Origin of the sequence: Cellulomonas triticagri (assembly GCF_003696205.1) — a bacterium.
Taxonomy (GTDB): Bacteria; Actinomycetota; Actinomycetes; order Actinomycetales; family Cellulomonadaceae; genus Cellulomonas; species Cellulomonas triticagri.
This window is the reverse complement of the sequence record NZ_RFFI01000016.1, coordinates 1-47,367: the sequence shown is the minus strand read 5'-3', so window position 1 is coordinate 47,367 and position 47,367 is coordinate 1. Positions and strand designations below refer to the sequence as shown.

Here is a 47,367-nt window from a genome sequence, read left to right as displayed (position 1 = left end):
CGCGGCGGCTGCGGCCCCCGCGGCGCCGGGCCGCGGCCTGGGTGCTCGGCGCGGTCGGCCTGCTCGTGGTCGCGGTGGCGCTGTCGGTGCTGGTCGGGGCCAACCCGGTCCCGCCCGGTGACGTGCTGGCCGCGCTGCGCGGCGGCGGCTCCGACACCGCCCGGTTCGTCGTGGGGGAGCAGCGCGTCCCGCGGACGGTCGCCGGGCTCGTCGTCGGCGCCGCGCTCGGCGTCGCCGGGGCGCTCATGCAGGCGTTCACCCGCAACGCGCTGGCCGACCCCGGGCTGCTCGGCGTCAACGCCGGGGCGGCGGTCGCCGTCGCCGTGGGGATCGCGTTCGCCGGGGTGACCGCGCCCGCCGGGTACATGGTGCTCGCGTGCCTCGGGGCCTTCGTCGCCGCCGCGGCCGTGCACGTGCTCGGCGGCGCGGGGGACGCCCGGACACCGCCCGGCCGGCTGGTCGTGACGGGGGTCGCTGTCGGTGCCGTGCTCGCCGGGATCACCACCGGGATCACCCTGACCCACCCGGACGCGTTCGACCGGATGCGCGGGTGGAACGCGGGCAGCCTGCTGGAGCGCGGGCCGCAGGTCGTGCTGCCGGTGCTGCCGCTGGTCGTGGTCGGCCTGCTGCTGGCCGGGTGGTCGGCACGCGGGCTGAACGCGGTCGCGCTCGGGCCCGAGGTCGCCCGGGCCCAGGGGGTCGACGTCCCCCGTACGCGGGTGCTCGTGCTGGTGGCGGTGACGCTGCTCGCGGGTGGGGCCACCGCCGTGGCCGGGCCGATCACGTTCGTCGGGCTGATGGTGCCCCACGCCGTGCGCTGGGTGGTCGGCAGCGACCAGCGCCGGGTGCTCGCGGGCTCCCTCGTCGCCGGGAGCGTGCTCGTGCTGGCCTCCGACGTGGTCGGCCGGGTCGCGGTGCCGCCCGGGGAGATGCCGGTCGGCGTGGTCACCGCCTTCGTCGGTGCGCCGGTGCTGGTCGCGCTCGCCCGGCGCCGGCGGGCGGCGGCGCTGTGAGCCGCACCGGGACGACGCCGGTCGTCCGCGTCACCGGGACCGCCCGCCGCCGGCTGCTCGTCGGCTCCGACCGGTGGCACGCGGGGATCGGCGTCCGGGAGGCCGTGGTCTGCGCGGTCGCCGTGGGCGCGGTGCTCGCCCTGGCCGTCGTCGGGCTCGCCATCGGCGACTTCCCGGTCCCGGTGCGTGACGTCCTCGGGGCGTTCACCGGGCGCACCGAGGGGCTGGCGCGCACGGTGGTCCTGGAGTGGCGGCTGCCGCGGGTCGCCGCCGCCGTCCTGTTCGGCGCCGCGCTGGCCGTCGCGGGCGGCGTGTTCCAGGCGGTCACCCGCAACCCGCTGGCCAGCCCGGACGTGGTGGGCCTGTCCAACGGCGCGTTCACCGGGATGCTCGTCGCCCTGGTGGGCTTCGGCGGGTCGTGGACGGCCCGCACCGGCGGGGCGCTGGTCGGCGGGCTGCTGACCGCGCTGGTCGTCGCGCTGCTGGCCCGCCGGGACGGGTCGCAGGGGTTCCGGCTCATCGTGGTGGGCATCGGGGTGTCGGCCACCCTCGCGGCGTTCAACACCTGGGTGCTGCTGCGGGCGGACCTCGAGACCGCGCTGCTCGCCTCGGCCTGGGGCGCCGGCACCCTGACCACGGCGACCGCGGAGCTGGTGACCCCGGTCGCGTGCTGCGTCGCCGTGCTGCTCGTGCTGGTGGGCGGCCGGTCGGCCGCGCTCGCCCAGCTCGAGCTCGGCGACGACGTCGCGGGCACCACGGGCGTCGACCCGCGCCGGGACCGGGCGGTGCTGCTCCTCGGGGCCGTCGCCCTGGTCAGCGCCGTGACCGCGGTCGCCGGGCCGGTCGCCTTCGTCGCGCTCGCCGCGCCGCAGATCGCCCGGCGGCTGGTCCGCAGCGCCGGGATCCCGCTCGCGGCGAGCGCCGCGACCGGTGCGCTGGTGCTGCTCGGCTCGGACCTGGTCGCCCAGCACGTCGTCCCCCTGGCCGTGCCCGTCGGCGTCGTGACCGTCGTCGTCGGCGGCGCCTACCTGCTCTGGCTGCTGCTCCGCGAGACGAGGACCCCCCGATGACCACGACCGGCCCGGCACCCGCCCTCCCGACCGGCCCGGCGCCCGCCGGCCCGTCGCGCCTGGGGGTCGAGGGCGTCACGCTGCGGTACGACAGCCGCACCGTCAGCACCGACCTGTCCTTCGCGGTCCCCGACGGGTCGTTCACCGTCATCATCGGCCCGAACGCCTGCGGCAAGTCGACGCTGCTGCGCGCGCTGTCCGGGCTGCTGGTGCCGGCGGCGGGGCGGGTCCTGCTGGACGGTGCGCCGCTGCTGTCCTACCCCGCCCGGGAGCGGGCCCGCCGGCTGGCCTTCCTGCCGCAGAGCATGGGGGCACCCGAGGGGATCACCGTCGCGGAGCTCGCCGCGCGCGGGCGGTTCGCGCACCAGCGGGTCCTGCGGCGGTCGTCGCTGGCGGACGCGGAGGCCGTCGACCGGGCGCTGGCCGACACGGGCACCGCCGACCTCGCCGACCGCCGGCTGGACGAGCTGTCCGGCGGGCAGCGCCAGCGGGCGTGGATCGCCATGGTGCTGGCGCAGGAGACCCCGATCGTGCTGCTCGACGAGCCCACGACGTACCTCGACCTCACGCACCAGCTCGAGGTGCTGTCGCTGCTGCACCGCCTCCGGCTCGCCGGCCGCACCGTGGTGGCCGTGCTCCACGACCTGAACCACGCCGCGCGGTACGCCTCGCACCTGGTCGCCATGGCGGACGGCCGCGTGGTCGCGCAGGGCGAACCCGACCAGGTCGTCACGCCCGCACTGGTCCGGGACGTGTTCGGCCTCGAGTCGACGGTCGTGCCGGACCCGGTGACCGGCGGCCCGCTGGTGGTGCCGGCGGACACGCGCTGACCGGTGCGCCCGGTCCGCAGCAGCGCCCACACGTTCTGCGCCGCGACGTCGCTCGCGGTCCTCGGGCGTCGTCACAGGTCGGTCGTCCCCTCCGGGGCGGTCGGGCGGGGTGGCACCTGCGCGGTCGGGCCCACCACCGGGTGCCAGCACACACCCCGCACGACCGGTCCGGCGGTCAGCCCCGTCGCGGTCGCGCCGGGACCAGGCCGTCGGCCTCGTAGCGGTCGAAGAGGTCCAGGAACGCCTGCTCGGTGCTGACGTACGCGCGGAACCCGGCGAGGCGGCTCTTCGTCATGTCGGCGAGCACCTCGACCTCGACGCCGAGGTCGCTGTCGGTGTGCCAGAACGAGGCGGCGCGGTCCAGGCGCGGCTCGCGCAGGCCGTGCGTGGCGGCCATCCGCGCCCAGAGCGCCTCCTTGTCCGCCATCTGCTCGACCAGCGGCCGCGGGGTGGCGGTGGGGCCCTCCCAGGTGACGCCGAGCGCGTCGGCGAGGCGGGGCCAGAGCCACCGCCACCGGAACACCTCGCCGTTCGTGACGTTCCACGCCTCGTTCCCGACACCGGGGGTGGTCGAGGCCCAGATCATCTGGTCGGCGACGACGCTCGAGTCCGACATGTCCGTCAGGCAGTTCCAGACGGTCTCCGTGCCGGGGAACACCAGCGGGGTGGACGTCTCCCGGGCGATCGCGGCCTGCACGGCGAGGGTGAGCGCGAAGTTCATCGCGTTCCCTACGGCGTGCCCGGTGACGGTGTGCGCCCGGTGGACGCTCCAGGTGAAGCCGTCACGGGCGGCCGCGGCGAACAGCTCGTCCTCCTGCGCGTAGTAGAAGTTCGGCACGTCGAGCCGCTCGGACTCCTCCCGGAACGGCGTCTCCCGCATCTCGCCGGTGCCGAACGCCTCGAACGGCCCCATGTAGTGCTTGAGCCCGGTCATCAGCGCGACGTGCCGCACGGAGCGGGCCGGCGCGAGCGCGTCGAGCAGGTGGCGGACCATCTGCCCGTTGACGCGGATGTTCTCCGCCTCGGTGTCCTGCCGCGACCACGCGGTGACGTACACGTGGGTGGGCCGCAGGTCGGCCAGGGCCCGCACGGTCGCGGCGGCGTCCTGCAGGTCGGCGAGCACGGGTCGCACCCCGTCCGGCAGGTCGTGGGCCGAGCGCGACAGCCCGAGCACCTCCCAGTCGTCGCGCGCCGCGAGCCGGCTCGCGATCTCCGCGCCGATGATGCCGTTCACCCCGACGACGAGCGCCCGGTAGTCGGCCATGTGTCCTCCTCAGCAGATCGTGCGCCCGCACGGTGGTGCGGGCGGCGACGCCAGTCTCGGGAGCCCGCCGCCGGTGCAGCCAGACCCCCGTGCAGCGGGGGACCGCGGTGCGTACCACTGCGGGGGACAGGCTCCCCGCGGGGCTGGTGCGTAGCCTGGATGGCATGAGCAGCCCGGCCCGTGCGCGCAGCCTCGGCGAGTTCCTCGCGTCGCGGCGCGCGGCGCTGTCCCCGGACGACGCGGGGGTCGAGAGCTGGGGGCGGCGTCGCCGGGTGCCCGGCCTGCGGCGCGAGGAGGTGGCCCACCTCGCGGGGGTGTCGGTCGCGTACTACACCCGCCTCGAGCAGGGCCACGCGCGGAACGCCTCGGACGAGGTGCTGCTCGCCGTCGCCCGGGCGCTGCGCCTGTCGCGGACGGAGACCGAGCACCTGCTCGACCTGGCCAGGCCGGCGCTCGTGCGGGCGGCGCCCCGGGTCCGCCCCGAGCGCCCGCACCCGCTGTCGCTGGCGATGCTGGAGGCGCTCGGGGACCGGCCGGCGGTGCTGCTGGGTCGGCGCAACGACGCGCTCGGCTGGACCCGCACGGGCCACGCCCTGCTCGCCCCGCACCTCCCCTTCGACACGACCGACCCGCGGACCAGGCCCTCGCTGCCCCGGCTGCTGTTTCTCGACCCGCACACCCGGGCGGCCCACCTCGACTGGGAGGAGGAGGCGCGCCGGTACGTCGCGTACCTCCGCCTGATCAGCGGGAAGTACCCGGACGACACGCGGCTGGCGGAGCTCGTCGGGGAGCTCTGCATGAAGGACGACGACTTCGCGGAGTTCTGGGCGTCCGGCCAGGTCCGCGCCTGCACCGGTGGCACGAAGCGCTTCCGGCACCCCCTGGTCGGCGCCCTGACGCTGGACTTCCAGGTGTGGTTGCAGGCCGACGCACCCGACCACCGGCTCGAGGTCTACAGCCCGGCCGACGAGCCGTCCGCCGACGCGCTGGCCCTTCTCGGGACGCTCGTCCACGGGTCGGACGAGCCCGCTCGCGGCGACGCGCCCAGCCGGGCAGGGGCCGCGCGCTGACCTCGTTCGCGGCCCGTTGGTCCTGAGGTGGTCGCGGCGGAGCGGACGTCCGCGTCGCGGCTGCCGGAGGGGCGCTCCGCCGAGGTGGACGACGCGCAGGCGGTGCTCACGGCTCTCGGCGGCTGACCAGGTGACCCGCGCCTACCCTCCCAGCCGGACCGGGTCCGGCAGCCCGCCGTACAGGACCCCGTCCCGCACGGTCACGTACCCGCCGGCCTCGGGCGGCAGCGTGGTGCTCCACTGCGCGTCGCCGGACGTCAGCGACCACGCCCGCAGCACGCCCTCCGTGCCGTCGCTGCCGGTGGGCTCCGCGAGCAGGAGCGCGCGCCCGTCGGTGAGCGGTTGCAGCCACGTGCCGAGCTGCGTCGGCCCGGGTTCCCCGCCCGGGTGGCGCGGGCTGCGCCACACCTCCCGGCCGTCGCGGGCGTCGACGGCCCAGACGTCCTCGGCGTCGGCGCCGTAGAGGACGTCGTGCAGCAGCAGCACCGACCCGTAGGCCGCACCCCGCACGGGGTACTCCCAGGCGGTCTCGCCAGTGGCGGCGTCGACGGCTCGGACCCGCCGGCCTTCCTCCGACGTGTCCACCAGCAGGTCCAGCGCGGGGACGCTGCCGTCGTCCAGGCCGAACGTGACCGGCTCCCCGGCGGTCGCGACGTCGAACCGCCCGTCCGCGCCGTGCAGGTGGCTGGTGCGGCCCCGGTCCGACGACGAGACCAGGCGCTCGCCCCGTCCCACCCAGACCTGTCCCGAGGTGACCTCGACGCTGCCGTCCGACCGGCGCAGCGACCACGCGTGGCCACCGAGACCTGCGACGACGTGCCGCTCCGTCACCTGCAGACTCGGCGACGGCGACCCGCCGATCTCCAGCGCGCCGGTCACCACCGGCAGGTCCACCGACCACCGCTCGTCGCCCGTCGCGGGGTCCTCCGCCGCCACCCGCACGACGTCCTCGACGAGCTCCGCCCGCACCAGGACGTCCTCGACCACGAACGCCGTGGCGACCGGTGCGAGCTCGCGCTCCGCTGTGACCTCCCCGGTCCTGGCGTCCACGGTGAGCAGCCGGGACCGCACCGGCGCGCCCAGCTGCCAGGAGTCGTCGCCGACCTCCTGCGTCGGGGCGTCCTGGACGAAACAGGTCACCGCGTCACCCGCCGGGTCCCCGACCGTGCACCAGGGCGGCTGCACCGACCGCAGCGCGGCGGCCTCCTCGGGCGACTCCACCGGGCTGCGCCACACGACCGCGCCCGAGGAGACGTCGACGCCCTCGACCGCGCGCGGCTGCCCCGAGTCCGTCGAGGCGCTCCCCACGCGGACACCCTCCACGACGGCACCCGGCTCGTTCCACACGAGGTCCGGGTCCGCCGCGGAGACCGGCAACGCGGGGCCGACGTCGTACCCGACCACCTCGGGGTGTCCCCGCGCGGCCGCGACCCGAGCACGGGCCCGGGCGTCGTGCAGCACCTGGCTGCCCACCACGACCGCGACCAGCACCAGGGCGACGGGCCACCAGCGCAGCAGCCTCCGGCGCCGCCGGGCCACGTCCGGGCCGGGCTCCGGCGCGCCGGGCGGGACGTCGGCCGGGGCGTCGACCTCGACGTCCCGCATCCCCTCGGCGCGGCCCATGTCCGCACCGTAGTGCGGGGGAGACCGCCGGCGGGCGGGTTCCGGCACGCGGGTGGTGTGGCACCCTGATCCGCGCCGACCGATCCCGCCGCGCCAGCCCCGAGGAGTCCCCGTGACCGACGTCCTGCTGCGGGTCGTGCTGCCGGTCGTCGGCGGCCTGCTGCTCGTGTGGCTGGTCCTGGTGGTGGCCCTGTGGGTCGCGCGCCCGGGGACGACGACGCTGCGCGACGCGCTGCGGCTGCTGCCGGACGTGGCCCGCATGGTGCGGGGCGTCGCCACCGACCGGGCGGTGCCGCGTGGGTGCCGGGTCGCGCTGTGGCTGCTGCTCGCGTACCTCGCGTCCCCGGTGGACCTGGTCCCCGACGTGGTGCCGGTGCTCGGCTGGGCGGACGACGCGGTGGTGGTCGTGCTCGTCCTGCGCGCGGTCGCCCGCCGCGCGGGCGCGGACACCCTGACCCGCCACTGGCCGGGCTCCGCGGAGGGCCTGGCGGTGGTCCTGCGCCTCGCGGGCGTCGCCGCCCGGCCGACGCCGTCCGCCCCCACCACCCTCGATCACGGGGAGCCGGTGCGGGAGCCGTAGGCGTCGCCCCGCGGTCCCCGTGCCGCCACCCGTGCACGTGGGGCGGCACGAGGACGGTGGGGACTCGCGCGTCGCGTCAGGGGATGATCGCGAACGCGTCGATCTCGACCAGCATCTCCTCGCGCGGGAGCTCGACCATGACCGTGGTGCGGGCGGGCAGGACGCCGCCGGGGGAGTGCGCCTCGACGAAGGCGCCGTAGGCCTCGTTCATGGCCGCGAAGTCCTCGCGGGTGGTCAGGTAGACGCGCAGCATGACGACGTCGTCGAACGTCGCCCCGGACGCCTCCACGATCGCGCGCACGTTCTCCAGCGTGCGGGTGGTCTGCGCCGCGACGTCGCCCGGGTGGAGGTACTCGCCGGTGGCGGGGTCGACGGGGCCCTGCCCGGAGACCTGCACGAACGGCCCGGTGCGGACCCCCTGGTGGAAGGTGTGCGCGGGCGCCGGGGCGTCGGGGGTGGACACGGGGGTCTTGGCGGTGGTCATGCCTGCTCCTGAGAGGGTCGGGGCTGTGCGGCGTCGTCCGCCACGGCGAGCGCGAGCTCGCAGAACATCGAGTCCGCCCACGAGAACCACGGGCGGGAGAACTGGGTCGGGTCGGACGGGTCGAAGGACTCGTGCACCTGCCCGGTGCCGCCGTCGGTGTCGGCGATGAGGTGCAGCAGCCGCACCCGGTCGGCCGGCGTCCCGACCAGCCCCTCGACGGCGAGCGCGATGGGCCACACCCGCCCGGGCTTCGTGTGCGGGCTGCCGACCCCGGCGGCCACGGTCCCGGAGTAGTAGTACGGGTTGTCCGGGCTGAGCACGAACCGCCGGGTGGCCTCCCACACGCCCCGGTCGAGGACGTCGGGCGCGATCAGCGGCAGCGACAACAGGGACGGGGTGTTGGCGTCGTCCATCAGCAGCACACCGCCGAGCCCGTCGACCTCGTACGCGTAGACGTCCTCGCCGCCCGGCCCGGGCACGACCCCGTGCTTGGCGACCCCGGCGGTGAGCTCGCGCGACAGCGTCCGGGCGTCCTCGACCAGGGCGGTGTCCCGGTAGACCTCGGCGGCGATGTCGGCGACGGCGAGCAGCGCCTGCGCGGCGAACAGGTTCGCGGGCACGTTGTACCCGTAGGTGCAGGCGTCGTCGGACGGCCGGAACCCGCTCCACGTCATCCCGGTGACGGCGACCGGGGTGCCCCGGCCGTCGCGGGCGAGCGTCTCGGTGGGGATGGTCGTCGCCCGGGAGAACCGGTAGGGCGACTCGTCGTGCCGCTGCTCGGCGCGCAGCTGCCGGACCACGGTCCGCAGCACGTCGTGCGCGCGGGCGTCGAACACGTCCGTGCGGCCGGTGGAGCGCCACAGCCGGTGCGCGAGCGTCACGGGGTAGGCGAGGGAGTCGACCTCGTACTTCTGCTCCCACACGTGCGGGTCGTCGCAGACGTCCTCGGGGTCGTAGTGCGCGCCGGTGGGCCCGTCGTTGAACGCGTTGGCGTACGGGTCGTGGGCGAGCTGCGCGAGCTGGCGCCGCACGACGGCCGCGACGAGGTCGGCCAGCGGCGGGCAGTCCGCGAGGAACCGCAGGTACGGGGTGAGCTGCGTGGTGGAGTCCCGCAGCCACATCGCGGGGATGTCCCCGGTGATGACGAACGCGGTGCCGTCCTCGCCGAGGGTCACGGTGTCGGTCAGGGTGCGGCGCAGGGCCGCGCCCACCATGTCGCCGATGCGGTCCCCGGCGGCGGCGCGGACCCGGGCGGCGGCCGCGTCGACCACCTCCGAGACGGCCGGGTCGAGCGTGGTCGTCAGCGTTCCCACGGGGTGGTGCCTTCCTGGTCGGTGACCCGCACGGCGGCGGTGCCGGCGGGGGCGTCGGGGTCGGGCGTGCACCACGCCGCCACGGTGACGGGCACCGCGACCGGCGACCCGTCGGCCCACGAGCCGAGCGCGTCCAGGCCCAGCGGGTACGTGAGCGCGACCGACCCGCCGGGTGCGACGGTGGCGTGCTGCACCCCCAGGAGACCACGGCGGCGGGGTCGGATGCCGCGCTCGCGGCGCTGACCCCACAGCGGGACGGGCAGCGTGACGGTCCGTGGGCCGTCGTTGCGGACGTCCACGGTGAGGGTCGCGGTCGCCCCGTCGGCGAGCGCGGCGGCCGTGACCGACACCGTGTCCTCACGCAGCGTCGCGGTCACGCCGGGCGCGTGGGCGGTGCCGAGCACCCACCCGCGCACCTCCTTGGCGTCCACGTAGCCGCGCGCCGTCTCCCGGCGCTCGTCGTGCGCGACCGGCATGACGCCGTCGGCGCTCGGGAACGTCGCGGGCAGCCGCCCCGGCGCGGTCCCGGTGAGCAGCGCCTCCGCGACGGCCTCGCCGCCGCGCGGTCCGGGGAACGGCACCACGAGCAGCGCGTCGACCAGGGGGGTGAGCGCGGTCAGCACCCGGGGTCGCCCGTCGAGCACGACGCCCACCACGGGTCGTCCGGCGGCCCGGGCGGCGCGCGCCACGGCGATCTGCGCCTCGGGCAGCGCGACCGACGCCAGGTCGACGCCCTCGCCGTTCGTGGTGTCGGGGGCGGGGCCCTCGACGGCGCCGTTGTCGGCGAACTCGTCGTCGTAGCCGCGCCGGCTGGTGCCGCCGAGCACGACCACGGTGACGTCCGCCGCCGCGCACGCGTCGCGCACGGCGTCCAGCGCGGCCGGGTCGTCGAGCGGGCCGCGCAGCCGGCTGCCGGGGGCGTGCCGCACGCGGTCCGCCCCGAGCCGGTCGCGCAGCGCGGACAGCACGGTCGACGCCTCCGAGTCGGGGTCGGGGCGCGGCGGCGTGTAGTCGCCGAGCTGCGCGTCGAGGTCGTCGGCGTTCGGGCCGACCACGGCGACGGTCGCGTCCGCGCGCAGGGGCAGCACGCCCTCGTCGTGCAGCAGCACGACGGACTGCCGGGCGGCCCGGGCGAGCAGGGCGATCCGCTCGCGTCCGGCCTCGCTCGTCGGGGACGTCGCGGGCGCCTGCGGCCGCACGTCGAGGCCACCCGGCAGCCCGGCCGACCCGGTGGCCGGTGCGGCAGGGGAGTCCGGGCCGAGCAGCCCGATGCGGCGCTTCAGCGCGAGCACCCGGTCCACGGCCCGGTCCAGCACGGCCTCCGCGACCAGCCCGCGGTCCAGCGCCTCCTCGACGTGCGTGTACGCCTCGTCCCACAGGCTGAGGTCCACCCCGGCCTCCAGCGCCAGCGCCGCGGCCGACGCCGGGTCGGGCGCGCTGTCCCGCAGCCGGTCGATCGCGGTGCCGTCGGCCATCACCAGGCCGTCCCAGCCCCACCGCTCGCGGATCGTCCCGGTGAGCAGGTCGCGGTTCGCGCTGCACGGCACGCCGTCGACGTCGTTGTACGCGGCCATGTACCCGGCGACCCCGACGCGGGCGGCGGCGTGCGCGGGCCGCAGGTGGATCTCGCCGAGCTCCCGCCGCCCGATGGGCGCGCCGGAGCCGTTGCGCCCGCCGACGCCCGCACCCTGCCCGGCGAGGTGCTTCGCGACGACGGCCACGTGCGCGGCGTCGATGGCGTCCGCGCCGGAGGTCGTGCCCTGCATCCCGCGGACGGTGGCCTCGACCAGCAGCGCGGCGAGCGCCGGGTCCTCGGAGAAGCACTCCTCGGCCCGCCCCCAGCGGGGGTCGCGGAGCACGTCGAGGCCGGACACCAGCGCGACGTGCGTGCCCCGGGCGCGCACCTCGGCGGCGACCAGCGCGGCGAGGTCGTGCGCGAGGTCGACGTCCATGCCCGCGCCGAGCGCGAGGTTGACCGGCAGCGTCGTCCCGCCGAGGGCCTGGAGCCCGTGCGGGACCTCCTCGACGAACAGCACCGGCAGCCCGTCCCCGTACCGGGTGACGTGCTCCTGCACCGCGGCGTACGCCTCGGCGCTGCGCTCCGGCGGGATGCCGTCCGCCCAGCGCACCGCCGACCACGGGTCCGCGCGCAGCACGCCGTACAGCGCGCCGAGCCCGCCCCAGCGGTCCACCTCGCGCCGCAGCACGTCGGTGACCCGCGGCGCGCCGTCGACCCAGCGCACCGCCTCCCAGCCCTTGAGCCGCTGGTTGACCTGCCCGATCCGCGTCCGCAGCGGCAGCGCCGCTGCGTCGACCGTGGTGGTGCCCGTCGTCATCCCTTGACCGCTCCCGACAGCAGCGCGCGCTGCATCTGCTTCTGCAGCACCGAGTACACCAGGTACACCGGCAGCAGCGTGACCAGCGTGCCCGCCATCAGCACGCCGTAGTCGGTGCCCGCATCGACCTTCAGCGTCGGCAGGGCGACCTGGATGGTGCGCTGCGCGGTGTCCGGGCCGATGAGGATGAGCGGGTACAGGTACGCGTTCCAGAACGACAGGAAGTTCAGCAGCAGCACGGTCGCGATGCCGGGCACGCAGATCGGCAGGTACACCTGCCGCAGCACCTGCAACGACGTCGCGCCGTCCATCGACGCGGCCTCCTCCAGCTCGCGCGGGATGGTCCGCATGAACGACGTGAGGATCACGACCGACAGCGGCAGGGCCGTCGCGGGCAGCAGGAACACCACGAACGTCCGGGTGTGGAACAGCCCCAGCGCGGCGGCGAGCAGGAACGTCGGGAACAGCGCCGCGAACGACGGGATGAGGAACCCGAGCGCGAACACCCCCTCGACGACCTTGCCCGCGCGCCCCGTGGACCGGGCGAGCGCGAAGGACGCGGGCAGCGCGAGCAGCAGCGTCAGCGCCAGGGCGGCGACGGTGGTGATGGCGGAGTTCGCGACCGCGAGGCCGAGGTCGGCCTGCCGGATCGCGGTGGTGACGTTCGACAGGTCCCAGTCGGTCGGCAGCGTCAGCGGGGACTCGAAGATCTGCTCGTTCGACTTGAACGCCGAGACGACGAAGAAGTACAGCGGGACCAGCAGCAGCGCGGCGTACAGCCACGCGAGCGTGCCGCTGGTGAGCGAGCCGATGCGGTCCCGCAGGGGGAGGGCGGTGGTGCGCCGGGCCATGGCGGTCTCCTCGGGGGTCAGTGGGTGGCGCGCAGGACGCGGCGGATGGTGCCCATGCCGATCAGGCCGATCACGAAGAGGATCACGCCGACCGCCTGGCTGTAGCCGAGGTCCGCCTCCACGAAGGCCTTCTGGTAGATCAGGTACGCGAGCGTCGTCGTCTCGGTGCCCGGTCCGCCCTGGGTCAGCAGCAGCACGTTCTGCGCGGAGTTGAACAGCAGCGACAGGAACTGCAGCATCGTCACGACGCCGATGAACTCCCGCGCGATCGGCCAGTACATCCGCCACGCGATGCGCCAGTCGCCCGCGCCGTCGATCCGGGCGGCCTGCACGATCTCCCCGTCCACGCCGTCCAGGCGGGCGGCGATCAGCACCGCCGAGTAGCCGATGCCGCTCCACAGCTCGACCGCGATGATCGCGCCCAGCGCCGTCGACGGGTCCGCGAGCCAGGCGGTGCCCTCGACGCCGAGCGGCCGCAGCACGCCGTTCACCAGGCCGTCCGGGTTGAGCATCGTGTAGAAGAGCATCGCCGTCGCGGGCGCCGAGATCAGCGCGGGGATGAACAGCAGGTACCGCAGCACCCCGTGCCCGCGCGGCTTCTGCACGACGTAGAACGCCAGCAGGAACGCCAGCACGATCATGACCGGCAGCCCGACCACGATCTGCACCGCGGAGTTCCGCACCGCCGCCCAGAACGTCTCGTCCGCGAACACGGTCTGGAAGTTCGCCAGCCCCGCCCAGGACGGCGTGACCAGCATGCCCGGCCAGGACAGGAAGGCGATGACCAGCATCGCCACCACCGGGCCGATCATGAACACCGCGTACCAGACCAGCGCGGGCAGGGCGAGGCCGGGGAAGCGCTCGCGGACGGTGCCGCGACGCCGGCGCGCGGGCGGGTCGGTGGGGAAGTGGGGGGAGGTGCGGACGGCGGCGTCGGCGACGGCGGTCATGGGGGATCCCTTCGGCGGCGGGGGCCGGTCAGGCCGAGGCGTAGGACTTCTCGAACGTGTCGACGATCCGCTCGGCGGACGCGGAGCCGTAGGCCATCGCGGTCGCGCGGATCATCGGCTCGAACACGGAGTCGGGGATGAGCAGGTCGGGCAGCATCACGTGGCTGACGTCGGCGTCGGTGAGCCGGGACGCCTGCGCGACCAGCGGGAAGTCCTGGGACACGGTGTCGGTGACCCGGTTCATGTCGCGCCCGGAGCCGAGGATGAACGCGTCGGTGACGGACTCGGAGTACAGCTCCTGCACGAACGGCTTGATCAGGTCGAGCCGGGAGCGCCCGTTCTCGCTGATCCAGATGCCGTGCCCGTTGTACGACGTGATGACGCTCGGCCGCTCGATGACGCCGCCCGAGGACGGCACGGGCCAGCCGCCCACGGTGACCTCGGCCGCGCGCTCGGCGGGGACCAGGGCCAGCGCGGAGGACATCGCCGGGACGACGGCGGCCTTGCGGGTGTTGAACTGCGTGAGCTCGGAGTCCGAGGTGTAGCCCTGGACGTCGTCCACGAACACCCCGGCGTCGCGCAGGTCCACGAAGTGCTGCACCCCGGCGAGCGCCCCGGGCGACTCGGAGATCTTCCCGGTCGAGAACACCGTGCGGGCCTCGTCCTGCGTGACGAAGCCCTGGAGGATCTGCAGGAAGAGCTTCTGGCCGCTCCAGTCGGACCCGCCGACCGTGACCGGGCCGGTGCCCGCGCTGCGCAGGGCGTCGGCCGCCGCGATGAGCTCGTCCGACGTCGTCGGGATGCTGCCGACGCCCGCCTCCTCGAGCAGGGCGGTGTTGAAGGAGACCGGCCAGTTGGTCCGGGTGAACGGGAACGCCCGCAGCCGGCCCTGCTCGTCGGTCCACTCGGCCACGGCCTCGGGGAGGATCTTGTCCCGCAGGTCCCACTCGTCGAGCAGGTCCATCACGTCGATGGTGGCGCCCGCTCCGGTCCAGCCGAGGGTGCGGCCCATCATGTTGACCACCGCGACGTCGGCCTCCTTGCCGGCGAGCGAGGACGTCTCGAAGACGATGGGCAGGTCGGAGCCGTTCTTGAGCTGGGCGACGGTGCGCCCGGTGCGCCGCTGGTAGGCGGCGACCACGTCCGCGAACACCTGCGCGCCGGAGACGGCGCCGCTGAGCTGGGTGTGCACGGAGATCGAGCGCGGCCCGCTGGAGGCGGGGGTCAGGGCCCCGCAGCTCGCGAGCAGCGGCGTGAGGACCGCCCCGCCGAACGCGGCCTTGAGCACGGTGCGCCTGCTGACGCCGTTGGTCACTGGTCCTCCCTGGAAGCTGCGGTGCGTCGTTCGGGGGAGGCGGGAGAGCCCCGCCGCCGCGGTCGTGTAAAGCGGTACACATTCGCGATTGCCGAGGAACGTATACCGCTTTACAGACGGTGGTCAACCCTCGTAACCTCGGACGCACCATGACTGCAACACGACCGAAACGCGTGACGATCGCGGACGTCGCCCGCCGGGCCGGCGTCTCGCCGTCGGCGGTGTCCCACGCCTTCAACGGACGCCCCAACGTCTCCGAGGCGACCGCAGCGCGCATCCGGGCGGCCGCCGACGAGCTGTCCTGGCGCCCCAACTACGCCAGCCGCAAGGTCTCCGGCCAGGGCGGGCGCAGCCTCGGGCTGGTCATCGCCCGGGCGAGCGACACCTTCGGCCGCGACCCGTTCTTCATGCGGCTGCTGGCGGGCCTCACCGAGCCGCTGTCCGACCTCGGCTGGTCGCTGTCGCTGACCCTCGTGCGGGCCGACGAGGAGGAGGACGTCTACCGGCAGTGGTGGAGCGAGCAGCGGGTCGACGCGTTCCTGCTGGTCGACGTCCGCGAGGACGACCCCCGCCTCGCCCTGGTCGCCGGGCTCGGCGCCCCGGCCGTGCTCCTGGGTGCCCCGGTGTCCGACGCGGTCCCGGCCGTGACCGTCGGCGACGAGAGCGCGTTCGCCATCGTCGTCGGGCACCTCGCCGACCTCGGGCACCGCGCGGTCGCCCGTGTCACCGACGCTCCCGGCCTCGCGCACACCCGTGCCCGGGACACCCGGTTCGCCGAGGCCGCCGCCGAGCGCGGGCTCGGCGCCGCCTCGCTGGCCTGGCACCCGGACGTCGCCGACCCCGTCGCGGACCTGCTCGCGCGCCTGGACGGCGCCACCGCCCTCGTCGTGGACTCCGAGTCCATCGCGGCCGAGATCGTCGCGCACGCCCCCGAGGTCGGCGTCGCCGTGCCCGCGCAGCTGTCCGTCGTCGCCTGGGAGGACTCCTGGGTGTCGACCCTGGTCCGCCCCCGGCTCACCGCGTTCGACGCGCCCGTGGAGGAGAGCGCCCGCACCGCCGTCGCCCTGCTCGAGCGCCTGGTGCGCGGCGAGCCCGCCACCTCCCAGACCGTCAGCGGTCGCCGCCTGGTGGTGCGCGACTCCACGGCCCCCGCACCCCGGTAACCCCGAGAGGACCCCACCGTGACCCCTGCTCCCGCCCGCACGCCCCGCTTCGGCGTCAACTACACCCCGTCGCAGGACTGGATGTTCCAGTGGACGGCCGTCGACCCCGACGTGGTCCGCCGGGACTTCGCGGCCATCGCCGCGCTCGGCGTCGACCACGTCCGGGTGTTCCCGCTGTGGCCGGTGCTCCAGCCCAACCGCACGCTGATCCGCCGCCGGGCGCTGGACGACATCGCGCTCGTCGTGGACCTCGCGGCCGAGGTCGGGCTGGACGTCGCCGTGGACGTGATCCAGGGGCACATGTCCGGCTTCGACTTCGTGCCCGCGTGGCTGGTCAACTGGCACGACGGCAACATGTTCACCGACCAGCCCGCCGTCGAGGCGCAGGCCGCCCTCGTCGCCGCCGTGTACGACGCGGTGCGCGACCGGCCGAACTTCCTCGGGCTGACCCTCGGCAACGAGGTCAACCAGTTCCAGCCGCCGAACCCCGCCGCGATGCCCGCGACCTCGCCGCAGGTGACGCACTGGCTGACGTCCCTGCTGGACGGTCCGGTGGACCGCGACCCCCGGCACGTCGTCACCCACTCCGAGAACGACCACCTCTGGTACCGCGACGAGCACCCGTTCCTGCCCGTGCACGCCTCCCGCCTCGGGGACATGACCACCGTGCACTCGTGGATCTTCAACGGAACCGCCGCCCGGTACGGCGCGCTGTCCCCGCAGTCGGTGCGGCACGCCGAGTGGATGGTCGAGCTCTCCAAGGCGTTCGCCACCGACCCGGGACGCCAGGTCTGGCTGCAGGAGGTCGGGGCGCCGTCCATGAACCTCGCCGAGGCCGAGATGCCGGAGTTCTGCACCCGCACCATCGAGGCGGCGCTCACCGCCCCCGACCTGTACGCCGTCACCTGGTGGTGCTCGCACGACGTGTCCCGCGACCTCGCGGACTACAAGGACCTCGAGTACTCGCTCGGGCTGCTCGACACCGGGAACCGGGTCAAGCCGCTCGGTCGCCGGTTCGCGGAGGTCGTCGCCGAGGCGAGGCGCGGCGCGCTGCCGCTCGCCCAGCCGCGGACCGTGGGCGTCGTCGTCGAGGTCGACGCGGACGACAAGCCGCTGTCCCGGCCGTCGCTGGCGCCCGGCGGTGCCGTGTTCGAGCTCTGGCACGACCTGCGCGAGCGCGGGGCCGCCGTCACCGTGGTCACCTCGACGACCGCCGCGGACGCGACCGCCCTCGCAGCACGGGGGGTGGACGAGCTCGTCCGGGCGGAGGTGCACTGACGGCATGGAGACGTACAAGGGAGTACCGCTCGGGGCGACGCCGGCCGACGTGGCCGCGTGGCCGCTCGACCGCCCCGCGCTCGCCGGGATGCCCACCCCGCTGGTGACGCTCAGCGAGGCCGCCGTGGCGCACAACGTCGCGACGATGGCCGCGTGGTGCGCGGCCGCCGGGGTGGACCTCGCCCCGCACGGCAAGACCACCATGAGCCGGGTGCTGTGGGAGCAGCAGCTCGCCGCCGGGGCGTGGGGCATCACCGTCGCGACGCCGTGGCAGGCGTCCGTCGCGCTCGGCTGGGGAGTGCCGCGGGTGCAGCTCGCGAACGCGCTGGTCCAGCCCGCGGCGCTGCGGGCGCTCGCCCCCGACGTCGGGCGGCTGCTCGTGTGGTCCGACTCCGTGCGCGGGGTGCGGATCATGCACGACGCGCTCACCGCCGCCGGGGCGACCGAGCCGCTGGGGGTGCTGGTCGAGCTCGGCGCCCCCGGGGGTCGCACCGGGGCCCGCACCCGGTCCGCGGCGCTGGACGTCGCCCGGGCCGTGGCGGACTCGCCGGTGCTGCGGCTCGCCGGGGTCGCCGGGTACGAGGGGGCGCTCGCGCACGACGCGGGTCCGGCCTCGCTCGAGACGGTCCGCGGGTACCTGGCGGACCTCGGCGCGCTGCACGACGCCCTCGGCGACCTGTATCCCGACGACGGCGAGGTGGTCGTCACCGCCGGGGGCAGCGCCTACTTCGACGCCGTCGCCGACGTGCTCGCCACCCGGCACGACCCCGCGGGCGAGCGCGGGCGCCCCACCCGGGTGCTGCTGCGCTCCGGGGCGTACGTCGTGCACGACGACGGGTTCTACCGGGGCATCAGCCCGCTGTCCCGCGGCGCCGGGACGCCCCTGCGCGCCGCGCTGCACGGCTGGGCGACCGTGGTGTCCCGGCCCGAGCCGGACCTCGTGCTCCTCGACGCGGGCAAGCGCGACCTCGCGTACGACGAGGGGCTGCCCGAAGCGCAGGGCGTGCGCCGGTTCGGGGAGTCGGCGCTGGAGCCGCTGCCCGGGGCGCGGGTCACGGCGATGAACGACCAGCACACCTTCCTGTCCGTCCCCGCCGACGCGGCCGTGGACGTGGGCGACGTGGTCCGGCTCGGGCTGTCGCACCCCTGCACGACCTTCGACAAGTGGCGCGGGATCGTCACCGTCGACGACGACCGGTCGCCCGACCCGCGCGTCACCGGCCTGGTCGAGACGGCGTTCGGGTGACCGACCTGCTGCTGCGCGGCGGGCTCGTCGTGGACGGCACCGGGGCCGAGCCGGTCACCGGGGACGTGCTGGTGCGCGACGGGCGGATCGCCGCCGTCGGGGGACGGCTCGATCCGCGGGGTGCGCGGGTCGTGGACGCCGACGGGCTCGCGGTCGCGCCCGGGTTCGTCGACATGCACGCGCACTCCGACCTCGCCGTCCTCGCCGACGGCGACCACCTCGCCAAGACCGCGCAGGGCGTCACCACCGAGGTGCTCGGCCAGGACGGCCTGTCGTACGCGCCCGTCACCGACACCACCATGGCGCTGGTCCGCGAGCAGATCGCGGGCTGGAACGGAACCCCCGACGTCGGCTACGGCTGGCGGACCGTCGCGGAGTACCTGGCCGAGGTGGACCGGCGGGGGAGCGCCACCAACGTCGCCTACCTGCTGCCCCAGGGCACCATCCGGATGTCCGTCGTCGGCACCGACGACCGGCGCGCCACGTCCACCGAGATCGACGCCATGCGCGCCGAGGTCGACCGGGGGATGCGCGAGGGCGCGTTCGGGATGTCGTCCGGGCTCACCTACGTGCCCGGGATGTTCGCCGACACCGCCGAGCTCGTCGCGCTGTGCGAGGTCGTCGCCCGGCACGGCGGGTTCTACGCCCCGCACCAGCGGTCCTACGGCGCCGGGGCGCTCGCGGCCTACGCCGAGGTCGTCGACGTCGCCCGCCGCGCCGGGTGCGCCCTGCATCTCACGCACGCGACGATGAACTTCCCGGAGAACCGCGGCCGCGCGAGCGACCTGCTCGCGCTGGTCGACGCCGCGCTCGACGACGGCCTCGACGTCACCCTCGACACCTACCCCTACCTGCCCGGCGCCACCACGCTGTCCGCGCTGCTGCCCAGCGCCGCCGCGACCGGCGGACCCGCCGCCACCGTCGAGCGCCTGCGCGACCCCGAGGTGCGGGCGCGGGTGCTGCACGAGGTCGAGGTCGTCGGCAGCGACGGGTGCCACGGCGTCCCCGTCGACTGGACCACCATCGAGATCGCCGGCGTCCGCGACCCCGCGCTCGGCGACCGTGTCGGCCGCACCGTCGCCGCGCTCGCCACCGCCGGGGGGCGCCCGCCCGGCGAGGTGTTCCTCGACCTGCTCGTCGCCGACCGGCTCGGCACCAGCATCCTGCAGCACGTCGGCGACGAGGCCAACGTCCGCACCGTCATGCGCCACCCCCGGCACACCGGCGGCAGCGACGGCATCCTCGTCGGCGCCAAGCCGCACCCCCGCGGCGCCGGGACGTTCGCGCGGTACCTCGGGCACTACGTGCGCGAGGAGGGCGTGCTCACGCTCGCGGAGGCCGTGCGGCACCTGTCGGGGACGCCCGCCCGGCGGCTCGGGCTGCACGACCGCGGGCGGGTCGCGCCGGGGTACGTCGCGGACCTCGTCGCGTTCGACCCGGCGACCGTCGCCGACCGGGCGACGTTCGCGGAGCCCCGGCTCACGGCCGCGGGGGTGCCGTGGGTGCTGCTGGGGGGCGTGCCGGTGATCGAGGACGGTGCCCGGACCGAAGCGAGGCCCGGGCGGGCGCTGCGGCACGGGGCGGTCTGACCTCGGCGTCGTGTGTGGGTGTCGCGGAGGCATGGCGCGCCCGGTGAGATCACCCGGCGTACTTACCTACGGCACCGTAGGGTGGAAGCATCCGCACGACGAGCACCTGCTCATCTCCACGGCTGGGAAGTCGACCCGGCCCCGGAGCGCGCCCGTGACCAGTGCTACCCCGACCACCGTCGTCGAGCGGCCCCGCCGCCCCCGCCAGGAGGCCGCCACCGGCTCGTACCAGGCGCTGTCCGCCCGGGTCCGGGACGCCGGTCTGCTGGACCGCACCCCCGGGTTCTACGTCGGGCTGCTGGTCGCGCTCGGTGTCGCGCTCGCCGGGCTCGTCGCCGGGTTCGTGCTGCTGGGTGACTCGTGGTTCCAGCTGCTGATCGCGGGCGGGCTCGGCCTGGTGCTGACCCAGTTCGCGTTCGTCGCGCACGAGGCGTCCCACCGCCAGGTGCTGCGCTCGGGTCCGGCGAACGACCGCCTCGGCCGGGTGCTCGCGAACGGCGTCGTGGGGATCAGCCACTCGTGGTGGATGACGAAGCACAGCCGGCACCACGCCAACCCGAACAAGGTCGGCAAGGACCCGGACATCGACATGGACACCCTGTCGTTCCTGCCGGACCAGGCGACCACTCGGCGCGGGTTCCTCGCGGCGCTGACGCGCGTGCAGGGGTGGGCGTTCTTCCCGCTGCTCACGCTGGAGGGCCTGAACCTGCACGTCACGTCCGTGCGGTCGCTGCTGACCCCGGAGCCGGGCAAGCCGCGCTGGACGCGGACCGTCGCGCTGGAGCTCACCACGCTGGTGCTGCGCGTGGGGCTGTACGTCGCGGCGGTGCTGTGGTTCCTGCCGCTGGGCCTCGGGTTCGCGTTCCTCGGGGTGCAGCTCGCGGTGTTCGGCGTGTACATGGGCGCGTCGTTCGCGCCGAACCACAAGGGCATGGCGATCGTCCCCGCGGAGAGCCGCCTCGACTTCCTGTCCAAGCAGGTCCTCACGTCCCGGAACATCACCGGCGGCACGTGGATGAGCACGCTCATGGGCGGGCTGAACTACCAGGTCGAGCACCACCTGTTCCCGAGCATGCCGCGCCCGCACCTGCGCCGCGCCGCGCAGATCGTCCGCGAGCACTGCGCGACGCACGGCGTGCCGTACACGGAGACCAGCCTCGTGCGGTCGTACGCGATCGTCGTGCGGTACCTCAACGAGGTCGGGCTGTCCGCCCGCGACCCGTTCGACTGCCCGATGGTCCGCCGGTTCCGCAACGTCTGACCGTCCCGCCGGGCGGCGCGCGCCCGGCGGGACCCCGGCACGACGAAGCCCCCGTCACCTCGCGGTGACGGGGGCTTCGTGCGAGTACGGCGCTCAGATCAGAGCGGCGTGATCTCCGAGGCCTGCGGGCCCTTGGGGCCCTGGGTGACCTCGAACTGGACCTTCTGGCCCTCCTCGAGCGAGCGGTAGCCGCTGGACTGGATCGCGGAGTAGTGCGCGAACACGTCCGGGCCGCCGTCGTCGGGCGCGACGAAGCCGAAGCCCTTCTCGGCGTTGAACCACTTCACGGTGCCGGTGGCCATGTGAACTCCTTCAGGTTGGTGCGACCCCAGACGACCCAGGACCGGTATTCACGGTGGGTCGTGGTCCGCACCCCCGAGAGGGTGTGCACCGGGGGACCGGTGCGGTCAGACCACTGCTGAACACTGCGACTACGCGAGGAAGCCTAGCAACCCTGCGCCCCGCGGTCACTGCCTGGGGACCGGCGCGTCCCACGGGGCCCGGTGCGGCCGTGGGTGGTCGGCCCGTTCCGCTCCGCCCGGGTGCCTGCTACCGTCGCGCGGTCAGGTAAGCCTCACCTCACCCCGGAGGACCCGTGGCTCGTCAGAACGTCAACGCCGCCCGCCGCAAGCCGGAGGTCTCCGAGCTGCTCACGCTGCACGTGCTGCGCACCGAGCGGATCTCCACCGGCTTCGTGCGCGTCACGCTCGGCGGCGGCGACGTCGAGCGGTTCCGGCCGATGGGCTACGACCAGTGGTTCCGGCTGTTCATCCCGGTCGCGGACGCCGCGTCGCTGTCCCGCCTGCCGAACAAGCTCGACACGCTGGCCTACCTGCGCTACCTCGCCATCGCGAAGACGCAGCGCCCGGTGCTGCGGAACTACACGGTCCGGGCGTACCGCCCCGAGGGCCCGCAGGGCCCCGAGGTGGACGTCGACTTCGTCGTGCACGGGTCCGTCGCGGACGGGACGTCCGGCCCTGCCGCGTCCTGGGCGCAGACCTGCGCGCCCGGCGACGCCGTCGCGATCCTGGACGAGGGCATCACGTTCCCCGCCGGGGCCACCCACGAGGACGTGCTGCTCGTCGCCGACGAGACCGGGCTGCCCGCCGTCGCCGGGATCCTCGCCTCCCTCGACCCGGGAACCCGCGGGCTCGCCGTGGTCGAGATCGCGCACGACGACGACCGGCAGGACCTCACGGGCCCCGCCGGCGTCGAGGTGCGCTGGGTGGTGCGCGAGGACCCGCACGCCGTCGCCGGACCGCTCGCGCTCGCCGCCGTGGAGGCCGCCCCGGTGCCCGCCGGGCCGGTCACCGCGTGGGTGGTGGGGGAGCAGGCCCTGGTCGCCGCCACCCGGCGGCACTGGGTGGGTGCGGGGGTGCCCAAGGGCGATGTCGTGTTCTGCGGCTACTGGAAGGCCGCGAAGGTGCACGCCGCGGCGTGAGCCGACCGCCCGTCGCCCACCCGGTGCGGCGACGGGGCGCCGGGGCTCAGCCCTCGCGGGGGCCCGCCACGCGGACGGCGCGCAGCACGACGTCCGCGACGTGGTGGGTGCTGGCGGCCCCGGCAGGGCGCGGCCGGGTCTCGTGCGCCTCGACCCGCCACTCGTCCGACGCGGCCAGCGCCGTGGCGATCTCCTCGATGCCGACGTACGCCTCCGGGTCGTACATCCGCGTCTGCTCGGCGGGGTCCGGCGCCGTGTCGAGCCAGGACAGGTCGTGGCTGACCACCAGCAGGGTGCCGCCAACCGCGACGGCGCCGAGCAGGTTGCGCAGCCCGCGCTGCTCGGGGGTGCGCTGGAACGAGCCGTACTGCAGCGAGACCAGGTCGTACCGGTCGTCGCCGTACGCGGCCACCGCGTTGGCGTCCCGGTGCAGCGTGCGCACCTCCACGCCGCGCTGCGCGGCCGCGGCGCTGATCCGGGCGAGGGCGTTGCCGGACACGTCGGTGGCGGTGACCCGCCAGCCCTGCTCGGCCAGCCAGATCGCGTCGCCGCCCTCGCCCGCACCGACGTCGAGGGCGCGACCGGGGGCGAGACCCGCCACCTCGGCGACCAGCGTGCCGTTGGGGTTGCCGCTCCACACGTGCTGCTCGCCGTCGTACCGGCCGTCCCACTCCGCCTGTGTGCCCGACGCTCGCCCAGCGGCGAGGTCTTCCGCCGCGAGGTCGAAGGCGATCTGCGCGCCGACCAGGCTGCCCGCCGCCGCAGACGGCAGGACCTGCGCCATCGGGTCGGTGACGTTGCCCGCCGCGAAGACACCCGTGACGTCGGTGCGTCCGGTGGCGTCGACCGCGAGCACCTCGCCGAGGCCGCTGGGGTGCGGCACCGCCGCGAGGCCGAGGTCGGCCAGCATCCCGACCCGGGCGTGGAACCGGCTGCCGGTGAGGACCGCGTCCGCGGGCAGCGCGCTGCCGTCAGCGAGCACGACGCGCAGCGCGCCGTCTGCGACCTCGTCACCGGTGGCGTCCGTGACACGCTGCACGGCGCCGGTCAGGACGGGGATGCCGGCGCCGGTCAGCGCCTCGACGGCGGCGGGGTCGATGCCGGTCGGGTCGTGCAGCACGACGGTGAGCCGGTCGGTCAGGTGCCGCATCAGCGAGGTCGGGTGCAGGCCCATCGGGCTCGTGACGACCTGGACGACCCGCTGGTCGCGGATCTCCCAGCCGTGGCAGAACGGGCAGTGCAGCACCTGGCGGCCCCAGCGCTCGGCGAGTCCGTCGATCGCGGGGAGCTCGTCGGTGATGCCGGTCGCGACGAGCACGCGGCGGGCGACGAGGCCGTTCCCGCCCGACAGGGCGAGGTGGAACCCGTCGTCCTCGCGGTGCACGGACAGCACCCGCCCGGTGAGCACGTCGCCGCCGTAGCTCCGCACCTCGGCGCGGCCGATCTCCCGCATCCGGTCCGGCGGCGTGCCCTCCCGGCCCAGGTAGCCGTGCATGTGCTCGGCGGGCGCGTTGCGCGGCGTGCCGTCGTCGACCACGACGACGGACCGCCGCTGCCGGGCGAGCTGCAGGGCGCCCGCCAGCCCGGCGGCCGAGCCGCCGATCACGGCGACGTCGCAGCGCCGGACCACCGGGGGCGGGGCGCCGTGGTCGTGCTGACCGTGCTCGTGGTGGCCGTGCTGGTCGTGCTGGCCCTGGTCTGCGTGGTCCGAGGCGGGGGTCGTCGTCATGCTCCGACCCTAGGCACCGGCTCGCCGAAACCGGGAACGCTGTTGCCGTTCCGGCAAACCCTGCCCGGTGCGGCTCAGTCGACGGGCGCGACGAGGGACGCGTCGTCGTTCGCGACGTTGCCGACCGCGCGCCCGACCTCGCGGGGCACCAGGTGCGGCTCCGGGACGTGCACGAGCATCGCGCCGACCTCGTCCGCGGCCGTGAGCGTCGGGTCGAGCCACGGCCCCCACAGGTCGGGCGGGAGCAGCACGGGGCACCGGTCGTGGATGTGCCCGAGGGAGTCCGTCGCCGGGCGCGTGATGATCGTGACCGACCACAGCCACCGGGTCGGGTCGTCGTCGGCCTTGCTGTGGTCGCGCCACAGCTCGTACAGCCCCGCCGCGGTCAGGGGCTCCTCGGCGTGCAGGTAGTACGGGGTCTTCGGGCCGTGCTCGTTCGGCTGCCACTCGTAGTACCCGTCCATGGGCACCAGCGCGCGGCGCCGGGCGGCCGCCTTCCGGAACGACGGCTTGTCGAGGATCGTCTCGGAGCGCGCGTTGATCATCCGGGAGCCGATGGACACGTCCTTCGCCCACGACGGCACCAGGCCCCACCGGGCCGTGCGCAGCTGGCGGTGCGGGCCGTCGTCGTCCACCCGCTCCAGCACGACAGGCACGTCCTGGGTCGGCGCGACGTTCCAGGACGGCCCGCGGTGCTCGCCGAGGATCCGGTCCACGGCGAGGTCGCGCTCGAGCTGGTCGGCGGCGCGGGTCTGCGCGTAGCGGCCACACATAGGGGCCAGTGTGCGGGCGACCACCGACACGCACCACCGCGTCCCCGCCGTCCGCCACCGGCCCGCGCGGACCCGGGCGCCCGGTGGACCCGCGCCCATGGCGTGAAAAGGACCTCCCCATCCCCCCGCCGTAGGGTGGCCGGGTGCGAGCGACTCTGATCCACGGCCCCCGCGACGTCCGCCTCGAGCAGGTCCCCGACCCGGTGCTGCACCGCCCCACGGACGCCCTGGTGCGCGTCGTGGCGTCCTGCGTGTGCGGCTCGGACCTGTGGCCGTACCGGGGCGTGCGGCCGACGCCGCACCCGCGGCGCATCGGCCACGAGTTCGTGGGCGTGGTCGAGGAGGTCGGCGCGGACGTGCGGACGCTGCGGCCCGGCCAGTTCGTGGTGGCGCCGTTCACGGTGTCCGACGGGACGTGCGTGCACTGCCGCGCGGGCTGGTTCACGTCGTGCGAGCACGGCAGCGGCTGGGGCGGCCAGGACGCCGAGGGCGTGGCGACCGACGCGGGGCAGGGCGAGTACGTGCGCGTCCCGCTCGCGGACGGGACGCTGGTGGCGATGCCGGACGCCCCGGACGCGGACCTGCTGCCGAGCGTGCTGACGCTCACGGACGTGATGGGGACCGGTCACCACGCGGCGGTGTCCGCGGGCGTGGTGCCCGGGTCGACGGTCGCGGTGGTCGGCGACGGCGCGGTGGGGCTGTGCGGCGTGCTCGCGGCCCGGCGGCTCGGTGCCGAGCGCGTGATCGCGTTCTCCCGGCACGCGTCCCGGCAGGCGCTCGCCCGCGAGTTCGGCGCCACCGACGTGGTGGAGCAGCGCGGCGACGAGGGCGCGGCGGCGGTCCGGGACCTGCTCGGCGGGGTCGGCGCGGACGCGGTGCTGGAGTGCGTGGGCACGAAGGAGTCGATGCAGCAGGCGCTGGACACCGCGCGCCCCGGTGGTCAGGTGGGCTTCGTGGGCGTGCCCGCCGGCGGGCCGGAGCTCCCCGTCCGGCAGATGTTCGACACGAACGTGGGCGTGCGGGGCGGCATGGCGCCGGTGCGCGGGTACATCGCGGACCTCGCCGCCGAGGTCTACGCCGGGACGATCCGCCCGGGTGCGGTGTTCGACCTGGTGCTGCGGTTGGACGACGTCGCCGAGGCGTACGCCGCCATGGACGAGCGCCGGGCCGTGAAGTCGATGCTGCTGCCCTGAGCGGCGCGGGGCCGGGTAGGTTCGGGGGCGTGAGCGCCAGCACAGCCCCGACCCTCGCCGACGTGGTCCGCCTGCTGGAGCGGCGGTACCCGCCCGCGACGGCGGAGCAGTGGGACCGCGTGGGCCTCGTCACGGGTGACCCCGCCCAGCCGGTCCGGCGGGTGCTGCTCGCCGTCGACCCCGTCGCGGACGTCGTGGACGAGGCGATCGCGTGGGGCGCGGACCTGCTGGTCGTGCACCACCCGCTGCTGCTGCGCGGCGTGCACTCGGTCGCGGCGACCGACGCCAAGGGCGCACTGCTGCACCGGCTCGTCCGCGCGGGCGTCGCCCTGTACACCGCGCACACCAACGCCGACGCGGCCGACGGCGGCGTCGCGGAGGCCCTGGCGCGGCTGGTCGGGCTGACCGACCTGCGCCCCCTCGTCCCGGCGCCCGCGGCGGCGCTGGACAAGCACGTCGTGTTCGTCCCCGCGGGCGACGCCGAGCGGCTGGTCGACGCGCTCGCCGCCGCCGGGGCCGGCGCGCTGGGGGAGTACACCCGGTGCGCCTGGACCTCGACCGGCGAGGGCACCTTCACGCCCGGCCCCGGGGCGAGCCCCGCGGTGGGCAGCGTCGGCGAGGCGGCGCGCGTGGTCGAGGCCCGGGTCGAGATGGTCGCGCCCCGCTCCCGGCGGTCCGCCGTGGTCGCCGCGATGCGTGCCGCACACCCGTACGAGGAGCCCGCGTTCGACGTGCTGGAGCTCGCCCGCTGGGACGCCGCCACCGGCACCGGCCGGATCGGCACGCTGCCCGAGCCGACGACCCTGCACGGGTTCGCCGAGCGGGTCGCCGCCGTGCTGCCCGAGACCGTGCAGGGCATCCGGTACGCCGGGCCGCCCACCGCGACCGTGCGCACCGTCGCCGTGGTCGGCGGGTCGGGCGACTCGCTGTTCGACGCCGTGCGGTCCGCCGGCGTCGACGCGTACCTGACCGCCGACCTGCGGCACCACCCGGCGTCCGAGCTGCGGGAGCGCGCGGAGTTCGAGGCGCGCGCGGGCGGCGACGCGAGCCCGCCGTACCTGGTCGACGCCGCGCACTTCGCCTCCGAGTGGCCGTGGCTGGCCGTCGCGGAGCGCGACCTGCGCACGGACCTCGCGGCGCTCGCCGGCGGGGCGTCGTCGGGTGCTCCCGGCGGCACTACGGTGGAGACCCGCGTCAGCACCCTGCGCACGGACCCGTGGACAGGTCGGGTGCCGTCGGCACCCCGCACCGCACCGTCGGAAGGACACCCCCAGTGACCCAGGCCACCCCGCAGGACCAGCAGCGGCTGCTCGACCTCCAGGGCCTCGACACCAAGCTCGACCAGCTCTCGCACCGCCGCACCTCGCTGCCGCAGCACGCGCGGATCGCCGAGCTCGACGGGCGGATCGCCGACCTGGACACCGCCGTCGCCGCGTCCCGCACCGCCGTGGGGGACCTGCGCCGGGAGCTCGCGAAGGCCGAGTCCGACGTGCAGCAGGTCCGCGACCGCGCCGCCCGCGACCAGTCCCGCCTCGACTCCGGGCAGGGCTCCGCGAAGGACCTGCAGGCGCTGCAGAGCGAGCTCGTCTCCCTCGCGAAGCGCCAGGGCGACCTGGAGGACGTCGAGCTCGAGGTCATGGAGCGCCTGGAGGCGCACGACGGCACCCTCACCGAGCTCACCACCGCGCACGCCGCCCTGCTGAACGAGCGTGCGGGCATCGAGGCCGAGCGGGACGCCGAGTACGTCGTCATCGACCGCGAGGCCGAGCAGGTCCGCACCCAGCGCGACGCCACCGCCGCGCCGCTCGACGCCACCCTGATCGCGCTGTACGACAAGCTGCGCGCGCGGTTCGGCGGCGTCGCGGTCGCCGCGCTGCGGCACGGCCGCTCCGGGGGCAGCGGCATGCCGGTCCCGCCGACGGAGCTCGCGCAGATCAAGGCGACGCCCGCCGACCAGATCGTGTTCTGCGAGGACTCCGGCCGGATCCTGGTGCGCGGCGAGGACGCGTTCTGATGGCCGCCGACGGGCCGGTGGCTCCCGCACCGCGGCACCGCCCCTCGGGCGCGGCCGTCCGGTTCGACGACGCCCAGCCCGTCACCGTCATCCTGGTCCGCCACGGCGAGACCGAGATGACGCTCTCGCGCGGCTACTCCGGCTCGTCCGAGCCCGGCCCGTCCCTCACCGGGCGCGGGCGCGGGCAGGCGGCGGCCGCCGCGGAGCTCGTCCGCCGGGTCGGCCACGACCTGTGGGGCGACATCCCGTTCCCCACGGAGCTCGTCGCGTCGCCGATGGTCCGCACGCAGGAGACCGCGGGCATCATCGGCGACCGCCTCGGCCTGGTCCCGCGCGTCGACGCCGCCTTCCAGGAGGCCGACTTCGGCGCCTGGCAGGGGCTCACCGCGGTCGAGATCGAGGAGCGCTGGCCCGGGCGCCTGGAGCCCTGGCACACCCGCGCCGACGTGCGGCCCGACGGCGGCGAGTCCATCGCGGACGTGGGGGAGCGCATCGGCGCCGGGCTCGACGCCCTGCTCGCGGCGGGCACCGACCGGACCGTGGTCGTCGTGTCGCACGCCGTGGCGATCCGCGCCGCGATCGGCCGGACCATGGGCGCGCAGCCCGGGTCGTGGAGCCAGCTGCGGGTCGCGCCCGCGTCCGTGAGCATCGTGCGGCTGTTCGAGGACCGGCGGTGCGAGGTCGCCGTGGTCGGCGCGCCGAGCGAGGGCTGGCCCGCCGCCGCGTCCTGAGCGGCCTCAGGACGGCGGGCATCGCGGACAGGTCCGCAGAGCCAGGGCCATCCGCGAGCTGGTCGCCCACTCGTCTCGCGCGACCCGCTCGTCTCCGCTCAGCGCGCGCGCCAGCCGACCGATCTGGACGTGGAACTCCCGGATGTGCTCCATCCCCGGGAGGACGACGTCTGCGTGGCTGCTCTGGTTCAGCCAGTAGCTGCCCCAGTGGGTGAGGATGCCGGCGAGCAACCGCCGGTCAGGTTCGCCGGGACCGTGCTCGGCACGTGAGCCGCAGCGGTCGACGACCGCGACTCGCTCCCCGAACTCCCTGCTGAGCTCGGCCATCTTCTGGGCGAGCGTGATCGACTGGGCAGTGAACCGCTTCTCGTGATCGACCCCGAGTACGGTGACGAGCTCGGCGGCGCACATCTCGAGCACCCCGCGCACCTGGTTCCCGAACGCGCTGCGGAACCAGAGCAGGCCGGACGCGCGCTCGACGTTCTCGCGGTAGAAGGAGTCGGCCTTGGTGAAGATCCCGAGCGACGTGCGGGGCGAGAAGACCGCGAAGCGATCGTCCGCGTCGACCTGCTGCTCGATGTAGTCCTGAACCGTGTGCATCGTGCGGTGCTCCGCGCTGACGCTCCAGAGCTGCTGGACGAAGCTGCGGCAGTGGGTGACGACCACGACCTGTCGGGGCGGAGCGTCATCGCCCCCGGCCAGCATCCGAGGGATACCGCCCCGCGCGAACTGAGCGAGCGTGTCCGCGTCGAGCATGTCTGTCGGGTCGTCCAGCACCAGCGCGGAGCCGGGCATCTCGCGGTCCAGGCGGGCCATCTGCACGGCCAACCCGAGCATGTCGAGCTGGGAGTCCGAGAAGCGCCCCAGGGCGTCCGGTCGGGGTTGCCCATCGGGGGAGCTGTCGGCGATCTTGAACCGGATCCCCGGTCGGCCGGACGTCCGGGTGCACTCAACGGTGATCTCGGGGGTCCCGGCTGGACGAAGGACCCGCAGCCATGCGTTGATCGGCCCCGCGAGTCCGGCGATACGGTCATCGACCACTCGTCGGGCATGTGCTCCGAGCTCGGTCGCTGCTTCCGCCAGCTGTCCGCGCAGTGCGTCAGCTCGTGCGACCGCGATGACGTGGTCCACCGCCGCGGCGAGAAGCCCGTCGACCTCCGACGCCCGGATCTCTGACCGTTCCCGTGCTCGGGCCGCCCGCTCCAGTGCGGCGTCGCGGGCCTCGCTGAGGCGGCGTGCATGGGTGGCGATGTCCGTGTCCAACGCAGAGAGCTGGCCGAGGATCGTGCGCAGATCGACGGTGTCGTCGAGCCGGATGGTGGCTACAGTTGCACGGCGCCGCTCGACGAGCCTCTGGAGCGCCTCCAGGGTGTCGCCCCACTCTCGTTCGGGGCCGTCGGGGGCCTGGTGCGCCGAGTGAGCAGGGGGAATCCATGGCTCGGACTCAGCGACCAGTCGAAGCAATGCCTCGGCCAGGTCGCCGCGTCGCGATTCCCTCTCGACCCGTGCCTGCGCCCGCATGATCATCTCTCGGAGCTCCGACACCCGTTCCGCCGTGAGTCTGCCGTCGTCGCAGAGCGGGCACACGCCACCGACCGGTGAGTGCTCGACCGCACCGTCCAGTGCCTCGATCAGGGCCACCGGGAGCTCCTGCCCATCGGGGCTGTCGACGTCATCGCCCGATGACTCGAGGTGGTCGAGCGCGGTGCGCGCGTCGTGCAGCGCCGCCAGAGGGACGGGCGCACTGACACGAGGAGGGACCCGATCGGGCCGCTCGGGTGCGGCGCTCACTCTGTCTCGAGCGGCGGCCCGAACTGCCGCTGACACTGCGGCTCTTTCCCGATGGTGCCAGGGCGTCGGCGCGTCCTGAACAGCTCTTGCGAGCGCAGCGACGTCCTGATTCGGCGCTTCGGGGATCGCGGCGAGACCTCGCACGAGCTTCGCGGCCTGTTGCCACGTGGCGACCGCTTCACTGAGTCCGAGGCTGGTGCCGAGGCGTTCCAGGCGTTCGGTCTGCTTGGCGCCGATGACGTCGCGCAGTCGTCGTCGTGGCAGCACCGCGATCGGTGGAGGGTCGTCAGCGGGTCTGCCGAAGGTCCCGGTCCACGAGCTCCCAGTGGCATCCACGACTCCCCACCGGACGAGGACGCGTGGTGGGAACGGGATCGCGCCCGCCTGGTTCCGGTGGGGGATGATCACGCTGTCGCGGGTCTCGGCGCTCGCGTCGGGGTGCTGAGCCGACGTGCTGGTCGCTCCCAGGGTGACGAGCTCGAGGGCGTCGCAGAACGACGTCTTCCCCACGCCGTTCGCGGCGTGCAGGATCGTGAGACCAGTGGAGAGGCGGAGGGTCTGCGGCGGTCCGAACCCCCGGACTCCGCTGATTTCGATGGTGTCGACCCGGCCAGGTCGGCGTGTCGACGTCGGCAGCGGTGGTGCGGGCGCGGCGATCGCAACCGCCTGGGCCGCAGTGAGGTTGTCGTCGACGATCAGCTTCTGGATGTGCGCGGCTATCGACTCGGCGCTGCCCCCCGGGTGCTTGCTCACGTCGGGCAGGGTATGGCCGCCACCGGCGCACGAAGGGTGAGTCTGCACCTAGTTCGGCCAGTCGGGTGATGTCACCGGGAACTGCGTAGGTGCTGCGCCTACGCGGTGCCTCGAGCGGCGGGAGAACTCCAGCCGCCGCCCGGGGGCCTTGCTCGGTCTCACACCATTCCGCTCCCGTCGGCGAGGTCCGGTGCGAGAGCTGCCGGGACGCCGGTTCGCCGGAGACGCACCCGACCCGGCAGCGAGCGCGCCGCGGCCAGCCCGACCACCACGCCCAGCGCGATGGCGACCATGGTCGCCGCCGTGGTGACCAGCGTGGACAGCCCGCCGGAGTCGCCCTCCAGCAGGCTCGTCACCCCGACCAGACCCAGCGCACCGGGCACCAGCAGCCAGAACGCGGGCAGGAACGACACCAGCGGCGACGGACCCGACGGGAACCGCGCGACCGCCAGGGCCACCGGCGTCATCGCCAGCGCACCGACCAGCGCGGACAGCACCCCGCCGAACAGGGCGTCGCCGAGGACCTGCGCCCCGTACGCCACGGCCAGCACCAGCACCACCCAGCCGATCGTGCGCGGCCGCCCGCACCGGAACACCACCGTGCCCGCGCCGAACAGCGCCACCCCCAGCCACGGCGTCACCGGTCCCAGGGCCGTGCTTTGCGCGTCCAGGTCCACCGCGGGCACGCCGACCAGCGCGGCCGCGCCCACGATCCCGCCCGCGAGCAGGGCGAGCTGCATCGTCCCGGCTGCGACCCGGCCGGCCCCGGACAGCATCTGCCCGGTCGCGAGCTCGATCACCCCGGTGGTCAGCAGACCGCCGGGCAGGAACAGCACCAACGGCGCCACCAGCGACGGCAGCACCCCCAGCTCCGGGACGACCCGGCCCAGCAGCAGCACCACCGCCGACACGGCGAACGCCGTCGCGACCGTCAGCACCACCTCGAGGTTGCCCGACGTCGGCGCGACCACGAGCTGCACCGCCCCGACCGCCAGCCCCAGCCCGCCCGCGACCAGCAGGTCCACCCACGTGCCGCCCAGCAGCGCCGCCAGGCCGACCGACAGCATCAGGTAGCCGCCGAGGCGGGCCAGCGCCCCGAACGGCGGCGTCGCCGCCCGCAGGAACGCGATCCGCGCCCGCACCGCGGCGGGCGGGTGCGTGCCGGACGTCGCGTCGCGCAGGACGTCGGTGAGGTCGTCCACCTGGTGCAGCAGCAGCGGGCGGCGCCCCGCCGACACGACCGCCGTCGCGACGCCCGACCCGTCCGGCACGGACACCAGCAGCGCGGTCGGCAGCACCACCGTCTCCGTGCCGGTGAGCCCGTGCGCGGTCGCGATCTCCTCCAGCTCGTCGGCGACCGACGAGACGGTGTGCCCGGCGTCGACCATCGCCTCGCCCGCCGCGACGAGCAGACGCAGCACGTCCGCGGGGGAGGCCGGGGCGGTGAGCGGGGCCGTGGGCGCGTCGTCCTCGTCGGGAGCGGCGGCCGCGGTCGCCGCAGCGGTCCGGGACCGGCGGGTCGCGATCGCGACCACCGCGACGGCGCCCGCCACGACCACCGCGAGGGCGCCCAGCAGCTGCCCCCAGGGCGTGGTCGTGGTGGTCACCGCAGGCGGGGTGAAGAACCGACGGGTGGTCGAGCCGGCGTCGTCCTGCGGCGGCGTCACGACCGTCGGGCTCGGCGACGGGGAGGGCTCCGTGCTGGGCGTCGGGGTCGGCTCGGGTGTCGCGGGGGACGTCGGGACCGGCTCGGGCTCCGGTTGCCCGGTGGGCCGGGGCGTGGGGGCGACGGTCGGGCCGGGCGACGGGGCCGGGCTCGACGAGGGCGACGGCGTGGGCGCGGGCGTCGCCGCCGGAGCCTCCGGGGCCTCGACCGCGGGGTCGTCGACCACTGCCGCGGGCGCATCGGGCGCGGTCGCGGCCCCCGCGCTCAGCGCACCGACCGCCCCGGCCAGCCCGGCGAGCGCGAGCACGAGGACGACGAGGACGGCGACGCCCCGGACGGCGCGCGTGCGTCGCATGGTCGTGCCCTCCCCGTGGTGCTGGTGCTCGTCCCGGTCGCCCGTCCCCGCCGGGGCCGCGCCTGCCGGACCGCCACCGTAACCGCCGGACCTGGGTGTCCTCGGCACCTCGGGTGATCGCGTCGGGGACTCAGGCCACGACGAGCGACAGCGTCGCCGCACCCGACGCCGTGGTGTCGAGCTCCACGGCCAGCAGGTCCGTGCCGACGAGCTCGCCCGCCACGCGGGCCAGGTCGCGCGGCGTCGCGGGCTCCTTGCCTCGGCGTGCCAGCAGGTGCCGCGTCAGCACCCCGCGGGTGTGCTTCGCGTGGTGCGACACCACGGACCGCTTCCCGGCGACCTCCCGCAGCACCCGGACCTGCACCCACGACCCCTGCGCGGCGCGCGCCGGACGCCAGGCCGCGAGGTACGTCGCCGACCGGCAGTCCACGACCAGCTCGCCCGCCTCAGCCCGCGGGTCCAGCTCCGCGGCCAGCGGCTCCCGCCACGCCGCCGCCAACGGACCCACGCCCGGCAGGTCCACGCCCATGGACAGCCGGTACGCCGGGATCTGGTCCTCCGGCCCCACCAGTCCCCACAGGCCCGACACCACGCGCACCGACTCCGCCGCGCGCCGCCGGCCCGTCGGAGTCAGCCGGTCCAAGCCCGCCGCCGCGTACAGCACCCCGGTGTACACCGAGCGCGCCTGCGCCGTCGGCGCCGACCGCAGGTCCACGTTCCGCGCCACCTCGTCCGCGATCCCCGCACCCACGCCCAGCACCTCGACGGCGTCGGGCCGGGCCGAGGTCGCCACCAGGGCGTCCAGCACCCGCTCCCGCGTCGCGGACAGGGCGGGGGAGGACAGCGACGCGAGGTCCAGGGCGTCGCCGCGCACCGGCGCGGTCTTCCCCTCGGACGGCGGGAGCAGGATCAGCACGGGCTGCACTGTAGGCGGCGCCGGACGCGCGCGGGGCGGGCGCGGGTGCGCGCCGGGACGTGCCGTTCACCACCTTGCACGCCGCGAGGTGCGACGATCAGCCCGTGCTGGGGCCGCTGGTGGACGCGACGACGAGACTCTGGGTGCGCGCGACGGGACGCACGGTCGACCTCGACCACGACCGCTGGTTGCGGGGTCCCGTCGGGGACGTCGCGCACGTCGGCGACGACTGGCTCGACGCCGAGGCCGACCGGCTCGGTGCCCAGGTCGCCGCACCCGCCGTCGGGCACGGAGCGTCGGTGCGCGGCCTGCTCGCCACCATGGCCGACCTGGACGGCCCCGGCTTCGTCGCCGCGACGCTCGCCCCGCCCGTGCGCCGGTTCTACGAGCGCACCTCTGCGTGGCGGCTCGACGCGTGGGTCGGCTGGGCGCCGTGGGCGTGGCCGTTCGGGTGGGCGGTGTCGGCGCTGTTCGCCCGGCGGCTCGACCAGCTCGCCCTCCCGCTGCGGTCCCTCGACCTCGCCCACGGCATGTCCAGCACCGTGACGCCGCTCGACCGCGACGGGCAGCAGGTCGGGGCGCTCTGGCTGCGGCGGCTACGCCGCACGGGACGGATCGTGTTCAGCGGGCTCTACGGGGTCGTCGCGGTGCCCGGGGCCGAGGCTCCGGTGGTGCGCGTCGCGTTCCCGCTGCCCCGCGGTCGCCTCGTCGTGCTGCTGCGGCCCCGGGCCGGCGCGGACGGCTCGCTGGTGCTCACCTCCGGGGCGGGACGGTGGGGCGACCCCGGTGCGTACCTCGTCGTCGACCACCCCGGCGTCCGCCGGGTCCGGGCGCGACGCATCCCGGTCCACGAGGAGTTCCGCGTCTTCGTCGACCCGGAGGGCGTCCTGCGCACCGACCACCGCCTCGACCTCGGGCCGCTGCCCGTGCTGCGCCTGCACTACCGGCTCACCGAGGCCGTCGAGGCGGCGTCCGGGAGCCGGGACCGGGACGTGTAGGCTGACCGGCGCGGATGAGCTGGCCAGGCGGCCGCGTCGGACCCCCGGGTCCGCCGAGGAACGTCCGGGCTCCGTAGGGCAGGGTGGTGGGTAACGCCCACCCGGGGTGACCCGCGGGAAAGTGCCACAGAGAGAAGACCGCCACCGGACGACCTTCGGGCCGACCGGGGGTAAGGGTGAAAGGGTGGTGTAAGAGACCACCAGCGCGCCGGGTGACCGGTGCGGCTAGGTAAACCCCACCCGGAGCAAGGCCAGACAGGGAGCGATCGAGGGCTGCCCGCCCGAGCTCCCGGGTAGGCCGCTGGAGGCGCACGGCGACGTGCGTCGTAGATGGATGGTCGCCACCCGCGCGAGGGTGACCGCGCGCGGGGACAGAACCCGGCGTACGTGCCAGCTCATCCGCACCTCAGACGCACCACGAGGCCCTCCCCACCGTCGGGCAGGGAGGGCCTCGGGGGTGTCTGCGGTCGGGTCAGGCCTTGACCCTGGCGACGATGTCGGTCGTCTGGGTGGTGAGCAGGTTGACGACACGGTTGCTGACCTCGCCGCTCGGCGTGAACTGCTGACGCAGCGCGAGGTTGACCCGCTCGTCGAGCTGGATGCGCTGGCGCTCGGACACCTCGCCGCTCGGCGCGAACTGCACGCGCAGCGCCAGCTCGGTCTGCGCCTTGATGGCGGCGTTGATCCAGGCCTTGTCGGCGTCGTTCAGGGGCATGTCGTCCTCCGGGGTGGTGGGCAGCGCGCCGAGGGCGCGCAGGTTGATGCCGCGGGCGGATGCCCACGTCTCGGGGTTGATGGCTCCGTTCTGCGACTCGCCCGGGTTCGGGCCGGCGGGGTAGGCCTCGAGGTGCAGGTGGATGCCGGTGGCGCGGCCGGTCTCGCCGCAGGTGCCGACGCGGGTGGCGGCCTGGACGCGCTGCCCTGCGCCGACGGTCGGTGCGGTGGCGAGGTGCTGGTAGCGGGAGTAGGTGCCGTCGTCGTGGACGACGAGCAGCCAGTGCCCTCGGATGGACGTGTATCCGACCCGGTTCACGGTGCCGGGGCCCATGGCGTAGACCGGGACCCCGGTCTGCCCGGGGCGCGGTGGGCCGATGTCGGTGCCGAGGTGCACGCCGGTCGGGCGTTGCTGCCCGAACGGCGCTGTGAAGCGGCCGTGCTCGATGGGTGTGCCCCATGTCGCCATGCGCTTCTCCTTTCGTGCGATGGACCCTCGCCCTGGTGGGTGGGGGAAACGGTGCCGCCGCGCAGCAGATCTGCGCGGTCGCTGCCGGGTCAGGCCTGGTCGCGGCCGGAGGCGTGCCTCGAGTACGTCGGTGTCGCCGCCGAGCCGAGCACGACGCGGGTCAGCCAGTCCGGGATGTGCTGCTCGACCCGGCGGGCGACGGCGTACCAGAGCGTGATCGCGACCGCCGACACGAGCGCGACGGTCGCGTCCGACGCGAGCCAGTCGGCCAGTGCCTGGCCGAGGTCACCGGGAAGGTGCGGGCCGAGCGCGGCGATCGCCTGGGCGATCGTCGAGCCCCAGACGGTGGGGACGACCGTGCGGAGCAGGGATGCGCCGTGGTCTCCGAAGCGGCTGCCCGCGCGCTACGAGGTGGCGTTCATCGGGGGCTCCTTCCTGAGCGGGTCGCGCAGACGCGGCCCGCCGGGCGCCCCGCCCGGTCGGCGCCGGACGGGGCGCGGGGCGCACTCAGAGCTGGGCGTTGATCATGTCGATCTCGGCGTCGTTGAAGTCGCCGCCGCGGAGCGTGCCGCCCAGACGGCTCCACAGCGTCCAGTGCTGCGGGGTCAGGTGGCGCTTGGGCTTGCCGGGGACGAGCGCGTAGACGGCGCCGCGGGTGTTGCGCATGAAGATGGGCATGACGTTGTCCTCCTCAAGGACGGGCGGGGTGGGCGGTGCGGGGTTGCTCGGCAGCGCGCCGAGGGCGCGCAGGTTGATGCCGCGGGCGGATGCCCACGTCTCGGGGTTGATGGCTCCGTTCTGCGACTCGCCCGGGTTCGGGCCGGCGGGGTAGGCCTCGAGGTGCAGGTGGATGCCGGTGGCGCGGCCGGTCTCGCCGCAGGTGCCGACGCGGGTGGCGGCCTGGACGCGCTGCCCTGCGCCGACGGTCGGTGCGGTGGCGAGGTGCTGGTAGCGGGAGTAGGTGCCGTCGTCGTGGACGACGAGCAGCCAGTGCCCTCGGATGGACGTGTATCCGACCCGGTTCACGGTGCCGGGGCCCATGGCGTAGACCGGGACCCCGGTCTGCCCGGGGCGCGGTGGGCCGATGTCGGTGCCGAGGTGCACGCCGGTCGGGCGTTGCTGCCCGAACGGCGCCGTGAAGCGGCCGTGCTCGATGGGTGTGCCCCATGTCGCCATGCGCTTCTCCTTTCGTGGGTGGTGTCCCCGTCCGGGTGGGCGGGGAGGCTGTGCGGGCCGGAGCGGGTTGCACGGCCCGGTGTCGGGACCAGGACCGGATGCCGGCGGAGGTGCCCGGCCGGGAGGGTGCCGGCACGGCCTGGTCGAGGCTGCCGCTCGCAGATCAGGCGTCCGGCGGCTGAGGACCGGGGGTGTGAAGGTCCACGGGGGTACGCCGAGCGCCTCGGCCAGTCCGAGCAGCTCGCGGAAGGTGAAGGCGGTCCGCGCCGCGAGCTTGCGGTTGAGCGTGGGGTAGGGGATTCCGGTCTCCACCGCCAGGCTGCGTCGGGACCGGCCGGACCCGCGGATCGCCTCGCGCACCGCGGTCGCGCTCCACTCGGTGACCGACCCTGCCTGCTGATTGCTCATGTGAACAAGCATCATGTCCGTACGAGCAACGAGTCAAGATCGAGTGATTGCCAGATCGGGCATTGTGATTGCTCGATCTGAGCAGTACCGTGTCCTTGTGAGCAGTCGAGAACGCGCGGAGGTCTTCACCCGACTCGTCGGGCTGGAGCTGAAGGGCCGGATCGTGAGTCGCGGATTCACGGCGCAGCAGGTCGCCCGGGCCGGCGGTCGGTCTCCGGCCGCCTTCAGCAGGTGGCTGAACGGGAAGGTCGAGATCCCGCTCGCCGTCCTGTGCGAGTCGTGCGAGATCATCGGCGTCGACCCGAAGGACGTCGTGGAGGCGGCCTACGGCCGCCTGGGTGCCGAGGGGCGGAGCGCCCCTCCGGCGGGCGCCACCGTCGCGCTCCGGGGCGCTCCGCACGCGGCAGACGTCGTCACGCTGTACCACGACGAGCTCGACCCGGACCGCGCGACGACGGCGGCTCCCGCGACGTCAGGCCGAGCGCCGCGGCGAGACTGAGGTCGAGGGCCTGTCGGCGTCCGTGATCGCTGAGGTGCGTGTCGATCAGCACGAGGTTGTGCGACCGGAAGAAGAGCATCGCAGGGCGGCGCCCCCGTTCGCTCTGCGGTGCCGGGAGGTCGTTCGCCTCGATGACGCGGATGCCCAGGAGGGCGAGGAGCCGCACCGTTCGTGCGTTGACGTCGTCGTCCATGCCTCAGGCTGCGGTCCGTGCACCGCCACCTAGGGGCGCCTGCGCGGGCGCCGGGGGTGGTTGGCCGGGGGTGCGCGCGCTGTGGTCATCGCGTGCGGACGCCGGGTCGACCGAGGTGCGGCGGCGACGTCGCCCGGAGCAGGTAGGTGCTGAGTGGCGAGTGGTGGGTGGTGACCGAGATGTAGCCCGCTCGACGGACGTCAGTCCGCCGCCTCCGGCGGCCACACCACCCGGAACCGCTCCAGCACGATCTCGTCCGACTCCTGCCACACGGCTCCGCGTGCGGCGCAGGTGCGCTCCCAGTAGGCCCGGTGCTGCTCGCGCCAGGTGGTGAGGGTGCGGTCGTCCTCGCCCTCGTCGAACGCGAAGTCGGCGTCGACCTCCCGGAAGGTGGCGAGCCGGAGCTCGGTGGTGCGCAGCACGAGGGCGGGTGCGCCGCGGCCGTCGCAGGCGACCCAGTGCGCGCCGACGCGGGGCAGGGGCTCGCCGCGGTGGGCGAACTCGTCCACGAGGTCGGCCGTCGCGCGCTTCTGGCCGTGCCGGACGACGCCGAGCAGCTCGTCGCTGAGCTCGACGAAGTCGCCGAACCGGTCCACGACGTACTCGTCGCCCGCGCGCACCGCCTCGGGGTGGGCGGCGACGTACGCGGCCCAGAAGGTGGCGGCGGCCTCGGCGTCGACGGGCGGGAGCGGGGTGCGGGGGCGGGTCACCGGGTCAGTCTCCCAGGGTCACCGGGGCAAGCGGAGAGCCCCGGAGCGGTGTCGCACCGCTCGGCCGGGGCTCTCGGCCGACCTCGTCGTGCATCCAGAACCTATGCCTCCGCGGAGCGATCGTCAAGGGATGGTCAAATCTGACCGGGTGGAAGCAAAGCGAGCGCCCCGCCCGGGAGGACCGGACGGGGCGCTCGTTCGAGCGGTGCGGTGGGGCTCAGTAGCCGCCGAAGACCTGGACGCCGTAGTAGGCGCCGTTGTGCTCGACCACGCCGATGCCGATGCGGTTGAACGCGGGGTTGACCATGTTGGCCTTGTGGCCGGGAGAGTTCTGCCACTGCGTGTACAGGTACACCGGGTCGAACGAGTTCATCGCGATGTTCTCCCCGGCGGTCCGCCACCCGGCCGGGATCTGTCGGCTGTAGTCCGGGTTGTGCCGGAAGTCGCCGGTCGTGGCCATGTGCGTCGCCCAGTTCGCGGCGACGGCGTCCATGGCGGCGTTCCGGACGAGGGCGGGCTTGCCCTCGCTCGCCCGCAGCTGGTTGGTGCGCTGCAGGATGGTCGCCTCGGCGGCGTCGGCGTCGGTCGCGGTGACGACCATGGTGGGCGCGTCGGCGGGCACGGTCGCGGCGGCGTCGGTGCCCGCGACGGCGGGCGTGGCGACGGCGACCAGACCGGTGGCCGCGAGGCTGCTGGTGATCCACAGGCGCTTCGACATGGGACTCCTCCTGGACTCCTCGGATGGGCACGAGGCCCGAACAACCCCATCGACGTTACGGAGGGCACCGACCCCCCGCGACCCGGGATGCGCTGTCCCAGGTCGCCCCGGCGGGTCGCCGACACGCGCCCGGGTGTGTCGGCGCGAGACCCTCGTCCGGCGCATGATGACGGGGTGGACGAGACCCCGCAGACCGCGTCCGTGCAGGTCGTGCCGATGTCCGCCGAGCACGCGGCGGGTGTCGCCGCCGTGCACGCCGAGGGCATCGCGACCGGTCACGCGACGTTCGAGCAGGCGCCCGCGGACTGGGCGGCGTTCGACGCCTCGCACCTGCCCGGGCACCGGTTCGTCGCGCTGGACCCCGGCAGCGGGGCGGTCCTCGGGTGGGTGGCGGTGTCGCCGGTGTCGGCGCGGCCCGTCTACGCGGGGGTGGTCGAGGTGTCCCTCTACGTGGGGTCGGCGGCCCGGGGGCGCGGTGTCGGCCGCACGCTGCTGGACGCCCTGGTGGTGTCGGCCCGTGACGGCGGGCTGTGGACGCTGCAGTCGGCGGTGTTCCCCGAGAACGCGGGCAGCCTCGCCCTGCACGCCGCCGCGGGGTTCCGCGTGGTCGGCGAACGCGAGCGGCTGGGCCGGATGGCGCACGGCCCGCGGGCCGGCGAGTGGCGGGACGTGCTGCTGCTGGAGCGCCGGCTGTAGGTGCCGCGCGGGGTGCGTGGCCGTCGCGAGCGGTAGGTGGCGGCTCGCCGACGACGATGGAGCAGCGGTCGCGTCCGGGACGGGGCCCGGACGTGAAGAACCCCGGCCGCGTCATGGTTCGAGACCAGAGAGGCGGATCCGGGGAGTTCACGACCAGCGTATCCGAACCGGCACGGGGAAGGGGAGCAGGGTGATCCCTCGGCACGCCGTCGCGCTGGATCGTGCCATCTCGCCGGACCGCTTCGGTACGTACCTGCGGGCCGCTGCCGGCGACCACGGACGAGCACTCGACCTGTACGTCTGGGACCGGGACCTCGCGGCGGCGGTGCTGGCGGACATCGCGATCGTGGAGGTGGCACTCCGCAACGCCCTCAACGGCGCGCTGACGGCCGAGCACGGCGACGAGTGGTACCTCCACGACATCGGCCTGGACGAGCGGTCGCGTGCCAAGCTCGCTGCCGCGTGGCGGCGTCTCCCGACGCGGGACCGCACGCCCGGGCGGATCGTCGCGCAGCTCATGCTCGGCTTCTGGGTCGAGCTGCTGGACGCTGGGGGCGTCGTGGGGTCGCGTCCGCCGCAGCAGTGGCCGGTCAGCTACGAGGAGCGGCTCTGGCGCCCCTGCTTGGCCGCGGCGTTCCCGGGCGGGCGGCACGAGGCGGCGGCCGCCGGAGCGCGGTTCACGCGGGCGTGGACCCACGGGCACGCGCTCGTCGTGCAGGCGCTGCGCAGCCGCGCGGCGCACCACGAGCCTCTGGTGACGGGCATCCCGCTGCCCGGCCGCGGGCAGTCTGCCCGGCCCCGGGTCTCCGTCGAGGAAGGGATCTCGACGTGCGCGCTCCTGCTGCGGATGGTGGACCGGGACCTGGCGGAGTGGGTGGCCGGAGAGTCGCGGGTCCCGGGGCTGCTCGCCGCCGCTCCATGACCCGGTCCGGCGCGCGCCAGGTGCGAAGGTCCCCCCGTCGGGGTGCCAGACGGGTCAGGCTGTCCCCGGGGGCTGGTGTCGACGGCCCCCGCAGGGGGACGTAGGGGGACGACATGCGACGTCGACGGCTGCCGCGGATCGCTGCGCTCAGCGGTGCGGACGCGGCGCTGGCCCGGCACGTGGCGGTGCACTCGCCCGTCGCGGCGGGTCCGGCGGCGCTGACCTGGACGCTCACGCTGCTGGCCGAGGGCGGCGGGCCGCTGGCGGAGAGCCGGACCACGTCGCCGGACTTCCCGGTGCCGCTCGCGGACATCGCGCAGGTGCACCTGGACGTGGTCGGCCTGGTGCAGGCGGGGGAGTGGGAGCCGGTGCCGGTGCGGGGCGGCGGCGTGCGGTTCCAGGCCCCGGTGCGGGTCGCGCCGCTCGGCTGAGCGACCGCGGGTCAGTCGTCCTCGTCGTCGAGGGGCGCCCGCTGGTGCGGGACCACGGGCAGGTCGGCGTGGTCGAGCGGCCCGGGGTCGCGGTCCCGCTCGTGCGGCGGTCGCGCGTCCGGTCGGTCGCGCTCGTCGTCCTCGCCCATCGTGCCCCCCGGCATCAGCCCTCCACGGTGCGGCCACGCTAGGGGCAGGTCCGCGTCCTCGCAGGTCGGGAGGCGCCCGTTCGGGTGAACAGGCGCGCGTCTCACCCGGTCCCGGCACGACGGAGCCCCGCCCCGCGAGTGCGGGACGGGGCTCGACGGCGGCGATCAGTGCTTGAACGCGTCCTTGACCTTCTCGCCGGCGTCCTTGATGTCGGCCTTCGACTGGTCGCTGCGGCCCTCGGCCTCGAGGCGCTCGTCGTCGCTCGCGCGACCCGTGGCCTCCTTGACCTTGCCGGCGACCTTCTCGGCGGCGTTCGCGATCTTGTCGTCCAGTCCCATGGGGTCCTCCTTCGACAGCCTGACCTGATGTCTCGACGGTAGGTCGGGGTGCGGGAGGTCGCATCCGGAGCGCCAGGTCAGGGGGGTGGAATCACCCGGCGGCGGCATCCCGGGCGACCTGCGCGAGGGTGCGGCTGAGCAGGCAGAACTCGTTGCCCTCCGGGTCGGCGAGCACGTGCCAGGAGACGTCGTCGCCCTGGCCGACGTCGGCGCGGACGGCCCCGAGGGCGAGCAGCCGGGTGAGCTCGGTCGCCTGGTCGTCGCCGTCGGCGGGACGCAGGTCGACGTGCAGGCGGTTCTTGGTGCGCTTGTCGTCCGGGACGGGGACGAAGATCCACGGGGTCGCGGCACCGTCGGGCGGCAGCAGGTCGACCGTGCCCTCGTCCTCGTCGGGGTCGACGGTCCAGCCGAGGACGTCGGCCCACCAGCGCGCGAGCGCGAGGGGGTCGTGGGCGTCGACGCTGAGCTGGCTCACCACGGTTCCCATGCGCCGCACGGTAGGACGGCCGCGCCCCGCGCGCCAGGTCACCCGCCGAGGCGGGCGGCCACCGCCGCGACCTCCTCGGGGGTGCCGACGATCTCCAGGTGCATCTCGTCGGCGCGGTCGAAGTCCCCGCCCCAGGCCACCACCGGGGCGACCTCGTCGAGGATCGCCCGCAGGGCGACGAGCTGCGCGTCGGTGAACGTGTCGCTCGCGCCCAGGGGGTGCAGGGTCGCGTTGAAGTCCACGGCGGTGCCGGACGCGTGGTTGGACAGGCCGTCGTCCTCGCCGCGCACGGGCCGGTACGCCCACCCCCAGGACGACGAGACGTCGATGGGCTCGACCTCGGCGTGGAACCGCTCGGCGACGTGCAGCAGCACGGTGTGCACGTCGCCGTCGAGCACGCGGCCGGTCACCCACGGGAACGGGGCGAGGCGCGGGTCGTCGCCGGACTCGACGGCGGGCCAGCCGTTGACGGACACAGGCCCGGTCGACCCGGTCGGGGCGGTGTCGGTGCCGCGGGTGCCGAGGGCGAGGGCGATCCCGGCGACCAGCACCACCGTCACCCCGACGAGCCAGGTCAGGCGGGTGCCGCGCCGGGGGCGCGGCGGTGCGTCGGCGGGGGTGAGCTGCAGGGTGACCATGTCCCCGACGCTAGGGACGGCGCCGGGCCCGCCGCGTCGGGCCGGGGACCGGTCCGGGGGCGCACCGGCCCTGATCCTCGGGTGGAGGCGGCCTCCACCCGAGGACGGGGGTCAGTCCCCGCGGACCCCGGCGACGGGGGTCCCGGCCTTCGCGGCGAGCGCCGCGGCCCCGACGATCCCGGCGGCGTTGCGCAGCTGGGCGGGCACGATCGGCGCGCGCAGGTGCAGCAGCGGCAGGAACTTCTCGTGGTGCTTGCTGACGCCGCCGCCGACGACGATGAGGTCGGGCCAGAACAGGTCCTCGATGACGCCGAAGTACCGCTGCAGGCGCTCGGCCCACTGCTCCCAGTCGAGGTCCTCGCGGTCGCGGGCGGCGTCGGACGCGCGGGTCTCGGCGTCGTGCCCGTCGATCTCGAGGTGCCCGAGCTCGAGGTTCGGGACGAGGACGCCGTCGGCGACGATGGCGGAGCCGATGCCGGTGCCGAGCGTGCAGATGAACGTGACGCCGGACGTGGAGCGCGCGGCGCCGTACACGGTCTCGGCGTACCCGGCGGCGTCGGCGTCGTTGACGGCGATGACCCGGCGGCCGGTCGCGTCGCCGAGCACGTGCTCGATGTTGGTGCCGATCCACGAGCCGTCGACGTTGGCGGCGGACCGCGCGACGCCGTGCTGCACGACGGCGGGGAACGTCACGCCGATGGGTGCGTCGGCGGGCAGGTCGAACCGCCCGACGAGCTCGGCGACGGTGGCGGCCACGGCGGCGGGCGTCGCGGGCTGCGGGGTGGGGATGCGGATGCGGTCGGCGGCGAACTCGCCGGTCGTCAGGTCGACGGGGGCGCCCTTGATGCCCGAGCCGCCGATGTCGATGCCGAACGCGGTGCCCGTCAGGGCCGTGTGGTGGGTGCTCATGGGAGTGTGAGGATCTCCGCTCCGGTGTCGGTGACCAGCAGGGTGTGCTCGAACTGGGCGCTGCGGCGCAGGTCCGCGGTGACCACGGTCCACCCGTCGTCCCACGTCGTCCAGTCGGGGGTGCCGAGGTTGAGCATCGGCTCGATGGTGAAGACCATGCCCGGCTCGATGACCTGGTCGTACATCGGCGCCGAGTCGTAGTGCGGGATGACGAGGCCGGAGTGGAAGGCCTCGCCGACGCCGTGCCCGGTGTAGTCCCGGACGACGCCGTAGCCGAACCGCGCGGCGTACTTCTCGATGACCCGGCCGATGACGTTGATCTCCCGGCCGGGCTTGACGGCCTTGATCGCCCGGTCCAGGGACTCGCGGGTGCGCTCGACCAGCAGCCGGGACTCCTCGTCGAGGTCGCCGACGCCGAAGGTCGCGTTGTTGTCGCCGTGCACGCCGCCGATGAACGCGGTGATGTCGATGTTCACGAGGTCGCCGTCGACGAGGACCGTCGAGTCGGGGATGCCGTGGCAGACGACCTCGTTGACGGAGGTGCACAGCGACTTCGGGAACCCGCGGTAGCCCAGCGTCGACGGGTACGCGTGGTGGTCGAGCAGGAACTCGTGCCCGATGCGGTCGAGCTCGTCGGTGGTGACACCGGGGGCGACGTGCCGCCCGACCTCCGCCAGCGCCTGCGCGGCGATCCGGGCAGCGACGCGGATGCGCTCGACCACCTCGGGGGCGACGACGTCGCTGCCCGCGTAGGGCGTCGGCGCGGGCCGGTCGACGTACTCGGGGCGGGGGATGCTGGCGGGCACCTGCCGACGGGGGCCGACGGTGCCCGGGACGAGCGCCGGCCTCGGCGCGTCAACGGACGTCATGGCTGGCAGTCTACGAACCAGGGGCCGCCTCCGGAGAACCGGCGGCCCGGGAGCACCAGGAGGGCGCTGTGGCCGACGAGTTCTACTTCAACACCGAGACCGGGCAGGTCGAGCAGGGCAAGCAGACGACGTGGGCGCACCTGATGGGCCCGTACCCGACGCGGGAGGCCGCGCAGCACGCCCTGGACAAGGCCCGCGCCCGCAGCGAGGCGTGGGACGAGCAGGACCGCGAGGACTCCTAGGGCTCACGCCTCGACGGTCACCCCGGCCACGGCGCCGGACGCGTCGAAGCGGACGGCGGGCCAGTACCCGTGCGGGAGGTGCTCGCCGCAGGTGTCGTCCAGGTGCAGCACGAGGTCCCCGCCGGGTCGGGCCTCGACGGTCTGCAGGGCGAGGTCCGTCGCGGCGTCGTCGAGCTCGACCTCGGCGGGCGTCTCCTCGCTGAGGTGCGTGACCACCGCGTCGGTCGCGCGCCGGGTCCAGCCGGGCACGTCGGCGGCGAAGGCGCCCAGGCGCTCGACCAGTGCGGCGGCCTCGTCCGGGTCCGCGGTGGTCAGCATCAGCTCCGGCGCGGGCGCGGTCTCCGCATGGAGCAGGTACGTGTCGTGGACGAGGACCTCGCCGTCCGTGAGCGTGGTGGTGGCGCGGGTGAAACCGCCCCACGGCGAGGTGATGACGGGGTACGTGTCGGTCACGCCACGTGATGCTACGGCCCGGGCTCCGTCAGGTCGTCCCGCCCCGGAGCCGGGCCGCGACCTCGGCGACCGCCGCGGCGTCGCCCACGATCTCGAAGTGCATCTCGTCGGAGCGACCGCCGTAGTCCCCGCCCCAGACCACCACCGGGGCGACCTCGGCCACGATCGCGTGGATCGCGTCGACCTGGTCGTCCGTGAACGTGTCGCGCGCCCCGATGGGGTGCTCGGTGGCGTTGAGGTCGATCGCGGTGCCGGAGGCGTGGTTCGACACGACGTCGTCGGACTCGCCGCGCACGGCCCGGTTCGCCCAGCCCCACGAGGAGTCCGGGTCGACGGGCTCGACGGTGGCGTCGAACCGCGCGGCGACGTGGTCGAGCACGGTCCGGACGTCCCCGGCGCGCAGCCTCCCGGTGACCCAGGGGGACTGCTCCAGCAGGTCGTCGTCCCCGCGCTCGAACACGGGCCAGCAGTTCTGCGACTGCGTCGCCGTGGGGACGCAGGTCGGGTCGGGGAGCTCGACCACGTCGGCGGCGGGGGCGGGTTCGGGTCCGGAGAGCAGGCGGCCGACGAGCAGCACGGGGACCCCGACGACGAGCAGGGCCAGGACGCCGAGGACGACGACGCCGCGGCGGGTCAGCCGCAGCCGGGGCGGCCCACCCGGTCGACCGGGCCCGCCCGGGCGAGCCGTGCCCGGGTGCCCGGAGGTGCGCGTCCCGCGTGGTGCGGCCTCCGTCCGGGCCGCCCGTGGC

48 protein-coding genes and 1 other RNA gene are annotated in these 47,367 nt (G+C 75.1%); 22 read left to right on the top strand and 27 right to left on the bottom strand.

Translation table 11 applies throughout. The annotated features are described in order from the left end of the window. The first annotated feature begins 8 nt into the window (after positions 1–8). Genes EBM89_RS04700 through EBM89_RS04690 form a run of 3 tightly spaced genes read left to right on the top strand, consistent with a single transcriptional unit; the run spans position 9 to position 2,913 of the window. Complete coding sequence (locus EBM89_RS04700; RefSeq protein WP_122148306.1) at positions 9–1,013, top strand: FecCD family ABC transporter permease; 1,005 nt, start codon at positions 9–11, stop codon at positions 1,011–1,013. Beyond that, positions 1,010–2,083 (top strand): FecCD family ABC transporter permease, encoded by a 1,074-nt coding sequence (locus EBM89_RS04695; protein ID WP_233571539.1) that lies wholly within the window; start codon positions 1,010–1,012, stop codon positions 2,081–2,083. Before EBM89_RS04700 ends, EBM89_RS04695 begins: the two co-directional genes overlap by 4 nt. Further along, entirely contained in the window at positions 2,080–2,913 is an 834-nt protein-coding gene (locus EBM89_RS04690; protein ID WP_122148296.1) for an ABC transporter ATP-binding protein, read from the top strand. The genes EBM89_RS04695 and EBM89_RS04690 overlap by 4 nt, the downstream gene beginning before the upstream one ends. A 175-nt stretch (positions 2,914–3,088) precedes the next feature. Here the strand turns inward: EBM89_RS04690 and EBM89_RS04685 are convergent, their stop codons facing one another. Next, a complete protein-coding gene (locus EBM89_RS04685; RefSeq protein ID WP_122148295.1) occupies positions 3,089–4,177 on the bottom strand; it encodes an SDR family oxidoreductase in 1,089 nt (362 codons plus the stop codon). Positions 4,178–4,341: 164 nt separating this feature from the next. On the opposite strand from EBM89_RS04685, the gene EBM89_RS22410 reads away from it, so the two are divergent. After that, entirely contained in the window at positions 4,342–5,247 is a 906-nt protein-coding gene (locus tag EBM89_RS22410; RefSeq protein ID WP_122148294.1) for a helix-turn-helix domain-containing protein, read from the top strand. A 141-nt stretch (positions 5,248–5,388) separates the two neighbouring features. On the opposite strand, the gene EBM89_RS04675 is transcribed toward EBM89_RS22410, so the two are convergent. Next, positions 5,389–6,870 (bottom strand): outer membrane protein assembly factor BamB family protein, encoded by a 1,482-nt coding sequence (locus EBM89_RS04675; protein ID WP_122148293.1) that lies wholly within the window; start codon positions 6,868–6,870, stop codon positions 5,389–5,391. A gap of 112 nt (positions 6,871–6,982) precedes the next feature. On the opposite strand from EBM89_RS04675, the gene EBM89_RS04670 reads away from it, so the two are divergent. Next, complete coding sequence (locus EBM89_RS04670; RefSeq protein WP_199731976.1) at positions 6,983–7,450, top strand: DUF1232 domain-containing protein; 468 nt, start codon at positions 6,983–6,985, stop codon at positions 7,448–7,450. Positions 7,451–7,526: 76 nt separating this feature from the next. On the opposite strand, the gene EBM89_RS04665 is transcribed toward EBM89_RS04670, so the two are convergent. The 6 genes from EBM89_RS04665 to EBM89_RS04640 are packed head-to-tail and all read right to left on the bottom strand — an operon-like array spanning position 7,527 to position 14,699. Continuing rightward, positions 7,527–7,934: a RidA family protein gene (locus EBM89_RS04665; protein ID WP_122148292.1), complete on the bottom strand. Its 408-nt coding sequence runs from the start codon at positions 7,932–7,934 to the stop codon at positions 7,527–7,529. Beyond that, positions 7,931–9,247: a glycoside hydrolase family 125 protein gene (locus EBM89_RS04660; RefSeq protein WP_233571538.1), complete on the bottom strand. Its 1,317-nt coding sequence runs from the start codon at positions 9,245–9,247 to the stop codon at positions 7,931–7,933. The genes EBM89_RS04665 and EBM89_RS04660 overlap by 4 nt, the downstream gene beginning before the upstream one ends. Continuing rightward, a complete protein-coding gene (locus tag EBM89_RS04655) occupies positions 9,235–11,583 on the bottom strand; it encodes a glycoside hydrolase family 3 protein (protein WP_122148291.1) in 2,349 nt (782 codons plus the stop codon). Before EBM89_RS04655 ends, EBM89_RS04660 begins: the two co-directional genes overlap by 13 nt. Further along, entirely contained in the window at positions 11,580–12,434 is an 855-nt protein-coding gene (locus EBM89_RS04650) for a carbohydrate ABC transporter permease (RefSeq protein ID WP_122148290.1), read from the bottom strand. The genes EBM89_RS04655 and EBM89_RS04650 overlap by 4 nt, the downstream gene beginning before the upstream one ends. A gap of 17 nt (positions 12,435–12,451) precedes the next feature. After that, the gene (locus tag EBM89_RS04645) at positions 12,452–13,384 is read right to left on the bottom strand and encodes a carbohydrate ABC transporter permease (protein ID WP_122148289.1); all 933 of its coding nucleotides are present in this window, start codon (positions 13,382–13,384) and stop codon (positions 12,452–12,454) included. A 28-nt stretch (positions 13,385–13,412) separates the two neighbouring features. Beyond that, positions 13,413–14,699, bottom strand: coding sequence for an ABC transporter substrate-binding protein (locus EBM89_RS04640; protein WP_122148288.1), 1,287 nt, complete (start codon positions 14,697–14,699; stop codon positions 13,413–13,415). Between the two features lie 173 nt (positions 14,700–14,872). On the opposite strand from EBM89_RS04640, the gene EBM89_RS04635 reads away from it, so the two are divergent. The 5 genes from EBM89_RS04635 (at position 14,873) to EBM89_RS04615 (ending at position 21,236) form a co-directional block, all read left to right on the top strand. Next, positions 14,873–15,862: a LacI family DNA-binding transcriptional regulator gene (locus tag EBM89_RS04635; protein WP_233571537.1), complete on the top strand. Its 990-nt coding sequence runs from the start codon at positions 14,873–14,875 to the stop codon at positions 15,860–15,862. An 18-nt stretch (positions 15,863–15,880) separates the two neighbouring features. After that, a complete protein-coding gene (locus EBM89_RS04630) occupies positions 15,881–17,140 on the top strand; it encodes a glycoside hydrolase 5 family protein (RefSeq protein WP_233571536.1) in 1,260 nt (419 codons plus the stop codon). A 4-nt stretch (positions 17,141–17,144) separates the two neighbouring features. Further along, positions 17,145–18,386: a type III PLP-dependent enzyme domain-containing protein gene (locus EBM89_RS04625; protein WP_122148286.1), complete on the top strand. Its 1,242-nt coding sequence runs from the start codon at positions 17,145–17,147 to the stop codon at positions 18,384–18,386. Next, a complete protein-coding gene (locus EBM89_RS04620) occupies positions 18,383–19,975 on the top strand; it encodes an N-acyl-D-amino-acid deacylase family protein (RefSeq protein WP_122148285.1) in 1,593 nt (530 codons plus the stop codon). Before EBM89_RS04625 ends, EBM89_RS04620 begins: the two co-directional genes overlap by 4 nt. Before the next feature lie 154 nt (positions 19,976–20,129). Then, positions 20,130–21,236: a fatty acid desaturase family protein gene (locus EBM89_RS04615; RefSeq protein WP_233571535.1), complete on the top strand. Its 1,107-nt coding sequence runs from the start codon at positions 20,130–20,132 to the stop codon at positions 21,234–21,236. Between the two features lie 98 nt (positions 21,237–21,334). On the opposite strand, the gene EBM89_RS04610 is transcribed toward EBM89_RS04615, so the two are convergent. Beyond that, positions 21,335–21,538, bottom strand: coding sequence for a cold-shock protein (locus EBM89_RS04610; RefSeq protein WP_122148283.1), 204 nt, complete (start codon positions 21,536–21,538; stop codon positions 21,335–21,337). A 293-nt stretch (positions 21,539–21,831) separates the two neighbouring features. Between EBM89_RS04610 and EBM89_RS04605 the strand changes: the two genes are divergently transcribed. Then, positions 21,832–22,677, top strand: coding sequence for a siderophore-interacting protein (locus tag EBM89_RS04605; protein ID WP_122148282.1), 846 nt, complete (start codon positions 21,832–21,834; stop codon positions 22,675–22,677). A 46-nt stretch (positions 22,678–22,723) separates the two neighbouring features. Here the strand turns inward: EBM89_RS04605 and EBM89_RS04600 are convergent, their stop codons facing one another. Further along, on the bottom strand, positions 22,724–24,406 hold the full coding sequence (locus EBM89_RS04600) for an SAM-dependent methyltransferase (protein WP_122148281.1): 1,683 nt from the start codon (positions 24,404–24,406) through the stop codon (positions 22,724–22,726). Positions 24,407–24,480: 74 nt separating this feature from the next. Beyond that, entirely contained in the window at positions 24,481–25,179 is a 699-nt protein-coding gene (locus EBM89_RS04595; RefSeq protein ID WP_122148280.1) for an SOS response-associated peptidase, read from the bottom strand. 143 nt (positions 25,180–25,322) lie between these two features. On the opposite strand from EBM89_RS04595, the gene EBM89_RS04590 reads away from it, so the two are divergent. Genes EBM89_RS04590 through EBM89_RS04575 form a run of 4 tightly spaced genes read left to right on the top strand, consistent with a single transcriptional unit; the run spans position 25,323 to position 29,117 of the window. After that, positions 25,323–26,372: a zinc-dependent alcohol dehydrogenase family protein gene (locus tag EBM89_RS04590; RefSeq protein WP_122148279.1), complete on the top strand. Its 1,050-nt coding sequence runs from the start codon at positions 25,323–25,325 to the stop codon at positions 26,370–26,372. A gap of 29 nt (positions 26,373–26,401) precedes the next feature. Further along, a complete protein-coding gene (locus tag EBM89_RS04585; protein ID WP_122148278.1) occupies positions 26,402–27,649 on the top strand; it encodes a Nif3-like dinuclear metal center hexameric protein in 1,248 nt (415 codons plus the stop codon). After that, positions 27,646–28,386, top strand: coding sequence for a zinc ribbon domain-containing protein (locus tag EBM89_RS04580; RefSeq protein ID WP_122148277.1), 741 nt, complete (start codon positions 27,646–27,648; stop codon positions 28,384–28,386). The genes EBM89_RS04585 and EBM89_RS04580 overlap by 4 nt, the downstream gene beginning before the upstream one ends. Next, on the top strand, positions 28,386–29,117 hold the full coding sequence (locus tag EBM89_RS04575; protein WP_122148276.1) for a histidine phosphatase family protein: 732 nt from the start codon (positions 28,386–28,388) through the stop codon (positions 29,115–29,117). Before EBM89_RS04580 ends, EBM89_RS04575 begins: the two co-directional genes overlap by 1 nt. 6 nt (positions 29,118–29,123) lie before the next feature. Here EBM89_RS04575 and EBM89_RS04570 read toward each other — a convergent pair whose 3' ends face one another. The 3 genes from EBM89_RS04570 to EBM89_RS04560 form a co-directional block, all read right to left on the bottom strand. Then, a complete protein-coding gene (locus tag EBM89_RS04570) occupies positions 29,124–31,661 on the bottom strand; it encodes an ATP-binding protein (RefSeq protein WP_158609495.1) in 2,538 nt (845 codons plus the stop codon). 158 nt (positions 31,662–31,819) lie between these two features. Beyond that, positions 31,820–33,682: a threonine/serine exporter family protein gene (locus EBM89_RS04565; protein ID WP_122148274.1), complete on the bottom strand. Its 1,863-nt coding sequence runs from the start codon at positions 33,680–33,682 to the stop codon at positions 31,820–31,822. 130 nt (positions 33,683–33,812) lie between these two features. Next, the gene (locus EBM89_RS04560) at positions 33,813–34,598 is read right to left on the bottom strand and encodes a YaaA family protein (RefSeq protein ID WP_122148301.1); all 786 of its coding nucleotides are present in this window, start codon (positions 34,596–34,598) and stop codon (positions 33,813–33,815) included. A 104-nt stretch (positions 34,599–34,702) separates the two neighbouring features. Between EBM89_RS04560 and EBM89_RS04555 the strand changes: the two genes are divergently transcribed. Continuing rightward, positions 34,703–35,596 carry a hypothetical protein gene (locus EBM89_RS04555; RefSeq protein ID WP_233571534.1) on the top strand — a complete coding sequence of 298 codons (894 nt, stop codon included), beginning with the start codon at positions 34,703–34,705 and terminating at the stop codon, positions 35,594–35,596. Between the two features lie 15 nt (positions 35,597–35,611). Next, positions 35,612–35,998: RNase P RNA component class A (gene rnpB, locus EBM89_RS04550), an RNA gene on the top strand. Between the two features lie 70 nt (positions 35,999–36,068). Here rnpB and EBM89_RS04545 read toward each other — a convergent pair. From EBM89_RS04545 to EBM89_RS04540, 3 genes are all read right to left on the bottom strand, one after another. Further along, positions 36,069–36,779, bottom strand: a complete 711-nt coding sequence (locus tag EBM89_RS04545; protein WP_122148273.1) for a M23 family metallopeptidase — start codon at positions 36,777–36,779, stop codon at positions 36,069–36,071. Positions 36,780–36,868: 89 nt separating this feature from the next. Continuing rightward, positions 36,869–37,012 carry a hypothetical protein gene (locus EBM89_RS21030; RefSeq protein ID WP_158609493.1) on the bottom strand — a complete coding sequence of 48 codons (144 nt, stop codon included), beginning with the start codon at positions 37,010–37,012 and terminating at the stop codon, positions 36,869–36,871. A gap of 274 nt (positions 37,013–37,286) precedes the next feature. Further along, positions 37,287–37,955, bottom strand: coding sequence for a M23 family metallopeptidase (locus tag EBM89_RS04540; protein WP_122148272.1), 669 nt, complete (start codon positions 37,953–37,955; stop codon positions 37,287–37,289). Between the two features lie 505 nt (positions 37,956–38,460). On the opposite strand from EBM89_RS04540, the gene EBM89_RS04535 reads away from it, so the two are divergent. Next, positions 38,461–38,862 (top strand): helix-turn-helix domain-containing protein, encoded by a 402-nt coding sequence (locus tag EBM89_RS04535; protein ID WP_158609491.1) that lies wholly within the window; start codon positions 38,461–38,463, stop codon positions 38,860–38,862. Between the two features lie 393 nt (positions 38,863–39,255). Here the strand turns inward: EBM89_RS04535 and EBM89_RS04530 are convergent, their stop codons facing one another. Further along, a complete protein-coding gene (locus EBM89_RS04530) occupies positions 39,256–39,765 on the bottom strand; it encodes an ASCH domain-containing protein (protein WP_122148270.1) in 510 nt (169 codons plus the stop codon). A gap of 217 nt (positions 39,766–39,982) precedes the next feature. After that, positions 39,983–40,483 carry a CAP domain-containing protein gene (locus EBM89_RS04525; RefSeq protein ID WP_122148269.1) on the bottom strand — a complete coding sequence of 167 codons (501 nt, stop codon included), beginning with the start codon at positions 40,481–40,483 and terminating at the stop codon, positions 39,983–39,985. A 174-nt stretch (positions 40,484–40,657) separates the two neighbouring features. Between EBM89_RS04525 and EBM89_RS04520 the strand changes: the two genes are divergently transcribed. From EBM89_RS04520 to EBM89_RS04510, 3 genes are all read left to right on the top strand, one after another. Then, positions 40,658–41,179: a GNAT family N-acetyltransferase gene (locus EBM89_RS04520; RefSeq protein WP_439647164.1), complete on the top strand. Its 522-nt coding sequence runs from the start codon at positions 40,658–40,660 to the stop codon at positions 41,177–41,179. 190 nt (positions 41,180–41,369) lie between these two features. Further along, positions 41,370–42,101, top strand: coding sequence for a hypothetical protein (locus tag EBM89_RS04515; RefSeq protein WP_199731975.1), 732 nt, complete (start codon positions 41,370–41,372; stop codon positions 42,099–42,101). Positions 42,102–42,214: 113 nt separating this feature from the next. Then, positions 42,215–42,532 carry a hypothetical protein gene (locus EBM89_RS04510; RefSeq protein ID WP_122148268.1) on the top strand — a complete coding sequence of 106 codons (318 nt, stop codon included), beginning with the start codon at positions 42,215–42,217 and terminating at the stop codon, positions 42,530–42,532. 11 nt (positions 42,533–42,543) lie between these two features. Here EBM89_RS04510 and EBM89_RS21025 read toward each other — a convergent pair whose 3' ends face one another. The 6 genes from EBM89_RS21025 to map all read right to left on the bottom strand — a co-directional run bounded on the left by EBM89_RS21025 (position 42,544) and on the right by map (position 45,923). After that, positions 42,544–42,696 (bottom strand): hypothetical protein, encoded by a 153-nt coding sequence (locus EBM89_RS21025; RefSeq protein WP_158609489.1) that lies wholly within the window; start codon positions 42,694–42,696, stop codon positions 42,544–42,546. Positions 42,697–42,846: 150 nt separating this feature from the next. Next, positions 42,847–43,020, bottom strand: coding sequence for a CsbD family protein (locus tag EBM89_RS04505; RefSeq protein ID WP_122148267.1), 174 nt, complete (start codon positions 43,018–43,020; stop codon positions 42,847–42,849). 91 nt (positions 43,021–43,111) lie between these two features. Further along, complete coding sequence (locus tag EBM89_RS04500) at positions 43,112–43,507, bottom strand: VOC family protein (protein ID WP_122148266.1); 396 nt, start codon at positions 43,505–43,507, stop codon at positions 43,112–43,114. 38 nt (positions 43,508–43,545) lie between these two features. Further along, on the bottom strand, positions 43,546–44,145 hold the full coding sequence (locus tag EBM89_RS04495) for a M15 family metallopeptidase (protein WP_122148265.1): 600 nt from the start codon (positions 44,143–44,145) through the stop codon (positions 43,546–43,548). A gap of 111 nt (positions 44,146–44,256) precedes the next feature. Further along, positions 44,257–45,054, bottom strand: a complete 798-nt coding sequence (gene ppgK / locus EBM89_RS04490; RefSeq protein ID WP_122148264.1) for a polyphosphate--glucose phosphotransferase — start codon at positions 45,052–45,054, stop codon at positions 44,257–44,259. After that, positions 45,051–45,923: a type I methionyl aminopeptidase gene (gene map, locus EBM89_RS04485; RefSeq protein ID WP_439647163.1), complete on the bottom strand. Its 873-nt coding sequence runs from the start codon at positions 45,921–45,923 to the stop codon at positions 45,051–45,053. Before map ends, ppgK begins: the two co-directional genes overlap by 4 nt. Before the next feature lie 68 nt (positions 45,924–45,991). On the opposite strand from map, the gene EBM89_RS04480 reads away from it, so the two are divergent. Further along, positions 45,992–46,165 (top strand): SPOR domain-containing protein, encoded by a 174-nt coding sequence (locus EBM89_RS04480; RefSeq protein WP_122148262.1) that lies wholly within the window; start codon positions 45,992–45,994, stop codon positions 46,163–46,165. 3 nt (positions 46,166–46,168) lie between these two features. Here EBM89_RS04480 and EBM89_RS04475 read toward each other — a convergent pair whose 3' ends face one another. Then, positions 46,169–46,618 (bottom strand): hypothetical protein, encoded by a 450-nt coding sequence (locus EBM89_RS04475; protein WP_199731974.1) that lies wholly within the window; start codon positions 46,616–46,618, stop codon positions 46,169–46,171. 28 nt (positions 46,619–46,646) lie between these two features. After that, the coding region (locus EBM89_RS04470; RefSeq protein ID WP_147463448.1) for a M15 family metallopeptidase at positions 46,647–47,367 on the bottom strand (721 nt) is incomplete at its 5' end.

Bases quoted from the DNA above. Each gene is read 5' to 3' on its own strand.
- EBM89_RS04690 (WP_122148296.1), top strand. From the start codon at position 2,080: ATGACCACGACCGGCCCGGCACCCGCCCTCCCGACCGGCCCGGCGCCC.
- EBM89_RS04685 (WP_122148295.1), bottom strand. From the start codon at position 4,177: ATGGCCGACTACCGGGCGCTCGTCGTCGGGGTGAACGGCATCATCGGC.
- EBM89_RS22410 (WP_122148294.1), top strand. From the start codon at position 4,342: ATGAGCAGCCCGGCCCGTGCGCGCAGCCTCGGCGAGTTCCTCGCGTCG.
- EBM89_RS04675 (WP_122148293.1), bottom strand. From the start codon at position 6,870: ATGGGCCGCGCCGAGGGGATGCGGGACGTCGAGGTCGACGCCCCGGCC.
- EBM89_RS04665 (WP_122148292.1), bottom strand. From the start codon at position 7,934: ATGACCACCGCCAAGACCCCCGTGTCCACCCCCGACGCCCCGGCGCCC.
- EBM89_RS04655 (WP_122148291.1), bottom strand. From the start codon at position 11,583: ATGACGACGGGCACCACCACGGTCGACGCAGCGGCGCTGCCGCTGCGG.
- EBM89_RS04650 (WP_122148290.1), bottom strand. From the start codon at position 12,434: ATGGCCCGGCGCACCACCGCCCTCCCCCTGCGGGACCGCATCGGCTCG.
- EBM89_RS04645 (WP_122148289.1), bottom strand. From the start codon at position 13,384: ATGACCGCCGTCGCCGACGCCGCCGTCCGCACCTCCCCCCACTTCCCC.
- EBM89_RS04625 (WP_122148286.1), top strand. From the start codon at position 17,145: ATGGAGACGTACAAGGGAGTACCGCTCGGGGCGACGCCGGCCGACGTG.
- EBM89_RS04610 (WP_122148283.1), bottom strand. From the start codon at position 21,538: ATGGCCACCGGCACCGTGAAGTGGTTCAACGCCGAGAAGGGCTTCGGC.
- EBM89_RS04600 (WP_122148281.1), bottom strand. From the start codon at position 24,406: ATGACGACGACCCCCGCCTCGGACCACGCAGACCAGGGCCAGCACGAC.
- EBM89_RS04595 (WP_122148280.1), bottom strand. From the start codon at position 25,179: ATGTGTGGCCGCTACGCGCAGACCCGCGCCGCCGACCAGCTCGAGCGC.
- EBM89_RS04575 (WP_122148276.1), top strand. From the start codon at position 28,386: ATGGCCGCCGACGGGCCGGTGGCTCCCGCACCGCGGCACCGCCCCTCG.
- EBM89_RS04565 (WP_122148274.1), bottom strand. From the start codon at position 33,682: ATGCGACGCACGCGCGCCGTCCGGGGCGTCGCCGTCCTCGTCGTCCTC.
- EBM89_RS04545 (WP_122148273.1), bottom strand. From the start codon at position 36,779: ATGGCGACATGGGGCACACCCATCGAGCACGGCCGCTTCACAGCGCCG.
- EBM89_RS04540 (WP_122148272.1), bottom strand. From the start codon at position 37,955: ATGGCGACATGGGGCACACCCATCGAGCACGGCCGCTTCACGGCGCCG.
- EBM89_RS04525 (WP_122148269.1), bottom strand. From the start codon at position 40,483: ATGTCGAAGCGCCTGTGGATCACCAGCAGCCTCGCGGCCACCGGTCTG.
- EBM89_RS04510 (WP_122148268.1), top strand. From the start codon at position 42,215: ATGCGACGTCGACGGCTGCCGCGGATCGCTGCGCTCAGCGGTGCGGAC.
- EBM89_RS21025 (WP_158609489.1), bottom strand. From the start codon at position 42,696: ATGCCGGGGGGCACGATGGGCGAGGACGACGAGCGCGACCGACCGGAC.
- EBM89_RS04505 (WP_122148267.1), bottom strand. From the start codon at position 43,020: ATGGGACTGGACGACAAGATCGCGAACGCCGCCGAGAAGGTCGCCGGC.
- EBM89_RS04500 (WP_122148266.1), bottom strand. From the start codon at position 43,507: ATGGGAACCGTGGTGAGCCAGCTCAGCGTCGACGCCCACGACCCCCTC.
- EBM89_RS04495 (WP_122148265.1), bottom strand. From the start codon at position 44,145: ATGGTCACCCTGCAGCTCACCCCCGCCGACGCACCGCCGCGCCCCCGG.
- ppgK (WP_122148264.1), bottom strand. From the start codon at position 45,054: ATGAGCACCCACCACACGGCCCTGACGGGCACCGCGTTCGGCATCGAC.
- map (WP_439647163.1), bottom strand. From the start codon at position 45,923: ATGACGTCCGTTGACGCGCCGAGGCCGGCGCTCGTCCCGGGCACCGTC.